41 protein-coding genes and 2 pseudogenes (1 of these 43 running past the window's edge) are annotated in these 53,976 nt (G+C 34.7%); 28 read left to right on the forward strand and 15 right to left on the reverse strand.

Annotation, left to right across the window (positions count from 1 at the left end; genetic code table 11):
• The 3 genes in view from LEP1GSC059_RS01305 to LEP1GSC059_RS01315 are tightly spaced (at most 38 nt apart) and all read right to left on the reverse strand, a layout consistent with a single transcriptional unit that may run on beyond the window.
• On the reverse strand, positions 1-446 hold the 5' portion of the coding sequence (locus tag LEP1GSC059_RS01305) for a toxin-antitoxin system YwqK family antitoxin (protein WP_017215174.1). Its footprint begins 298 nt before the window's first position; 446 of the gene's 744 nt are visible here — the first part of the coding sequence; the start codon lies at positions 444-446; its stop codon lies beyond the left edge, outside the window.
• 38 nt (positions 447-484) lie between these two features.
• Positions 485-1,261 (reverse strand): hypothetical protein, encoded by a 777-nt coding sequence (locus tag LEP1GSC059_RS01310; RefSeq protein ID WP_002179133.1) that lies wholly within the window; start codon positions 1,259-1,261, stop codon positions 485-487.
• Complete coding sequence (locus tag LEP1GSC059_RS01315; RefSeq protein WP_004446640.1) at positions 1,254-2,030, reverse strand: ParA family protein; 777 nt, start codon at positions 2,028-2,030, stop codon at positions 1,254-1,256. Before LEP1GSC059_RS01315 ends, LEP1GSC059_RS01310 begins: the two co-directional genes overlap by 8 nt.
• Positions 2,031-2,143: 113 nt before the next feature.
• Between LEP1GSC059_RS01315 and gatB the strand changes: the two genes are divergently transcribed.
• Together gatB and dnaE are read left to right on the forward strand one after the other, a co-directional pair.
• Entirely contained in the window at positions 2,144-3,604 is a 1,461-nt protein-coding gene (gene gatB / locus LEP1GSC059_RS01320; protein WP_002179277.1) for an Asp-tRNA(Asn)/Glu-tRNA(Gln) amidotransferase subunit GatB, read from the forward strand.
• A gap of 1,150 nt (positions 3,605-4,754) precedes the next feature.
• Positions 4,755-8,264 carry a DNA polymerase III subunit alpha gene (dnaE, locus tag LEP1GSC059_RS01325; protein ID WP_081099780.1) on the forward strand — a complete coding sequence of 1,170 codons (3,510 nt, stop codon included), beginning with the start codon at positions 4,755-4,757 and terminating at the stop codon, positions 8,262-8,264.
• Positions 8,265-8,470: 206 nt separating this feature from the next.
• On the opposite strand, the pseudogene LEP1GSC059_RS24570 reads toward dnaE, so the two are convergent.
• Positions 8,471-8,599: pseudogene (locus LEP1GSC059_RS24570) on the reverse strand (RHS repeat-associated core domain-containing protein); the annotation flags it as partial.
• A gap of 883 nt (positions 8,600-9,482) precedes the next feature.
• Positions 9,483-10,382 (reverse strand): M23 family metallopeptidase, encoded by a 900-nt coding sequence (locus LEP1GSC059_RS01330; protein WP_036056779.1) that lies wholly within the window; start codon positions 10,380-10,382, stop codon positions 9,483-9,485.
• A 37-nt stretch (positions 10,383-10,419) separates the two neighbouring features.
• On the opposite strand from LEP1GSC059_RS01330, the gene LEP1GSC059_RS01335 reads away from it, so the two are divergent.
• The 4 genes from LEP1GSC059_RS01335 (at position 10,420) to LEP1GSC059_RS01350 (ending at position 14,739) form a co-directional block, all read left to right on the forward strand.
• Positions 10,420-11,325 carry an RNA polymerase sigma factor gene (locus tag LEP1GSC059_RS01335; protein WP_002179188.1) on the forward strand — a complete coding sequence of 302 codons (906 nt, stop codon included), beginning with the start codon at positions 10,420-10,422 and terminating at the stop codon, positions 11,323-11,325.
• Between the two features lie 35 nt (positions 11,326-11,360).
• A complete protein-coding gene (locus LEP1GSC059_RS01340; RefSeq protein ID WP_017215177.1) occupies positions 11,361-12,089 on the forward strand; it encodes a hypothetical protein in 729 nt (242 codons plus the stop codon).
• A 141-nt stretch (positions 12,090-12,230) separates the two neighbouring features.
• Positions 12,231-14,048, forward strand: a complete 1,818-nt coding sequence (locus LEP1GSC059_RS01345; protein ID WP_017215179.1) for a CHAT domain-containing protein — start codon at positions 12,231-12,233, stop codon at positions 14,046-14,048.
• A 4-nt stretch (positions 14,049-14,052) separates the two neighbouring features.
• Positions 14,053-14,739: a hypothetical protein gene (locus LEP1GSC059_RS01350; RefSeq protein ID WP_017215180.1), complete on the forward strand. Its 687-nt coding sequence runs from the start codon at positions 14,053-14,055 to the stop codon at positions 14,737-14,739.
• Between the two features lie 585 nt (positions 14,740-15,324).
• Here LEP1GSC059_RS01350 and LEP1GSC059_RS01355 read toward each other — a convergent pair.
• On the reverse strand, positions 15,325-15,642 hold the full coding sequence (locus LEP1GSC059_RS01355; RefSeq protein ID WP_002148146.1) for a phasin-related domain-containing protein: 318 nt from the start codon (positions 15,640-15,642) through the stop codon (positions 15,325-15,327).
• A gap of 728 nt (positions 15,643-16,370) precedes the next feature.
• Here LEP1GSC059_RS01355 and LEP1GSC059_RS01360 point away from each other — a divergent pair.
• Complete coding sequence (locus LEP1GSC059_RS01360; protein WP_017215181.1) at positions 16,371-17,294, forward strand: hypothetical protein; 924 nt, start codon at positions 16,371-16,373, stop codon at positions 17,292-17,294.
• A gap of 593 nt (positions 17,295-17,887) precedes the next feature.
• Here the strand turns inward: LEP1GSC059_RS01360 and LEP1GSC059_RS01365 are convergent.
• Together LEP1GSC059_RS01365 and LEP1GSC059_RS01370 are read right to left on the reverse strand one after the other, a co-directional pair.
• Positions 17,888-18,892, reverse strand: coding sequence for an LIC_10230 family protein (locus LEP1GSC059_RS01365; RefSeq protein WP_017215182.1), 1,005 nt, complete (start codon positions 18,890-18,892; stop codon positions 17,888-17,890).
• A gap of 12 nt (positions 18,893-18,904) precedes the next feature.
• Positions 18,905-19,918 carry a hypothetical protein gene (locus LEP1GSC059_RS01370; RefSeq protein ID WP_017215183.1) on the reverse strand — a complete coding sequence of 338 codons (1,014 nt, stop codon included), beginning with the start codon at positions 19,916-19,918 and terminating at the stop codon, positions 18,905-18,907.
• A gap of 124 nt (positions 19,919-20,042) precedes the next feature.
• Between LEP1GSC059_RS01370 and LEP1GSC059_RS01375 the strand changes: the two genes are divergently transcribed.
• Positions 20,043-21,416, forward strand: coding sequence for an ABC transporter permease (locus tag LEP1GSC059_RS01375; protein ID WP_002179387.1), 1,374 nt, complete (start codon positions 20,043-20,045; stop codon positions 21,414-21,416).
• 1 nt (position 21,417) lies between these two features.
• On the forward strand, positions 21,418-22,095 hold the full coding sequence (locus LEP1GSC059_RS01380; protein WP_002179138.1) for an ABC transporter ATP-binding protein: 678 nt from the start codon (positions 21,418-21,420) through the stop codon (positions 22,093-22,095).
• A 332-nt stretch (positions 22,096-22,427) separates the two neighbouring features.
• Here LEP1GSC059_RS01380 and LEP1GSC059_RS01385 read toward each other — a convergent pair whose 3' ends face one another.
• A complete protein-coding gene (locus LEP1GSC059_RS01385) occupies positions 22,428-23,090 on the reverse strand; it encodes a hypothetical protein (RefSeq protein WP_017215184.1) in 663 nt (220 codons plus the stop codon).
• Between the two features lie 534 nt (positions 23,091-23,624).
• Here LEP1GSC059_RS01385 and LEP1GSC059_RS01390 point away from each other — a divergent pair.
• The 9 genes from LEP1GSC059_RS01390 to LEP1GSC059_RS01435 all read left to right on the forward strand — a co-directional run bounded on the left by LEP1GSC059_RS01390 (position 23,625) and on the right by LEP1GSC059_RS01435 (position 32,919).
• A complete protein-coding gene (locus LEP1GSC059_RS01390) occupies positions 23,625-23,909 on the forward strand; it encodes an LIC10235 family protein (protein ID WP_000802848.1) in 285 nt (94 codons plus the stop codon).
• A gap of 227 nt (positions 23,910-24,136) precedes the next feature.
• On the forward strand, positions 24,137-24,787 hold the full coding sequence (locus tag LEP1GSC059_RS01395; RefSeq protein ID WP_020980101.1) for a tetratricopeptide repeat protein: 651 nt from the start codon (positions 24,137-24,139) through the stop codon (positions 24,785-24,787).
• 85 nt (positions 24,788-24,872) lie between these two features.
• On the forward strand, positions 24,873-26,090 hold the full coding sequence (locus LEP1GSC059_RS01400) for a cyclic nucleotide-binding domain-containing protein (protein ID WP_000103068.1): 1,218 nt from the start codon (positions 24,873-24,875) through the stop codon (positions 26,088-26,090).
• Positions 26,091-26,112: 22 nt separating this feature from the next.
• Positions 26,113-26,799 (forward strand): DNA-3-methyladenine glycosylase family protein, encoded by a 687-nt coding sequence (locus tag LEP1GSC059_RS01405; RefSeq protein WP_020980068.1) that lies wholly within the window; start codon positions 26,113-26,115, stop codon positions 26,797-26,799.
• A gap of 746 nt (positions 26,800-27,545) precedes the next feature.
• Positions 27,546-28,321, forward strand: a protein-coding gene (locus tag LEP1GSC059_RS22670) for an IS5 family transposase (protein ID WP_155243374.1) whose coding sequence is annotated in 2 segments (ribosomal slippage) — positions 27,546-27,870 and positions 27,870-28,321 — 777 coding nt in all. Because the reading frame shifts where the segments join, the coding sequence is not laid out codon by codon here.
• Positions 28,322-28,739: 418 nt separating this feature from the next.
• A complete protein-coding gene (locus LEP1GSC059_RS01420) occupies positions 28,740-30,167 on the forward strand; it encodes an SBBP repeat beta-propeller lipoprotein, LipL53 family (RefSeq protein WP_020980118.1) in 1,428 nt (475 codons plus the stop codon).
• Positions 30,168-30,240: 73 nt separating this feature from the next.
• Positions 30,241-30,936: a hypothetical protein gene (locus tag LEP1GSC059_RS01425; protein ID WP_002154410.1), complete on the forward strand. Its 696-nt coding sequence runs from the start codon at positions 30,241-30,243 to the stop codon at positions 30,934-30,936.
• A gap of 156 nt (positions 30,937-31,092) precedes the next feature.
• Entirely contained in the window at positions 31,093-31,734 is a 642-nt protein-coding gene (locus LEP1GSC059_RS01430; protein WP_235592150.1) for a YqjF family protein, read from the forward strand.
• Positions 31,735-32,160: 426 nt separating this feature from the next.
• Positions 32,161-32,919 carry an LIC10244 family PerRA/PerRB upregulated protein gene (locus LEP1GSC059_RS01435; RefSeq protein WP_002179252.1) on the forward strand — a complete coding sequence of 253 codons (759 nt, stop codon included), beginning with the start codon at positions 32,161-32,163 and terminating at the stop codon, positions 32,917-32,919.
• Positions 32,920-33,412: 493 nt separating this feature from the next.
• On the opposite strand, the gene LEP1GSC059_RS01440 is transcribed toward LEP1GSC059_RS01435, so the two are convergent.
• Entirely contained in the window at positions 33,413-35,551 is a 2,139-nt protein-coding gene (locus LEP1GSC059_RS01440; protein ID WP_017215187.1) for an adenylate/guanylate cyclase domain-containing protein, read from the reverse strand.
• Positions 35,552-35,792: 241 nt separating this feature from the next.
• On the opposite strand from LEP1GSC059_RS01440, the pseudogene LEP1GSC059_RS24575 reads away from it, so the two are divergent.
• Positions 35,793-36,210: pseudogene (locus LEP1GSC059_RS24575) on the forward strand (ankyrin repeat domain-containing protein); the annotation flags it as partial.
• A gap of 72 nt (positions 36,211-36,282) precedes the next feature.
• Positions 36,283-37,464, forward strand: coding sequence for a 23S rRNA (uracil(1939)-C(5))-methyltransferase RlmD (gene rlmD, locus LEP1GSC059_RS01455; protein WP_002179453.1), 1,182 nt, complete (start codon positions 36,283-36,285; stop codon positions 37,462-37,464).
• Positions 37,465-38,400: 936 nt separating this feature from the next.
• On the opposite strand, the gene LEP1GSC059_RS01460 is transcribed toward rlmD, so the two are convergent.
• Both LEP1GSC059_RS01460 and LEP1GSC059_RS01465 read right to left on the reverse strand, forming a co-directional pair.
• Positions 38,401-40,716: an ATP-binding protein gene (locus tag LEP1GSC059_RS01460; protein ID WP_020980143.1), complete on the reverse strand. Its 2,316-nt coding sequence runs from the start codon at positions 40,714-40,716 to the stop codon at positions 38,401-38,403.
• Position 40,717: 1 nt separating this feature from the next.
• Complete coding sequence (locus LEP1GSC059_RS01465; protein WP_020980141.1) at positions 40,718-41,803, reverse strand: metallophosphoesterase family protein; 1,086 nt, start codon at positions 41,801-41,803, stop codon at positions 40,718-40,720.
• Between the two features lie 453 nt (positions 41,804-42,256).
• Between LEP1GSC059_RS01465 and ccrA the strand changes: the two genes are divergently transcribed.
• On the forward strand, positions 42,257-43,504 hold the full coding sequence (gene ccrA / locus LEP1GSC059_RS01470; RefSeq protein ID WP_002179557.1) for a crotonyl-CoA carboxylase/reductase: 1,248 nt from the start codon (positions 42,257-42,259) through the stop codon (positions 43,502-43,504).
• Between the two features lie 413 nt (positions 43,505-43,917).
• On the opposite strand, the gene LEP1GSC059_RS01475 is transcribed toward ccrA, so the two are convergent.
• Complete coding sequence (locus LEP1GSC059_RS01475) at positions 43,918-44,850, reverse strand: J domain-containing protein (RefSeq protein ID WP_004430278.1); 933 nt, start codon at positions 44,848-44,850, stop codon at positions 43,918-43,920.
• An 87-nt stretch (positions 44,851-44,937) separates the two neighbouring features.
• On the opposite strand from LEP1GSC059_RS01475, the gene LEP1GSC059_RS01480 reads away from it, so the two are divergent.
• The 4 genes from LEP1GSC059_RS01480 to LEP1GSC059_RS01495 all read left to right on the forward strand — a co-directional run bounded on the left by LEP1GSC059_RS01480 (position 44,938) and on the right by LEP1GSC059_RS01495 (position 50,627).
• Complete coding sequence (locus LEP1GSC059_RS01480) at positions 44,938-46,929, forward strand: carbon starvation CstA family protein (protein ID WP_017215192.1); 1,992 nt, start codon at positions 44,938-44,940, stop codon at positions 46,927-46,929.
• The gene (locus tag LEP1GSC059_RS01485; RefSeq protein ID WP_016559219.1) at positions 46,926-47,474 is read left to right on the forward strand and encodes an NUDIX hydrolase; all 549 of its coding nucleotides are present in this window, start codon (positions 46,926-46,928) and stop codon (positions 47,472-47,474) included. Before LEP1GSC059_RS01480 ends, LEP1GSC059_RS01485 begins: the two co-directional genes overlap by 4 nt.
• Positions 47,475-48,120: 646 nt before the next feature.
• Positions 48,121-49,890 (forward strand): fibronectin-binding adhesin Lsa66, encoded by a 1,770-nt coding sequence (lsa66, locus tag LEP1GSC059_RS01490; RefSeq protein WP_020980089.1) that lies wholly within the window; start codon positions 48,121-48,123, stop codon positions 49,888-49,890.
• A 5-nt stretch (positions 49,891-49,895) separates the two neighbouring features.
• Entirely contained in the window at positions 49,896-50,627 is a 732-nt protein-coding gene (locus LEP1GSC059_RS01495; protein ID WP_017215193.1) for an NRDE family protein, read from the forward strand.
• Between the two features lie 54 nt (positions 50,628-50,681).
• Here LEP1GSC059_RS01495 and LEP1GSC059_RS01500 read toward each other — a convergent pair whose 3' ends face one another.
• Together LEP1GSC059_RS01500 and LEP1GSC059_RS01505 are read right to left on the reverse strand one after the other, a co-directional pair.
• Positions 50,682-51,035 carry an LIC10260 family lipoprotein gene (locus tag LEP1GSC059_RS01500; protein WP_002179238.1) on the reverse strand — a complete coding sequence of 118 codons (354 nt, stop codon included), beginning with the start codon at positions 51,033-51,035 and terminating at the stop codon, positions 50,682-50,684.
• A complete protein-coding gene (locus LEP1GSC059_RS01505; protein WP_002179363.1) occupies positions 51,032-51,364 on the reverse strand; it encodes a hypothetical protein in 333 nt (110 codons plus the stop codon). Before LEP1GSC059_RS01505 ends, LEP1GSC059_RS01500 begins: the two co-directional genes overlap by 4 nt.
• Positions 51,365-51,710: 346 nt before the next feature.
• Between LEP1GSC059_RS01505 and LEP1GSC059_RS01510 the strand changes: the two genes are divergently transcribed.
• The 3 genes from LEP1GSC059_RS01510 (at position 51,711) to LEP1GSC059_RS23900 (ending at position 53,846) form a co-directional block, all read left to right on the forward strand.
• Positions 51,711-52,520 (forward strand): adhesin OmpL37 family surface protein, encoded by an 810-nt coding sequence (locus tag LEP1GSC059_RS01510; RefSeq protein ID WP_020980126.1) that lies wholly within the window; start codon positions 51,711-51,713, stop codon positions 52,518-52,520.
• Between the two features lie 418 nt (positions 52,521-52,938).
• Entirely contained in the window at positions 52,939-53,304 is a 366-nt protein-coding gene (locus tag LEP1GSC059_RS23895) for a helix-turn-helix domain-containing protein (RefSeq protein ID WP_020980105.1), read from the forward strand.
• Complete coding sequence (locus LEP1GSC059_RS23900) at positions 53,301-53,846, forward strand: transposase family protein (RefSeq protein ID WP_017215778.1); 546 nt, start codon at positions 53,301-53,303, stop codon at positions 53,844-53,846. Before LEP1GSC059_RS23895 ends, LEP1GSC059_RS23900 begins: the two co-directional genes overlap by 4 nt.
• Positions 53,847-53,976: the final 130 nt, after the last annotated feature.

Below are 53,976 nucleotides of genomic sequence, written 5' to 3' on the forward strand. Positions count from 1 at the left end.
AATCTTTCGAATAGCCCTTCTTCGTTTCCTTCGTCTCCGTTCATCATCACTTCGGGTTTTCGAGAACTTTTGCCAAAATTCTGGCGGATATAAAGATTTCCGTTATCAAAATTCCAGATCCATTCTCCTATACGAACTCCGTTTTCATAATTACCTTTTGCTAATATACGATCCTCATGTTTGGAATAAATTTTACAAAGACCGTTTTCTAAACCAAGCTCGTTTATGGAGCAATCTTGATAAATTTTTCCATTATCGTAATAAACTCTTCTTCTTCCTGATTCAGTAAGAACATAAGCGTTGAATTCTTTTTGAAATTTTGCACCGGCAGGAATGTTTCCCGAAATCGATTCTTTTATGCAGTATAAAAAAGAAACAATTGCCAAGAATGAAATTATACTTTTAAATAAAATTTTTTGAGCGAAAAAGGTAAGTTTGAAATTCATTCGATTTTTATTATATATACTAATTCACCTTTTTAAATTTAATCGATGGTGAATTTTTTACTTACCAATAGTTCTCCGTCTTCGTCACGGATTTCCACTTCGTAAGATCCTTGTTGGTCGAAAAATGTATCGTCATAATAGGTTTGGAATTTTTCAAAATTTTTGCGAAAATCCTTTTCTTGAATTGAAAATTCTTCCTTTCCTCCGTCGGTTCGATAAATGGTAAGGTGAACTTTTTTGGGAGTGGACCAACCTTTTTTATAATAGATAAAGAAGTCTTGTCCATGAGAGAAATGATATTCTTTTTGTGAACTCATACCCGAAACTTTCTCAGGAGTCATCTTATCTATATCCATATAGATTTCGTGTTTTGTCGGCCAGAAAAACCAAATGGCCATAACCAAAAGAATCACTCCAACAATCTTCAAAAAACGTGAAGAGCCTTCTCTTTCAGGGGATTCCGGTTTTGTATAATCTTCCAATCTCATGACACTGCTTATCCTGCGGAGGTGGTTCTTTTTGGGCAAATATTTTTCCTCTCTCGCGGAGGATGAATTCTGAATTGAAGGAGATTCTTTTGTTTCTTGGTTATGGGTTTTGAAAGGAGAATCGATTTCATTTTTTGTAATTGTTTGATTTTCCGATTTTTCTTTTAACGTTTTTTTTTGGAGGGAAGTTTCTACAGGAGAGTCTTCTTTCCAAGTTTCCGATGTAGGAACTTCTTTTTGATTGGTTTGTTCTTCTTTGGCTTCTCCGCCTAACGTCTTTCGGACGTGCGCTCCCGCTGCTTGTTTTAAAAGATCCTTTTTAGCCAATCTCCAAAACCTCTTCCACAAAACTTTGATAAGACTGTGCCGCTTTACTTTTCGGTTGATATTCAAATAGGGTTTGTTTCATCATATGAGCTTCTTCTACGTTGACTGAAGGCGGAATTCTGGATGAAAATAATTTTAAGTAGGGTTCAATCATCGGTTCGAGGGTTTGAGAAAGTGTTGTTCTAGGATTGAACATAGTTAGCACGGCTCCTAAAACTTTTAGAGAAGGATTGAATCGTTTTACGGTATTCTTATGTGCTTCTAAAATGGCTTCGATTCCGTCGAGGGAAAATTTAGAAACTTGTAATGGAACAAGTAAACCCGTAGAAGCTACAAAAGCATTAAGAGTAATCATAGAAAGACTTGGTGGACAATCTATAATTACATAGTCGAAATCGTCCTTGATCGATTCTAAGGAATCTCTAAGTTGAAAAAAACCATTTATCTTTCCAGAAAGCATTACGTCGACTTCTGCAAGAGAAGGATGAGAAGGAGCAATTCTTAAACCTTGGATTCGGGTTGGAATTAAAACTTCTCGTAGGTCTCCACCGTCCCTAAAAATTTTATAAAGACTTTTTTCTCTTCCTTCTTCTGTGTGGAGGGAATAAGAATTTTCTTTGATAAAAACAGAGGTTGCGTTTCCCTGTGCATCTAAATCTAAAAGAATCACTCTTTCCTTTTTAAGCGCCAGTCCAAAAGAGAGATGTACCGCAGTGGTTGTTTTACCTACCCCACCTTTCTGGTTTGCTATACAGAGGATCTGTTTCATAAAAAATCCGTTGCCCGTAAATTCCGCTTTCCTCAGACTACATTTAGAGATCGTTGGATTAGGGATAGATTCCTCGATCTGTTTGGGATGACAATCCGGAAAAGGAGATACAGTTGGCAGAATTTGAAACGATCATAGGACTAGAGGTCCACGCTCAGCTCAATACGGAATCGAAAATATTCTCTACAAGTGTGACTAAGTTTGGCTCTCCTCCAAACTCTCAGACCAATCCGGTTTGTTTGGGATTGCCTGGTGCGCTTCCGGTCCTCAATGAACTTGCTTTAGAAAAAGCAATTATGGCTGGGTTGGCATTTGGTTGTGAAATTACTCTGTTTACTAAATTCGATCGTAAAAATTATTTTTATCCAGATCTTCCGAAAGGTTATCAAATTTCTCAGTTTGATAAACCGATTTGCACCGGTGGAGGAGTTACCTTTACAATCAAAGGAGAAGATTCTACTCGTTATGTGAGACTGACTCGAATTCACCTGGAAGAAGACGCAGGCAAACTCATTCATTCTGCAGATCCAAATATTCCTCAGTCTTATGTAGATTTGAACAGAGCGGGAACCCCTTTAATCGAAATCGTTTCTGAACCGGACATGCGTTCTTCGGATGAAGCGTATTATTATCTTAATTCTTTAAAATCAGTTTTGAAATACATTCGAGTTTCGGATTGTAATATGGAAGAAGGTTCTCTTCGTTGCGACGCAAATGTTTCGATTCGTCCCAAAGGTTCGGACAAGTTTGGAACCAGAGTTGAAATTAAAAATCTAAATTCTTTCAAAGCTGTCAAAGCTGCGATTGACTACGAAGTAGAATGGCAAAAAGAAATGGCTTTGGAAGGAAAGACATTTCAGCAACAAACTAAACTTTGGGATTCCGTTGCTAACAAAACCGTAACGATGAGAACCAAAGAAATGAGTCATGACTACCGTTACTTTCCAGATCCAGATTTACCTATGATCGTTCTTCAAAAAGAAACGGTGGAATCTGTTCGTTCAAAACTTCCGGAACTTCCGAATGAAAGAAAAAATCGTTTTGTAGAGAAATTGAATCTTCCGAAATACGACGCGGAGGTCTTGACCGCGGAAAGGGAAATTGCGGATTATTTTGAAGATGCTTTGAAAGTTTCTGGAGACGCTAAAAAAACATCCAACTGGGTTAAGGATGAGGTTTTAGGTATTGTTAATAAAGAGAATATTGCAATATCAGAATTTTCTGTTTCTGCTAAGAGAATCGGCGAACTCGTAAAATTAATTGCCGATGGAAAAATTTCTGGTAAGATTGCTAAAACCGTATTTGAAGAACTTCTTACTTCTGATAAGGACGCGGAAACCATTGTCACCGAAAAAAATCTAATCGTGGTTCGAGACGATAAAGAAATTGAAAGGATCGTAGACGAAGCTATTGCGAATAACCAAGATGCGGTTACAAAATACAAAAGCGGAAAAGATCGTGCGTTAGGTGCTATTGTAGGTTATGTGATGAAAGTTTCCAAAGGAAAGGCTGATCCGGAATTAGTGAATCAGATGCTTTTGGAGAAGTTGGGTCCATTGCCTCCAAAAAGTTAATCGTTTTAAAACTTCAACGAACAGCAATTTATTGAGGCCAGATTGAAAGTCTGGTTTATTTTCAAGTTTTTTATTAAAATTCTAAATAGAGTTTTCGAAAAAATCTAAATCAACAAACGATTTGTTCAAATGAAAGAAGCGAAAGAAAATTAATTTTTTAACAATTCTAATCAAGGAAATATTTATAAAATCCTAAAAAGTGCTGTCCAATCAAATTTTCCCATAAAATCGCTGTTCTGCGATTATTCACAAAGATAAAAAAACTATTGTATAATAATTTCTTAAAGTTATTTCTAAATCTTTTTATTTTTACTGATCACTACAGAATTGAGTGCCGTAAATTTTTATCACAGAGTTCTGTTTTAGTATAGAATATTTATTAGAGTTGTTGAAAAATGAATCTCCATCTGTTTTATGGAAACGATCGGCTAAAGCAGTTTTGTTTAACTGAACTATGAGATTTTCAACAACTCTATTATATAGTTTAGATTTTTGCTTAATGGTGCCCAATGTAGGAACTATTACGACTTTGAATGATGGGAAAGACTATCTAAAAATTTATCAAATTGTCAACACAACAGATCTATAGTAGTTTATATAAGTTGCTTTGAAAATGAAGTATCTTCTTCAATGTTTCGATTTTTACCAACAGACAAATGTTAGTTGGCGGGTTTTGGTTTTATAAGTCGAATTGACTGCTCTTTAAAACTGAATTTCCACGGTTGGTGTGGGGACTGGCACTGAAGTTCTGGTGATAAAATACACTTTTGGAAATCGTTTCTGTGGGAACTCACGCGTTTGTAAGCAAGGGGGACTACACGTTGATCTTCAAACGTTCGTACTTCAAAGGAGCGACAACATGAACTTAGAAAAAATTTTTACTGCTATTATTAGTCCTCCCGCTCATTCAAAGTTTACCGTAAATCCGGATTTGTGGTAGTTCCCATAAATTTTGTGAAACTAAAGCGTATCGCTTCCTGGATGCCGATCATCGGAGCGATACGCTGAGTTTAGGAGGTGTTTGCTGGGGGTTTCTACAGAATTTAGTTGGCTATCTTATAAAAAGTTACGGAATTTAGTCTAAGTATTTGTTTTTAACCGATTAGACTCTTGACTTCGAGTCCGTAAAAATTCTATTATGTCCCTTACAATGCAGGATTTCGCTCATTTACATCTGCACACAAATTATTCTATGCTTGACGGAGCAATTCGCATCAAAGAGCTGATGCAACATGTCAAGGAATGTGGCATGTCTTCGGTTGCAATGACTGACCACGGAAACATGTTCGGTGCCGTTGAGTTCTATAACGAAGCGACCAAACAAGGTATTAAGCCGATTATTGGAAGCGAATTTTACGTTTCTCCGAACCGGAAACAAGAATCGGAGATGGTAAAAATCGCGGACGGAAATGCGTATCATCTTATCCTTCTTGCAAAAAACCAAGAAGGTTACAGAAATCTAATACGTCTTTCCAGTAAATCTTACACAGAAGGTTTTTATAAAAAAGCGAGAATTGATTATGATCTTCTGGATAGACACAGTGAAGGCCTTGTTTGTTTGACCGCCTGTCTTGCGGGTGAAGTCAATCGAAAGATTTTAGAAGGTAAGATAGATGAGTCTTTGCAACTTGCCGGTAAGTTAAACGAGATTTTCCATAAAGAGGATTTCTATATGGAAATCCAAAATCACGGAATTCCGGAACAGATGACCGTTGCTAAACAAATTTATGAATTTGGAAAAAAGACAGGGATTCCACTCGTTGTTACAAATGATTCTCATTTTTTAAAGAAAAATGATCAGGAAGCACAGGACATTCTTCTTAGAATCGGAATGCAAAAGCGTATTACCGATCCAATGGAATTTGGTTTTAACGGAGAGTTTTATGTTAAAAGCCCGGAAGAAATGGCGAGAGTGTTTCCCGAAATTCCCGAGGCGTTCCATAACACATTAGAAATCAGTAATAAAGTAAATTTGAAACTTCAATTTGGAAATTATCTTCTTCCAGAATTTGAAGTTCCCGAAGGTTATGATGCGGATTCTTATCTTGAGAAATTGATTTGGGAAGGGATCGAAAGAAAATATCCAAAACTTTCTCCGGAAATCAAGGAAAGGGTGATCTTCGAACTTAATACGATTAAAAATATGAAGTTTGCGGGTTACTTCTTGATCGTTCAAGATTATATCAACTACGCAAAAAGAAACGGAATTCCCGTTGGACCTGGAAGAGGTTCTGCGGCAGGTTCCATTGTTGCTTACGCTCTCGGAATCACGAATGTAGAACCCCTTCAACACAATCTACTTTTTGAAAGATTTCTGAATCCGGATCGTAAAGATATGCCGGATATTGATACCGACTTTTGTGTGGAACGCAGAGAAGAAGTGATCAATTATATACGTAGAAGATACGGAGAAGAACGTGTAGGTCAGATTATCACGTTCAACTCTCTTGCGGCAAAGGCGGCTCTCAAAGATGTGGCCCGAGTTTTGAATCTTCCTTTCGGAGAAGCGAATGAGATGACAAAGGCATTTCCGAATAAACTAGGAATGTCTATTTCAGAAGCGCTAACAACTTCTTCTGAGTTAAAAAACTTTTCAGAAAAGGACGACATCAATCATAAAATTTTTGCGATTGCTCAAAGGCTCGAAGGAAATTATCGTCAGCCTGGAAGACACGCTGCTGGAGTTGTAATTTCTCCTTATCCTTTAGAAGAGGTAGTTCCACTTTCCACTGTTGCAGAAAAAGAAAAACCGGGAGTTCGTGCGATCGTAACTCAATACGATAAAAACAACTTAGAAAGTATCGGTCTTATCAAGATGGATATCTTAGGTCTGAAAAACTTAACTACCTTAGATTACGCGATCAAACTCATTGAACAAAGAAGAGGGATTCGAATTAATCTGGATGAAATTTCTTACGATGATGCGAATACATACGCGCTTCTCAGAAAAGCAAACACTCTAGGTATATTCCAGTTAGAATCTACGGGAATCACAGATCTGGTTGCAAAAAGCCAAGTAAGTAATTTTGACGAAATCGTGGCCTTGATCGCTTTGTATCGCCCTGGTCCTATGGGAGAAGGGATGTTAGACGAATACTTGGATCGTAAATCTGGACGAAAGCAAGTCACCTATCCACATCCATCCTGTGAACTGATTTTAAAAGAAACATTTGGAGTTCCGGTTTATCAGGAACAAGTAATGAGTATCTCCCGTGTTGTCGGAGGATTTTCGGTCGGAGATTCGGATGTATTGCGTAAGGCAATGGCTAAGAAAAAAGCCGATTTGATGGATAAATTGAAAGTTCAGTTTATCGAAGGTGCGGTCAAACAAGGAATTCAAGAAAAGGTGGCAAAGGATCTTTTTGAGCAGCTGGAAAGATTCGGTGGTTATGGATTCAATAAATCGCATTCGGTTGCTTATGCGATCATTACTTATCAAACAGCTTATTTGAAAGCGAATTATACAATTGAATATCTCACTGCGCTTCTTGCCTCCGATCATGGTAAAACGACAGACATCGTAAAATATATCAATAATGCAAGAGAAATGGGAATTCAAATTCTCAATCCGGACGTTTCCGAGTCTCATGTTTCTTTTAATGTGATCGACGATACCACGATTCGTTTCGGACTTTCCGCAATGAAGGGAGTGGGAGAAACCGCCGCAAACAGCATCATTCAAGCAAGGGCCAAGATAGGAAATTTTAAAACCCTACAGGACTTCGTATTAAATATAGACACGAGACTGATCAACAAAAAAGTTTTCGAAGCTTTGATTCAAGCGGGCGCTTTGGATTCTTTTGGTTATACTCGAAAATGTCTTTTTGAATCCGTGGATTCGATTTTGACCTTTGCACAAAAAGAACAAGAAAGAGCCAATGAGGGGCAATTTTCTCTTTTTGGAAGTGAAGAAAGTTCTTTCTCTCTCAATCTTCCCAAAGATGCACTTGAATGGGACATTGACGAAAAATTAAAAAGAGAAAAATCAATAGCCGGTCTTTATCTTTCCGGTCATCCCTTGGACAAGTACGAAAAACAACTTAAAAGTTTGAAAACGATTCCGATCGAAAAATTCGACGATCTAAAATCTGGAACCAAAGTGGAAGTTGCGGGTGTAATCTCTTCTAAGAACATCAAACTCAGTAAACGAAACGAAGAATTTGCAAACTTCAAATTAGAAGATAGAACCGGTGAAATAGAATGTGTAGCTTTTGCAAAAACGTATCAGAAATATAAGGAATTTATAAAGGAAGATCAAGCTATCTTTATCAAAGGTGACTTAGATAAAATTGAAGTGGGGGATACAGAACTTCGGGGTCAGGTTAAAGTCAATAGTATCGAAATTTTAGATGACGCGACGATAGAAGATAAACTTGAAAAGTCTCTTCATCTTAGACTGGAAGAAAGACATACAGAAGATCCCGAGCTAGTTCCAAAACTTTACGCATTGCTTGCTTGTTACAAAGGAGAATCTTCGGTTTATTTTCACATCGTGGAAAATGAGGAAGAAAAAAGAGTAATTCGCGCTCATGATACTTACTCAATCCAACCAATCAATGAACTTTTCTTACGGCTGGCAGATCTTTTAGGAGATCGTTCTGTATTTTATTCCGTAGGAGAACAACTCAAAGTGATCAATAAAAGTCAAGTTGCAGGTTAATTTGTTTTTTAAATAATTATAATATAATAAATTTCTATTTCTAGAAAATGTCGTATTGTAATTGTTTTTCGTAACGAAAACTTCGCGTTTCACCGTTTGCGTCTTCTATCTAAAGCGAGTAAAATGAAGTTCGTCCATTTCAACTCGTCGATGTGTTTTATTGAATTACTATGAGGTGTTGGATAGATCACTCTATATCTCTGAACGGGCGGCTTTCGGAGAAAGATCGCTTTGTATTTTAGAGTTTCATTGTATTCAACATTACTACTTCTCTCTTGTTTCTCCGAAACCGGGCTCTCGGCTCCAGTCAATAAATTGAAAGATAAATGTCTCATAAGAGATTTTCTTTTGATCAATTTATTGACTCCGCCTTGATCCCTGCCGCGAATCGTAAATTCAGAGTTAGTCGATAGATTTGCGAAAAGCTTATCTTGAAAAGAAAATCGTAGTAAAGATTTGTCAAGTCAATCGATCTCGAATTTTCACTAAAAACTTGTCCCAAAACCCAAAGAATTTTATGCGATCATTCTTTAGAAATTTTTAATAAACTGCAGTAGTTCCTACAAATTAGTCACATTTGGCAATTTGTAAACTTTCGAGCAGTTCTAAAATCATTGAATTTTTGTAATAGTTCCCACATTTTATGAAACTCAGACCTGTCTATGGATCGGTGGAAGCTCAGCGTTTAGCTTCTATTGTCGCTCGAAGTAACTCAGCAAACACCTATCGGTGTTTAGGTTTTGGAACAAGCTTTAAAATAACGTGAGCAACTCATGATTCTGAAAAAATTAGAATCTAAACTTTGCAGATCGGTTCTTTGAATACCACAATTTATAAAATAGAAGTTTATAACAATTGAATCTATCGTATTCAAGTGTGGGAACTATTACAAAACTTAGGTTTGTCTGTAAAATGATGTGGGAACTACTGCAAATCACGATTTTACAAATGATTGTAGGAACTCATACTTTTAGAAAATTTTTTCTCAATCAAACTTACGTTAAAATAGGATTTAAATTTTGATGATGGCCGCAAAACGGTGGTTTTGTGTAAAAATCGGATGGAAGATGATTCTTTTTGTATTTCCTAGTAGTTCCCACAATTTCAAAGTTTAACTGTAAATTTATGATTTGTAAGTTCCCACATCTATTTTTGTTTCATAGAAACTGATGAAGAATTAGTTTTTAACGACTCTGCTATAAGTTTCTTGTATAAACATCAAATGCGACTAACGTAAAATGTGAAACTCCTTTCGTTTACGTTACCTTTGAAATCCCAAGCCACCACTTTGATCGTATTTTCTCCGGATTTTAAATTTAGATTTCCAATCAAATATTGATCTTTATAGTAAAGATTTGTAAAAGAGAATCCGTCTGGATTTTTCCATTCAGAGTTAGAATATTGTAAGGCGCTAAAATCGGCGGATCGCAGGACTTCCCCGTTTAAAAAATATTGAACTCTAGTAATCCCCCTTCTTTGAGATTTTTTTTCTCCTGCGTCTACGATGGAGATTGTAAAAGGAAATTCTTTGGAAAGGTTGATATTGTCTCCGTCGTTGATATTTGTGAACTTTCCATTTACGTGAATTAGAAGGCTGGAAATTTCCGGAGCAGAGTTGTCCGGAATTGGTGAAAGAAATTTCATAGGATCTAAAATTTCAAGTCCGTATTTACGAAGTACAACAAAGTGGAGGTGAGCTCCGCTCGAATGGCCCGAATTACCTGTAACACCGATTTTATCTCCTGCTTTGATTCCATCAGGTTTTAGTAATTTAGAAATTCTACTATCTTTTAAGTGATAATAAGCGGTGAAATTTCCAGATCCATGATCTAACCAGACCGAATTTCCGGTTCCTAACTCGTCCTCAAAAGGATGATCCTCCGCATAACGGCTGTACAAAACTTTTCCATCTGCCATTGCAAGAACGGGTTCGTTTGCGGAAGAAATATCCAACCCATTGTGAAAATGATCTCCTCTGGATTCTCCAAAAGTTGAGGTAATTTTGTTTTCCAGTTGATCAGTTTTGACAGGGACTATATAAATTAGTACTTTATTATTTTCCGCTTCCATGCTCAGATGGAACGCGGTCCAGACTATGATAAGTAGAAATCTTTTCATTCAGGACACAAACCTAAGTGCAAGTAACTCATACAAAATGAATTTGTCAAAAGATAAAACCTTAGATCTCGTTTCTCGATGTGGAGATGGAGAAGAAGATGCGCTCAGACAATTCTTCGAAATCTATTCGGAAGATATCTACAATTTCCCAATGAAGATCTTTCACTTGAGTGAGGACGACGCTGGGGATTTTTTTATCTATGCATTTGAAAGATTAAAAACTGGTTCCCGTTTTGGAAGTTTTAAGGGAAAGTCCAGTTTTAGAACTTGGTTCTATTCAGTTCTTAGAAATATGTTGATCGATTGGCAAAGAACCAAACGAGAACTTAAGGTTACCAATTTAGGAAAAATCAGCAAAGAAGGAAAGGAATACGCAACCATAGAAGATGAACCGGATACACGTCCTGAAATGCAGGAAGAAGCCAGCGAATTTTCCGACCGGTTCAACCAGGCTTTGGAAGAAATTGGAGTTGATAAACGGGTCATTTTTAAACTTTCCTATATTTATTATCTAAATTTAAACGAGGATGAAGTTCAATATCTTCTGGAAAAAACGGGATTATCTCCGGAAGCATTAAAAGAGAAAATTCTTCATCTCCGATCGGAACTTTCCAATCGAGAAGAAGAGAATATTCGAATGGAAGACAAAATTACTTCTCTTTATCTAAATATATTAGAACTGAAAGAAAAACAGCAGAATACTGCTAAAGTTGCACCTATTCTGCCTATGGAAGTGGATAAAACTTCTCACGCTTTGAAAAAAAAATACGAGCAACGTAAAAGACTTTTGGAAAAGAAAAAGAAAGGGCATTTTTTGGCGAGAACTCCTTATAAAGAGGTTGCAGAATTAATTGGGATTTCTGAAGGGAATGTAAGCGTTACTTTGCTTCGTTTAATTGAAAAAATTCAGAAAAAGCTGGACTTCAGTGATTTGGATTTTTAGAAATTTCCGTCTTTTTATGCTATTGGAGAACTAAAATGGATTCGGGATCTGAAATAAATCAAGAAAACGAGCTTTTGCTCTCTCTTTTGAGCGGAGAGGGAACAGGTTCAGATACAGATATAAAACTGCAAAATCAACTCATACAAATGGAAGAATCGATTCAGGCAGGGATTAACGCCTCAACGTTATCATATTTATATGAAGCTTCTAAAAAAGGAAAATTTTCAGAACTTCAAGAATCGATCGATCTCCAAAAGGCGGATTTAACCGGTTATTTAACAAAGGAAATTCCTGAATATTTAAAACGTTACGTCTCATTGGAACTTGCAAGGAAATCTGTTCCTAAGGAGTCGATCGTTGTAAAGTTGGGAAAGTCAGGAGCCCGAATCTTTGAAAGTCTTGTAGAATCTCTTCAAATCAATACAAGAGTAGACTACGCACCTTCCATGCGTTCGGCTTTAACAAAAGATCCTTCTGAGTTTGTAGTTTTTGAAGAAAAGGTTTTAGATAATTCTAAATTTACTTATCAATTGGTTCAGGAAACCCCTGAAACAGCGTTTTTAAGTGTTAAGATTGAATCTCCAGACGCGAATTCGTTTCAACGAGTGAATCTCTATAAAGACACGAGGTTCATTCTTTCCAATCAGTTCAATAACGAAGGGATTGCTAACTTTTCAGGGTTGAGAGAGGGAAAATATACCGTAGAATTTCAAGGGAAAGAAAATTCCAAATCCTTAGATCTTTTTATTCTTTTAGAAGTATAAAATTGTCTTTTGGAAAAAAATTTCCAACGTCATAAAATCGAAGTAAATTCTTAAAAAAGCATTTCTTTTTATTTTTTCCGGACAAAAAGAATTCTGGAAAAAACGTTCCAGTGTTATAATCTGATCCTGGAATTTTAAACTATGCTAAACCTAATTATAGATAGAGTCGGAAGCGTAAACGTTTTCAACATTTTAGATACGTCTGGAAGCGGATCAGAATCCCATATACAATCCACGATCGATGAAGATCTAATTTTAGAGTATATTAAGGAAATTGAAAATTTAGTTCGAGTTTCTAACGCGGTCAATTCCAAAGGAATGAACCACAAAACTTTAGAAACTGAAATTCTTCATGAATTGAAAATTCTAGGAGAAACTTTTTACGATCAATTTTTTCCAGCTCCAATTCAAGAGAAACTAAGGCTTACTACTGAAAAGTATCTTCATCTAAACATGGATCCAAAACTTGGCGTGATTCCATGGGAATTATTACACGACGGAACCTGTTTTTTGTCGGATAAATTTTTTATAGGAAAAACAGTTCGAGGAGAATCCAGTCAAAACGTATTTAAAGAAAAAGAAAAGTTAAGAATGCTAATCGTTGCGGACCCAGCTGAAGATTTAGAGTGGGCTCAAAAAGAAGGAGAGCAACTTTTTAGGGTTTTGAGTGAAAAGGTCTCTTCTTCTCGATTAGAAATCGAATTCATTGGAGGAAGACAAGTTACAAAACTTAAACTTCTTTCTTTGATCAAAGGTAAAAACATCATTCATTATTCAGGGCATCTTTATTTTTCGGATGATCCTTTAGAAAACGGCTGGCAAATTTCCGAAGGCAAAATTCTAAAAGCGAGAGAAATTAAAAATTCTGGATTTAATACAGATCTAGTATTTTCAAATTCTTGCCAATCTAATTCAAATGCATCTAGAACCCTCAATTCCGATTTGATGAACAATTTTGCCGGAGCTTTTTTGATGTCCGGGATTAAAAGTTTTATCGGAACCAACTGGGAAATCATAGACAATCAAAATACGATTCAGTTTTACACGTATCTTTTCAACGATAAAAGTATCGGAGAATCTCTTTTCTTAGCCAAGGAATACGCAAGAAGAATTTTTGATACAAATGATTTGACTTGGACAAATTATTCTCTTCACGGGATTCCAAATCAACAAGTGATTCTAGATCCGACTAAAGGGAAAACGATTCAAAAAATTATCAACCCTACTTTAATTTCAAAATTTTATCCCTCGAACATCGCGGTTTCTTATTACAATTTCATTCAAAAACAAAAGGAAGAAACAGAATCTTCTTTTGAATTGATTCGGTCTTTGATCGATTCTTTTGAGGAATTTTCTAAAATTGTAGGTGGAATTATATTTAGTGATCATCAACATCACTCTTTGGGAAAATACATTCCGAACAATCCTGATGACGCAGTTGAAGTTAAAAAATGGTGGGAATTGATCTATCAATGTCTTTTGGATTTTAGAAAACTGGAAATCAGTCCTCTAATCAGTAATGTTCAAGAAGTTCTACAAGTGAATAAAGATACAATTCAAAAGATGATTCAGTGGATTGAACTTTATAGACGAGGACAGATTTTAAGGGATTCTGCGGACGGTTATTTGATTTCTTTTCAATACTATTACGAAAATCTTTTGATGGAATTGGAAGAATTAGAGAAGACGAGTATTTTTCTGGTTTCTACAAATTCCAACAATCACCTTTTCTTTCGCGGACTAAAACCTGAAACTTCTCTTGTGGTCGCACCCGTAGTCAAACAGGATTATATAGGTGAACAGATCGAGAAGTTCCGAGGTAAGGTGATCGTATTTAACGAAAATAAAATGACTATTGTTCCGATGCTCTGTAGTGTGATAGAAAATCCAGAAACCAAAGACTTGGAACTCAGTTTTCCTGGTTTTAAATCGGAAAAAAAATCAATTCAAAATACCTAATATATTGAGCCTTTGTCAACCCAGTAAGGGTAGTTTTTCATGTGGTTCCTGTTGTGGAATTTTTAACCTGGACTTAAATCCCCAAGAAATTCAAAAGTTAATCTTAGAAAGAACGGAAGAATTTAAAAATTCTGTGGACTTTCAAAAACCTTGGACGATGGCAGAATACCGAAAGGTTCAGGAAAAAAAAGAAGAATCCATTGGTAGAAAGGACGAACATACTTACAATTGTCCATTTTTAGGGGCTTTCGAAAAAAAAATAGGGTGTATGATTCATCCGACTTTTAGCGGTGATCCTCTGAGTCAAAATTATTCGTTTTATGGTTCTTCGATTTGTCAAGGTTACGAGTGCAGAAATATGGAGCGTAAAAGTTCTTTATTTTGGGAAAATCTTTTAGGTGAAATGGAATTGGATTCTTTTACTTATTCTGCAATTGCTTCTGATTATAAAACTTTGGATCTGATTGAGGAAACGTTTTTTCAAAAAGGAATCTCTATCGAAAGACTATTCCAATCTAAAAGAGATCTTTTGAAACGATTGATTTTAAGAAAAATCGATCAAAATGTAGCAATGATGAATACTTCTTTTGAAATTCCTATGGAAAAAGAAAAAGGTTCTGCGATCCAAAGATTGATTCAAAGACTTGATCTTGTTTCTATACCAAATTTGTTAAACGAAATCAATTTCTAACTTTAGATTGTTTTTTAAAATTACTCAAGAAATATATATTAACGTGAAATTCAATGTAAAAAAATTTGGGCGAATCCGGGGCTTGCTATAAGCAGCCGGACCGGGCTCTCTGCTCTGGTCAATAAATTGTGAAATTCCAGAAACGCGACCTGTCGAACGATCCATGGGGAGCGAGACGCTGAGTTCAGGAAAGCGTTTTGCTGAGTTCAATTTTGATTCTAAAATCTTATTCAACTTGTGGGTAAGGTTATGATAGGAAGCGTTCTGCTGAAGTTCCCTCGCATCAATCCCTTTCGCGTCATACTGAATTCACGTTATATTAGATACTTTTTATATAGCTTTAGTGAAATGGTTAGTCTTTTAAAAGCCGTTTAAGATTATATTAGAATACATCAATATTCTTAAATTCAAAAATGCTTTCCAATAAAAATCTAACCTTTGCAATTTTATAGAAATTAATAAGGCAATATCTTTATAAAGTTAAAATATAGATTTTTCTTAAATTTATTTTTGAATATGGTTGTGAAATTTATGAAGAGAGATATAAAATCCTTCCTGTATGTAAAAACACAGGAAGGAAAACAATCAGTGTTTACCGGCGGTTTCTGCTTTCCCTTTTGATCCGTTTAAAGGAATCTTTGTGGATGAAACACCTTGATTTACTTTCGATTTTACTTCTTCTACCTTAGAGTTAACTTGACCTGCAACTCCTTCGACCGAGTGAAGAGCGTCTTCAATGTATTTTCTGAGGTTTTTGGCAACCTCGGATTGATCTTGCGCTCCTTTAGATGCAAGTTCTTTAAATTCTTTTTCAACTTTCAGAAGAATGCTGTCCGCTTGCTCTCGAAGTGATTTTGCCGCTCCAATTGCAAAGTTAAGCGCTTCTTTGATTTCTTTTTCCATAAGTTTTTTCCTCTGTTTTCTGCACTGAGAATAGACCAATTTTATGCGGCGCACAATAATGTGTCAAGTAAGAATTAAAGCAAATAAATACGAATTATGGAACTATAATTTGAAATCTTTTAATATATATAAATAAAATTAACAATAATGGGCTTTAATTGACTTAAAAAAGAAAATAGGATTTCAATTTTATCGTTATTGTAGCCTGTAAAATAAATTTTGCTTTGATGAAATTGTCTTCATTTTCATCAAAAAATAAAACTTTAATTTGCATCTGGTTTGAAGATAAAGTTTTTCACAACAGAATCTTTTACCCTAAAAGGATTATTAGAGTTGCTGAAAAATTCCATAATTCAGATTAACAAAACTCATTAATCGACCGTTTCTATAAAACAGAAATAGATGGAGATTTCATTTTTCAAAAACTCTATTATTCACTCATTCTAATTATTGAGTCCAACGATCCGAGAAAATTCAGTCAATTTGTTTTTTTAAATTGAACTTAAGATCTGTTGCGACATCTGTACTTACTACTTCTTAATTCGGAAATGTTTTATGAATGCGAAGTTGATTTTTTCAGATTGAATTGGAATCATTGATGCTCATTTATGTTGCGTTATATTTTTTTATTATTCTCGATTTGTGAAGTTATTAAGAAACATTTCGTGATCCAAAATTAGAAAAAAAATTTTCTTTGATAGATAGAATTAAAAAGCTCCGTTTTTAAAATGAATCAAAAACAACTAATACAAGAAACTTTAAAGTATTTCGGAAAGGATAGAAAACTTTTAAGAAAAACAATTCTAGGTTTTAATTTTAACGGCAAAGAAACCAAAGAATGGAAAAAAAGAATCAATGTTTGTACAACACATCCATTTGCGATTCAAAATGGAATTTTTGATTATGTAGTAAGCAATATTTTAGATAAGAATTATAGCCAAATACATATGGACTATTTAGGGGATTTATCTTGGAACATTAAAATTTTATTGAATTCAAATATTCAAAGTGGATATGATTGGGATAAAAAATTGGCGATTAAATGTGACCAAGCTAAGATTTTGGAAATTTATATAAATTATATTATTCCAGCATATACCTTAAATCCATTTTACATAAGTTATAATCAAAAGGAAAATTATTATGAATTCGGAAAAATTCCTAAAATGGGGAAACATGAACAAATAATCTTAAATAATATTATAAAACTATTTGATTCTTTAGGATATTTTTATGTTTCAGAAAAACTTGCATCTAAAAAATATAAAGGTTTATTTTCAGATTGTAACCAAGAAGGTAACGCGTCTTTATTTGATTGTTTATTCAGCGATATTCATCGATATCAAATTGGAATAGAAAAATTTTTCGATTCTTTTTCAGATAAAGGACTAAGCGTGGATTTTACTGGAGCTAGAATTTCTTGGCATGAATATTACGACTTGAATAGGAATTTTTTATATCGAGAAGAATATCGATTTTTAAAATCAGGGGACGTATTATTATTAACGATGGATCAAGCGGGTCATATATCGAAGATAAACGTTTGGAGAGACATTCGTAAACTTACGAAGAGAGAGTTTGAACTTAATATACTCAAAGTTTTTAAAAGACGTAATTCAAATTTGTCCCAGAACCTCAAAAAAAAATCATAGTTTGTTAAGTCGTTCAAAATAAAATGCAGTAGCGTCTTATGGATAATGATTTTCAAATCAATTTTTTGTATAGAATTTGTCGTTTTAACAGTTTTCTATATAACAGGGTTATGAATTCTGAGATAAACCATCGTTTAGACGAAAACTTTATGTAGTGCTGAGTAATAGATTAAGAATCCATTTTATAAAAATTCCACTATACTCATTTTTATTTATGCTAGATTTCTAATATACAAAACTGTTATACTTAGAGCTTGTCCTAAAACCTAAACCCTGACAAGTGTTTGCTTTAGTTTCATAAAATGTGGGAACTACTACGAAAATTGAACGAGATCAATACCGCTTGAAAGTTCCCAAAAATACCAAATGAGACAAAATCTGTGGGAACTACTACAGTTTATTAAAAATCTCTAAAGAATTATTGCGTAAAATTCTTTGGGTTTTTGGACAAATTCTTATTTTAAAACTAGATTCGTGATTTTAATTAGAGTTGTTGAAAAATTCCATAGTTGACGATCAACAAAAATTCTTCCATTGTCTATTTTATAAAATTACATTTTCCTAAAAAACATCTCAAAAGTTTTCTGAAGTAATTATAGGCCTCTTCTGGAAGCTATATCTAGTATCCAAGTATTCATCGATAAGATCGTAAAAAGTAGAACCACAAAAAGTGTAACTCCTAATACCGCAAACACAATAAAAACTGTATTTCGAATTATTCTAAATTGAAGATAACTTACAGATAAAGTAATGTTTCCAATCGAAGTTAGTTCTTCGTTTTTTCCCATTCTAAAATAATTTCGAATATAAAAAGCCATCATCAATAAAAGAAGAACGATCAATAGAATTCCAAACTCGAACGAATAATGTTTTTGCAAGAGAAAGATAGGGATGTAAATTAAATTTCCCAATAAAATTCCTGTAATCATAATTCCGCTGAAATGAAACAACATAGGTATCCATGAAACCTTTGAAGAAGAAGCGGATTGAAACTCTCCTTCTTCTCCATTTTGTGCCGTCTGAAAAACGGCAAAACGGTCGGCTTTGTTTTCGTAAACTTTTGAAATCGTAAAAACCAAATAAATCAATAAGATCGTTAATACGAATAAAAATAAGGAAGATATGGCCCCAATAATTGGAGTTTGGGGAATACTTTTTAATGGATATTGAAGAGACATTAAAACGGGAAGAACGGAGATCAAATACAAACTTCTATTTAAATACGTATAAAACCAAGCTTTATAATGAAGTGCTAAAAAAGAAGTTATTGATAAGAATATTAGAAAACCATAAATAAATAACATGATTTTCTGTCCGAGCAAAATTCGACTCATTCTATCTACGGTAGCTTCTAATTGTGCATCGGATGGAATTGTTTTTTCGTTTAATTCCTCCATAACCTTAGAGGTAAGTTGAATTTTTGAAATCAATCCTCTTTCGATTCCCCATTGTGGTGAATGCTCTCTTCCGGAACCTTCTAAAAGTGCTTCCATAGAATCTGCATCCTTAGGATCATAAAAGATTGGTTCAAAAGAAATATTAATCAGACAAAAAGATAAAATGATAAAAGGAATGATCTTAGCGAGTTTAGTTTTCATAATTTGGTTTCGTTAAAAAAGAAATGAAAAAATTGCAGTCATTGAAATTCCTAACACTCCTAAAGCGATCAAAATTGTAATCATCAATCCTGAGTCTTCTGAGGTCTCGGACATTTTTGTTTTACTTTTGGAGCCGGAAGATTTTTCTCCGATTAAGATTGGTTTTTCTCCGGAGTAAGGACGAACCTTGATCGAGTTCTCTTCCTCATAAATTTTTCCAAATACATCTGAACCAATTTGAATCACCGTTTCATTTTCCACTCCGTTGTTTTTAGAAGCGACTACGGTTCCAGGTAAAGGTCTGATTTGTCCTTCTGGAGTTTCTAGTTTCATCGCTTCTATGATACTTTGAGAAGAAGAATCCGATTTTAATAATTGAATCATAATTCTATCCCCCGGTTTGAGAGTGTTGACCTGAATTCCTGAAACGGGAGAAAGAACGTATTTCATTGGAATGACCCTAACGCCTGAAGGTATAAATTGCTCCAAGGTTTCTACGGGTTTTTTAGTTTCAAATGAAGCGGGCTGCGAAGAAGTATCTTCGTTTTTTTCTTCAAAAGAGGAATCTTCAAAAGTATCTTTTTGACTTTCTTCATTCAATTTGGATCGTTCTAGGATTGTATAAAAAAATTGAATATCCGGTTTTGAATTTCCTGCGGCCTGACTGATTACTTGATTGAGAATGTATTTGATCTTATCGTTATCCTTTCCATTAAAATAATGAATCAACTGTTCCATAAAATCATCTGACTTACCGTTTGTTTGAAACAATTCTATCAATCTATTTGTAAGATTTTTAAGCTGTTTACCTTCGTATTTTAATTTTTGGCAAACTTTTACGATATCTTTGTGAGTTGAAACGGAAAGTTGAACAGAGTCGATGTTCTCAGATTTTCCAACAGCCACTACTTCTAGCTTTTCTATCTTTGCTTGTTGAATATCAATAACGCTTGTAAATAAGATGTGAACGGATAAGGACGTATCTTTAGAGATAAATTGAAACGTATAAACCTGATCGGAACTCATGTATTTTTGATTTGAGAAGGTTATGTTTGAAAAACTTTCTTCTTTATTTTTGACATTCTGGTTCGGATTCAGAGAATTGTCAAACTAAGGAAGGATTTCCCCTTCTAATTTTAAGAGTTTTTTGATGAAGGTAAATTTGTTCCGAGGCTCTTTGATATTTCTGGTAACTTCTCGTTATATTCGAGGCTCACGAGTTGCTGGTCTTCTCTCATTAAAATCTAGACTGTCATTTATCGTTATGGCCGTTGGGGTTTCTCTTCTCATCGTAGTCTTATCCATATTCAACGGATTTCAAAGACAAGTAAAAGAATCACTTTGGCAAGGTGGACCTCATATCACTATAGAAAACAAATTTGATTCCGGTGATATTAAAAATTATGAAAAGATAATCGCTTGGCTAAGTAGGAATCCTTATCTAAAAGATAGGATCGTTTCCATCGGTGGAAGTATTACGAGCCACGGTTTGATTCAAAACACGAACTCGTTTATTCCTATTATGGTGCGCGCGCTTCCTGTTGAAAACATTCATGATCTCGTAGGAAATAAACTTACTAACTTTCCTCGAATTGTTCATCATAACCGTGAAGAAATTGCAAGATACAATGTTGAAAATCAGGTTTTGATTGGAAAGGAAATGGCGGGTATTTACGACTTTGATTTAGGAGCGAATTTGACTATGGCCGTTCCAGGAGGAAGGTTTTCTCTTGGAAAGGGTGTGGATGTTTCTATCAAAACGTTTCATACGGTAGGTTTTTTTAAAACCGGTTATTATAACTACGATACACATTACGTTTTTCTTTCGCTTCCTGTCGCACAAAAATTTTTTAATTTGAAGGATTCAGTAAATCAGATCGCGATCAAAGTAAAGTCGTTAGACGATTTACAAAATTGTAAAAAGGAAATTCTAAAAGAATTTAGAAATCCCGATTTTGAAAATGAGATCGGTTATTCCGCTTCTTTTAGTGTAAGAACGATTGCAGAAGAACAGGAGAATTTTTTCACTGCTTTGAAATTAGAAAAGACGATCATCTCTATTATCGTTTTCTTATTTATTATTCTCGCTGCATTGGGAATGGTTGCAAGTGTTTATAGTTTAGTGAGAGCGAAAAGAAAATCGATTGGAGTTTTAAAAGCTCTTGGTCTACCTTCTTCTGGTGTTTTATTAATTTTTACTTTGAACGCGATGGTTGTAGGAGTTCTTGCTTCTCTTGTAGGAGGAGTTTCAGGAATTTTTATTGCGAGTAATTTGGAAACGATCGTAAACGGACTTTCTGAACTTATCAATATGGTAGGATATTATTTTTATCATTCCGAATGGACAAACGTGGAGTTGGTCCCTAAAGACGTTTATTACTTCGATCACATTCCAGTGGATATTGATATTTCATTTATTTTTATGGTTACTACCGCCGCTACGATTTTATCCGGAATTGCGGGTTACTTTCCTGCGAGATGGGCCGCTGGCCTTAATCCTGTGGATACGATAAGGAACGACTAACGTGAGTCTGATCAAAGTAAGAAATTTAGTAAAAAATTATCATATTCTAGAAAAAGAATTTAAAATTTTGGATCATTTAGATCTGGACGTTGAAGAAGGTGAGATCGTTTCCGTGGAAGGAAAGTCTGGAATCGGAAAGTCAACACTTTTAAATATTTTAGGTTCTATGGATTCTTCTGATGCGGGTGAAGTAAACGTCTGCGGGGTTTTGTTAGATCAAATTTCCGAAATTGGAAAGGAAAAGTTTAGAGCCGAAAAAGTTTCCTTTATCTTTCAACATCACCTTCTTCTTCCGGATTTTACCGCTTTAGAGAATGTAAGTATTCCTCTTTTGATCAACGGGATTCAACCAGGCAAAGCTAGACAAATGTCGATTGAAATGTTGGATCGAGTTGGTCTTAGAGAACGTCATGATAATTTTCCTTCTCAACTTTCCGGTGGAGAAAGCGCAAGAGTAGGAGTTGCAAGAGCGCTTGTAGCTGGAAAAAAACTTGTTCTTGCGGATGAACCAACAGGTAATTTAGATCGAGAAAATTCTCGTAATTTAATGGCTTTGATTTTAGAACTACAAAAAGAATTCCGTTTTTCTATGGTTATTGTTACACACGATATGGAGTTAGCTTCTTTGGTTCATAAAAGAAATCAACTTTCCGGCGGTAAACTTCAACCGATTTCATAATTAGAGTTTTTGAAAAATGAATTCTCCATCTGTTTTTGTTTTATTGAAACGGTCGATTGAAGCAGTTTTGTTGATCGTCACTATGGAATTTTCAACAACTTTATTAACTTATTTTAGGTAGTTTAAGTTTAACATCTAATTGTTTTCACGTGGGTACCACACCAATTTATCTATAAAATTTTGATTTGTAAGAATTTCTGTAAATTAGCGTACTACAGGTTTTTAAAATATTCATTTTTTATAATGCTAAATTTGCGTTAATACGGTTTGGTTCTTTTATGAATGTTTAATATATTTGAGAATATCAAAATCATTTCTATAAGTTTGAAATTCTAGTTCAATTCCACACGATTTAGTTCATCCAACTCTACTTTCCAGGTTCGAACGATTTGAACCATTACATCTAAAACTTCTGGTTCCGGAGAATCGTAAGAATCTGCCGCAAATGAATCCACGGTTTCAAATCCTTGGATACGGATCAGGGAATTCTTTTCCATTTTTGCTCGAAAGACTTCGAACTCTTCTATAGAGTCCGTTTCGGAATTTTTTACGTAATATGGTTTTACGATGCTTACTCTAAGACTTTCTACGGGTAGACCTCTGAGAGTTTGTAAAATTCTAAAAGACAACAACGCGGCTTCTAACTTCATTCTTTCCTTATATTCTTTTTCTCCTAAAAATGTAAGAGCTGTATTGCCTCCCACAGAAAGGTTTATAACTAATGAACCGGTCGTACTTCCATCCGAAGAAAAGTTCGGAGATATTTCGATTTCTTTTAAGCGGTCGCCTAACAGTAAGAAAGACGTTTGACGTATCTTTTCTTCGACCGGGATCTGGCGATCTGATAATATTTTTTGAATCTTATTTTTTGTGCTTTGTTGACAGGTAGTATTTGTAAATAAGATCGAAAGAATAAAAACGAAATAAAACAATCTTAGGATTTTTTTAAGAATTTGTTTTTGAATGGGATTGAAGAATAATCTTCGTTTTTTCATAGAATCTTCCTATTAATTCCATTTAATTTTATGAACTCAATTGTTTTTTGCAAGTTTTTCGTTCTTGATCGTCAGATTTCTTAAGAATCTTTCGAATAGACCGTCCCTTGAAAACGTTTTTGGTTGTAAGCTTTTTCCCGGTTAGGTGAAAGTTTTTAAAACAAAAGATAGGGAAGTTGAACCTTGGGTCGATTTTTATATTCGAAAAGCGATTAGAAATTTATACTAAATTTTGTTTTCTTTTATCAAGAATTTATTTTTACTTGGTTCTATAAGACGGGTTGATCAAAAAATTGCTTAAAAATGGACTTCAAATCCAAAAATAGATGACCTTTGGATCAACGGTTTTACTGGAATTTGATCTTTCCTGTTTTGGAATAGATTCTTATTTTAGAAAGAGACTATTTTAGATCCTTGTATTCTAAATTCACCGAGTTTAAGCAATGTTTTAGTTTTTAGATCCTTTATAAAAAAAATTTACTCGTTTACTTTTTTCTGTAATTTTAATTAGGTGATTTCGTCATAAATATTTGTATGAAACCAAAAAAAATCTCAAACGACGATCTTGAGTCCCTAATAACGGGCGTTAAATCTCAATCCATTGAAGTGGTTGGAAATTACTTATATAAAGGATTCAGAATACAGGTTAGTAAATACAACCTGTCTGGCGCTGAAAGAGTTCAACTCCTTTATCAAAAAAGAAGAAATAACGGTCTTTGTATTGTATGCGGAAATAAGGTTACCAAAAAAAACCCTTCTTCCGGAAAACTCTACAGACTTTGCGAACACCATCGCAAGACAATCGATAAGAAAAAGTAATCAACCTTTTCGAAAAACCTGCAGATAATTCTAATAGTAGGAGTTTCCTTCGGAGTTTTATCTTGCAGGTCATAAAATCTTTTGCTTCTTTTACAAAGTATCGTAGATTTCAACCTTCCTTTATCGTTTGTCTCAACCCCTGGGTTTTTTATCCCTGAATTTACAAAACTCAACTTTCTGAGTGTATCTTTTCCAAAACCTAAATGAAAAATTATGGAGATGAGCTTATGATAAAAAAATCTGAATCGGAAATAAATTTTAAACTCAATTTTCTTTTGGAATATCCGGCTTTTCAACGAATCAAACTCAACAGTCGTCGATTTGAAACTTTTTTTGCATTTCCGAAAATCGCACGAAAAGGTCGAAATATAAAGTTTCTTAGGACTCAGATGTTTATCGTTTCTTTTCTGATTTGGTTTTGTTTTGCGGGTTCTTTGAGCGCAAATTCTCTTTTTGAAACTCAGGCTGAAAATCTACTTAGGATTGCGGAAGAAGCTTACAAAGACCGTAAATTTCATAAATCCATTGAGGAAATTAAAAATTTCCTGATTCTTTATCCATCTAGTAAATTTAAAAATAAAGCCTATCAGGTTTTAAAAGATAATTATTCCAGACTTGGCCGTCCTGAAAAAGTACTCGAAATCAATTTATATCAGTATGCCCAAGAACCTACTTCTTCTTTGGGGTTAAATGCTCTTTTCGAAGCCGGTAAACTCTATCTTGAAATCGGTGAGGAGAATAAGGCAAAAGAGGTTTTTAAATCGATTTGCAATCAGTATTTTTCCAGAGAACTAGCGGAAAAAGCTTCTTTGGAACTCTCCGAAAGGGAAATTTTAAAAGATTCAAACACGGAAATACAGGAATGTGCAGAAAAGTAATTCTTTTTTTAGAGATTGGATTCTTTAAAACCGATAATGAAAACAGTTGAACTCTGATTTTCAAAAAAAATATTAACATTACAGCATGTCCACAGGGATCTTCCAAATCGTTAATTTCCAAAAGGGCTCCTACATTATCGTAGAAGGTAAAAAGGATTCCCCTAGTTTCTTTATCATTCGAGAAGGAAAGGTAAAAATAGGCAGAGAAAATCCGGTTGTTGGCGAAGATCCAAATTCGGTTCAAGGTCCAGGGGACTTTTTCGGAGTTGTCGCTGCTATGAGCCAACACGCTCAAATTGAATCTGCAGTGGCGTTGACCGATGTTTCTGTAATCGAGGTAAGTTACGATCAATTCGGAACCCTCATTCAAAGAAACACTCCGGTCGCAATGAAAATCATTCGCTATTTTTCTATGAAGCTGCGTCAGTTTGATCAGACGATTACTCGTCTGACATTTCGTTCTGCAGTAGAAGAAGATCCGAACGAACTCTATAACATTGGGGAAAATTATTTTAATCAGAAGAATAACCATCACGCTGCCTACGCTTTCCAAAAATACCTCCAATATCTTCCAAATGGGCCGTTCGCTACTCAGGCTAAACTAAAATTACAAACGATGAATCAACCGATGCAATCTCCTGTCATCGATCTTACTAAGTTCAATCGTATGTATGCGGATAACGAGATGATCTTTTGCGAACATGAACCCGGTAGAGAATTGTATATCATTCAAAACGGAAAAGTGAAGATCACTAAAATCGTAGATAAAAATGAAGTCTTACTTGCGGTTCTTCAGAACGGAGACATTTTCGGCGAGATGGCTCTTTTAGATAATAAACCAAGATCCGCTTCGGCGATTGCATGGGGCCACGTTCAACTTCTTGCGATTAACAAAGCTAACTTTGAAGGTATGGTTAAGGCGCAACCTCAACTTGCAACCCGTTTGATCACACTTCTTTCCGAAAGAATTTGGACCGCTTATAAACAACTTGCAAATTTGATGATTAATGATCCGCAGGGTAGAATTGCAGATACTCTGTTGACTCTTGTTGAAAAAAATAGGATTAAAATTACGCCAAAAGTTTTATATAACTTTGAAATTGGCACGAAGGACTTGATTAAAATGGTGGGTCTTTCTTATCCAAAAGACGAAAACTTGGTTTTGGATCTTTTAACTAAAAACAAATGGATCAAACTGGATCAGGGTAAACTCAGTTGCACCGATTTAGTAGAATTAGAAAAGTTAGTTCACGTTTATAGAAAAAAATCTCAGATGGAAAACAAACTCAAAAAAAGAGTATAACAACATACTTTCTTGAGTTTAAATGTCTTCTCCAAATTCTTCCCAATCGACTCATCTGAAAAAACTTTCTTCTAACGTTTTAGAAAATAGGGAAGCTCGTCTTAAAAATGCATCTAATTGGCTTCGTAAAAAAGATCCGATTACAAAAAAATTGATCGATTCTATTGGTCTTTGTAAATTAAAAACTATCGGAACCCCTTATCAGGTTTTGATTAAATCTGTTTTAGGACAACAACTCTCCGTTAAAGTTGCACTGACTTTTGAACGTAGGTTGATTTCTTTGGCTGGAAGTAAAAGGATTCCTTCTCCCGAACAAATTTTAAAAATACCGAATAATAAGATGAGAAAAATCGGAATTTCTCAAGCCAAGACTGAAACGATTAAACGTATTGCTGAAGCCTACTTAAAACGAAGTATCACCGATTCTAAACTCCGTAAATTAGAAGATTTTGATATTCTAAATCTTCTTTGTTCTATTAAAGGTGTGGGGCCTTGGACCGCTGAAATGGTGTTGATTTTCGCTTTGGATCGTTGGGATCATTTTTCCATCAATGATCTTATCCTTAGGAAATCAGTCGAAAAACACTATGGAATTTCTAAGGATAACAAAAAAGAAATTCAACTTTTCTTAAATACATATTCTCCTTATAGAACGATTCTTTCTTGGTATCTTTGGGCGGATGTTGACGGTGGAGAGGGCTGGGGTTGATTTTATCTATTTTGAAATTTATGTTTTTTTTAAATTAGAGTTTTTGAAAAAATATATCTACGATTATTGAAACGGTTTTATCGGTTTGTTTCTATTAAGAGTTTATCCCAAAATCTCAAAGAATTTTACGCAATCATTCCTTAGGAATTTTTAATAAAATAGAGTTTCCTACATTTTTGTGAAATTCAATGCATCGCTTCTATGGTCGCTCTGGAAACTCAGCGTCTCGCTTCTATGGTCGCTCGACAGGTCGCATTTGGCAATTTGCGAACTTTCGAGAAGTTCTAATGTTGTTAAATTTTCATAGTAGTTCCCACATTTTTGTGAAACTCAAATTTCAGGGTCATTCGAAAAACTTAGCATCCCCCTCGACAGGTTTTGGGACAATCCCCAAGATTTAAATATTAAAAAAATTTAATAATTAAGAATGTTTGCAAATATACAACGGTGCGTCTTATAGACTTATTATAAATTTATAAAATACTGTGGGTTCGAAGTAAGAAAATGAAAAAGAATTTTTTGATAGTATGAGTTCCTACATTTAAGATTTGTTCGTAAAAACGTGGTTTGTGTGAGTTCCCGCACTTAGGAATCGATCTGTAAAGTTCAAATCCTAACTTTTTTCAGAAAAATGAATCCTAGATTTCTTACACCGAACTCACGTTCAACTAAGAGCCGGTCTCAAAACTGTTTGTAGAGAGAAAGGGTAATAATATCAATGTGAAATGGACAAATATTATTCATAGATACCGGATGCACTTTGGAAACAAATAGCCCCATTAATCCCGAAAGAAAAGGTAAATCCGAAAGGAGGTCGCAATCGAGTACCAACACGAGTAGTAATGTCAGGTATCATCTATCGAATGAAAACAGGCTGTCAGTGGCGTGCCATTCCGAATGAGTTTGGATCAGGCCAAACTTGTCACAGAAGATTTCAAGAATGGGAACGAGCAGGAGTATTCAAAAAGATTTATAAATCTATTTTAAAATATTATGATGTAAAGAATCAAATAGCATGGGACTGGGCTTCGATGGATTCGGCAATGGTTAAAGCTCCCAAAGGGGGAGCTTAACTGGGAAAAACCCTACAGACCGTGCCAAATTAGGGGTTAAACGACATATTCTTACAGATGGAAATGGAATTCCTTTGGCAATTACGTTGACTGGAGCTAACGTTCATGACAAACACGGTGTAAAAGATACGTTGAATTCAATCCTAATATTTTCCGGAAAAAGAAGAAAGAAGCCAAAACATATTTGTTTAGATAAAGGTTATGATTTCAAAGATATAGAAGTTTTAATCAAAAGAAGAAACATTCAATCTCATATTCGGAAAAAAGGTGAAAAGCCTCTCATCGGTAAATATAAAGGAAAACCTAGACGTTGGGTCGTTGAAAGAACTAACAGTTGGCACAATCGATTCAGGGCTATCCTAATTCGTTGGGAAAGAAAATCTGAAAATTATCTTGCATCTCTTTATCTCGCAAGCTCTATCATTGCTTTTAACTTTTTTGATAGGTAGTTTTGAGACCGGCTCTTAGTGTAGTCTGTAGACAATCTTAGGTTTTGAAGAAGTGTTTCGATAAGTATTTAATGAAAATAGAATATTCTTACGGTTGTAAATCTTGTTGAAAGTTGTATAAAATTTGGCTTCTGAGTGGCGACTCGTCAATGAATTCAATTTATTTATTACGTAGACGACATCAATAGTTAATCGAATCTGAAAAAAAATTATTTATATTTCTTAAGAAATATCTCTTAAGTCCATGATCAGTGAAACCAATCGGATAATATTTTAAAAATTATCTTCTTTATTTCATATTTGCCTTTATTATTTCCAATAGGATGATTCTCCCTATGTTTATTGAAATATATGTGCAAAATGTTTCCATAATATTATACTATAATTAATAAGATGTCTTTTTTGGAAAAATAAAACGATGCATAATTTAGTTATAATTTTTATATTCCTTCAGGCTTGTTCTGCACAACATTTGTACAATTTTTCAAACCCGGAAACAAGGGAATATTGGTTTCAATTTTTAATTCACAAGGGAGGTATAATTTCAGAAATCAATATGGAAACTGAAATTAGAGAGGAAGCGATAGAGATTTCTCATCAAGATTTAGATTCTTTAAATTTAGAATGGACTTTGTTGCAAGGTGCTCCTCGTGCAAGAACTTATGGGGTTAATATCGGTATAGATCATAACGATTTTATTTATGTAGCAGGAGATACAAATCAAGCGATTTTCCGAGAACAATTGATTGGGATAACAGATGTGATTCTTGGTAAATATGATTCTCATAAGAATATAATTTGGAGAAGGCAAATTGGGGCTCCACAAGCATTCTTGCAAGTTAGTGATTTTGGAGTGGATCCAAATGGAAATTCATACGTTCTTGGTTTTACACAGAATGGTTTTGCGGGCTCTGCATCCGGCAAATTTGATCTGTTTTTAGTTAAATTTGACTCTGAAGGAACTGAAACTTGGGCCAAACGAGTTAGCAATAGAGGACTCTACAATATGTATCCTCATAAGATTGTTGTAGATGAATTAGGAAATTCTTATATACTTGGAAGTTCTAACGGATCTTTTGAAGAAAATATAACAGGGAATTGCGCTTTTATTCTTAAATTTGACACCAATGGTAATCAAATTTGGTTAAAACAAATTATGATTCCGGGTGTTATTATTGCTTCAAACGGAATCACAATTGATAAAATAACGGGTAGTATTTATATAATTGGTTCTGGAAATGCAAACTTTGAAACTCTTTCACGTCTGAATACTGATTCTAATTTCTTTTTTATTTTTAAATACGATAGTAATGGGAATAGGCAATTTTTTGCTCAATTGGGTTTTACTTCTCGTTCAACTGAAGGGGTTTCAATCAGTGTGGATCCGTTTTCAAATGTTATTGTAGGTGGGTATACTAACGTTAATTTAGAATCAGGAGAACAAACAAATTATCGTGGATTTTTAATTAAATATGATTTTTCCGGTGCTTTACAATGGATTCGGCATCTTGGTCCAATCACAATCAATTTGGATAAACAGACATCGGTGAGCGCAATTTTAACGGATGAAGTAGGAAACGTTTTTTTAACAGGTCATAGTAATGTAAATCTTTTGGATGAAGTAGAAAGTTCGATAGGAGATAAAGACCTATTTTTAACTAAATACAGTTCTTCGGGAGAGATGAAATGGCTTCAACAAGTTGGGACTACCAATACATCTATAGAGAGCACCGGACTTGCAAGAGATTCGGAAGGAAATCTTTATTGTTCGGGATATTCGGATGGCCCTGTTAATGGAGTCTCTGAAATTGGTCTGCAAGATTTATTCATTTTAAAATACAGATAACTCTTATTCAAATTTAGTTTCTTTTCTGTTCAAAAAAGATTCGTTTGAGAGAAAGGACTCAAACGGCAAAATCATGAACCGAAATCGAAATATCATTCACGTTGGACTCAGTGATCTATTTCTACCGATCACAGTTCGATCCAAATCCGAAATTTTTCAATTTCAATCTAATTTAGAAGAATTGGGAATTGAAATCACCGGTACCAACTACGCACCAAATCAAAACGTTCTTACGAGACAACTTTCACAATCGGTTTTAACCATTCAAGTACTCAATGCTGGGCCGAATATCACACAATTACTTATCGTATCCGAAAATCCGGAAGTCTCCTTAGAATCTATCGAAGAGGATTTTGAAAGAGTGTTAGAAGCGTTTGATAAGGTTTGGTCGATTCAAGGAAAAAATGTCGTAAAAAGTGATCTCACCGTTCGACTTTTAACGGATTCTTCCACAGAACACGCGTTTGGTGAAATTTGGGAAAAAAGGCTGCGTCAGAACAGGGATGGTTTACAACAACTTGGAAGACCCATTTTAGGCGGAGGACTTAGATTTGTTTTACCTCCACTTAATAATCAAGATCCGGAAGATCATGGAATTGAAATCAAAATCGAATCTTTTTTTCCAGATCCTCGAAAAGTTTTTATGGAAACAATTTTTCTTTGGAATGCACCTCGTATAATTTCAGAAAGGTGGAGTACCTCTGATCGAATTCAAAAAGTAATTCAGTATGTTGAACAACACTTAATTCCTTTTTTAGATCAAACTTAAATTGACTGCGAACTATAACGATTTCATAATAAATCGATGAAATTGAATTCACTGACTGATATACTCAGTCAAACTTCGCATCGACCTTGGCCTTTACCAAAATCGAAGCCGTTTATGATTCAGTATTGGGAAGAATTACTTTTTCTTCATTGGGAGATTTCCAAACAATTCTTAGATGAAATTTTACCTCGGGGATTGGAGGCAGATACATTTCAAGGTAAGGCATACGTAGGTTTAGTTCCATTTCGTATGAAAGGAGTTAGGCCGATCTTCCTACCGCCTTTGCCTTGGGTTTCCTATTTTTCCGAATTGAACGTTAGGACTTACGTCAAAACACAAGGTAAGCCGGGAGTTTATTTTTTCAGCTTGGACGCTGGAAATCGTATTGTGGTCGAAGTTGCGAGAAAATTTTTTTATCTATCTTATTTAAATGCGAAAATGCGATTTAGAAGAAAGGGAATTAAAAAAGACTTCCATTGTATTCGAATCGATTCCCGTGCAAATCCGGGAGAATTCCACGCGACCTATTTTCCTTCTTCGAAAATTTATCAATCAAAACAAAACACCTTAGAAAATTGGCTCACGGAAAGATATTGCCTTTATAGCATGGATTCCGAGAAAAGAATTTATCGAGGAGAAGTCCATCATTTGCCTTGGTCGCTTCAGAAGGCTGAATTCGATATTTCGCATAACACAATTTTAAAAAACCATAATATTCCTATTTTAGAACGAGAACCACTGGCTCATTATTCTGAATCTTTAAAAGTCATCCTTTTTCCCTTAGTTCCCTTATTTTGAAATACAAGCAACGCGGATTCTATTCCGGACTTTAATAAAAGCCAAACTTGAAGTATATACTAAAGTGATTCAACGTAAGTATTTGTTTTAAAAGAATTTTTAAATTTTCACGTTATTTGGATTACTCGAGAGATGAGCTTTTTATTTGTTTATAATTTTAAAAAACTTTTAGTGTAAAAATGTTTAGATTATTTCGCTTTAAATTGTAAAATTAAAACGAAAGAATTAGTTGTAAGAACATCAAAAACGGTTTTTTGATTTTTAATATAGAAATTTTAAGAAAAGAGTTTTAAATAAAAGTAAATCCACGTCTATTAACGCATCTTAAATAAAGATAAAACTTATCGCTTACAAGCGGATCGTAAAACGTTAAAGAGACGATCAATTGGAATAAATCAATACGATAAAATTTGGAGATATTAAAACATGCTGGCACATATACGCCCCAATCAACTTTTTTGCACGGATAAGGATCGAGAACAAAGTTTACGAACTTTAGGAATGATGTTGGAACTGAGTGAAAAGTGTTACGTATTTGGAAAATACTTTTTTATAGATGCCTTTGATTCCGATGAGTATCCTTTTCTTTTGAGAAAAGGATTTGATTTGATGGGAATTGGAATGGATTCCGAAAATGTAAGTAATATCTTAAAAGGTTATATAATATCCGGAGGTTACGAAGGAAAGGAACTTTTAGATAGAATCGTTATCTTCGAAGGGATAGAAACGATTCAGAAAGAATTACCTATTTCCGTTTTTTTAGAAAAGGTAGCTTCTTATTTTGGAGAATCCTATCAGAAAAATTTTTGGGATTTCGTAAACCAAAAAAGAAAAGAGGTAGATACAGTTCTTCTCAATGATTTTTACGCTGAGTTTTATAATTCTAAACCTCAAATCGATTCAGATATACTTTTAAGCAGAGCATTCCATTCTTTATCTTATAACGAATTGAAGGATTTATTGAAACAAGTCAGTCTTCTCGATTTGGCGGAAGCGCTAAAAAGTGTACGTGAAAAACTCGTGATTCAAGTATTAGGTTTTCTAGATAGAGAGTCTTCTCGTTGGTTGATGAAAGAGTTGATGAGATCGGATGATTCGCACGATAGTTCTGAAAAGATAAAAGAAGCACAATTAAAGATTTTGGGAATTTTTGCTTCTAAAAAGGAACTAAATCGAGACTTCTGAACAATTTCGCAAAATGTAATGAACTCATTGTATCTTTTGCTAAAATCTGTTCAAACCTCGTTTTAATTCATCTGTAATTTGAATAAAACGAGGGAGTTTCCACAGGTTACGTTTTTTACTCAGAACTATTACATATAAAATGTGAATTTGATGTGACCAATGTGAAAGCGATTGTTTATGTTGCACTTCATAGGAAGCAACATTGAGTTTCTTATTCACCAAGATTTTCTTACGTCGAACTCACTTTAATAAAAGACCTAATCTTTATCAGAGTTATTGAAAAATTCCATAGCGAAGTTTAGCAAAAACTGTTTCAATTGTCCATTTCAATGCAATAGAAACAGATGAGGAAATTATTTTTTCAACAACTCTAATGTATGTTTAAGTAAAGAATATTAGAATTACTGCATAAAACTGCAAACTATCTCAAGAATACTTTGTCTTTATTTGAAATACCAAATCTGATGATTCTAAGATATTTTTGAGACGGCTTTTAGTCTTCTAAAAGAGTAATTCCTTGCCAATTTTCAGGAACTCCAAATCTGCAATTGTGGACTGATTTTTCTAGATAGATTCTCGCAGCTTGATCGACTCGATTTTTTTCCAAGATACGATTGAAAATAAGACATGCTTCCTCGAAGTGTTTTTCTCGAAATAAAAGAATTCCGTGTTCAAACTCTTCTCTTGTTTTCATGTAAGAATCGATTAAATTTTCAGGAAGTCCGTTGAGAACTTCTAAAATCGTATAAATACTTCTTTGATCTCGAATTTGAATACGATCCACAACTCTGTAAAAATATTCGGAGGAATTTGTTAAACGAAATAGAGTCGAATCGGTGATTAACAGTGAGGATTCATATGTTCTAGAAAGTTGTACAATTTTAGAAGCTACGTTCACCGAAGAAGAAATCACTGTGCTTTCCATTCTTTCTGTTTCTCCGATCGTTCCGAGTAAGATTGGTCCTGTATGGATCCCGCTTCCGGAACGAATGGGATCTTTTCCGTTTGCAATTCTTTCTCGATTAAATTCTCTTAAAATTCGTTGTATTTCAATAGCGCTTTCCAAAGCCTTTTCTGGTTCTGGGGGAAATAACGCCAAAAATGCTTCTCCAAAATATTTATCGATAAACCCGTCTCTTTTCCGAATTACGGGACCAACCTTACCTAAAAAAGAATTGATAAATTCGAAGTTTTCTTTTCCGGTTATCTTTTCCGAAAAATCGGAAAAGGTTCTAATTTCGTTGTAGAGAAGACTCATTTCTTCTTCCGCTATATCTCCGAGTTTAATATCAAGAATATCATGTTTATTTAATATTTTTAATAATTCTTTAGGAACAAAAAGTTTATAAGAAGAATTAATTTTTTTTAAACTTTCGGACATATCTTCTACTGCGTTAAAAGCCAGAGAATACCTTTTAGCTAAAAGATACGCTTCGGAAAAAATAAGAGCAATCAATCCAAATGGAGCGAGTATAAACGTAGGTATGATTCTTTTTGTATAAAAAATATCCTGACTGTAAGAGAGAAAGACCGCTAACATTCCGACTAATATGGCTATTGCTCCGGGCTTTTTTCGGATTAACGCGAGTATTAATACGTAAAACCCCACCGCAAAACAAAAAAATGTAAATAAGTAATATAGCTCTATCGTTGCGGTAAATAGAACGGGATCTTGGGAAACAACTATCAAAGAAAAAATAGAGGAGATAAAAACGATTCCATAATAAACTTCTTTTTTTAATTCTTCCGGAAATAAGGCACGTAAAAATGCAGCGGTAATTGGTGTAAGAAGATAAAAACTTAGATATACAATTCTCATATGAACGTTATATGAAATTCCGGGAAAAACTACTTGAATTAGGTTTTGTCCGGTGCTAATTTCTCTAAAACAAAACACAAAACAAATAGTTCCAAAATACAAAAGAGCCGCGTCTTTTTTTCTCAAAAAATAAAGAGTGAAATGATACAACGCCATCGCGACTAAAAATCCGAGGAGAAATACATCCATGGTCATCCTTCTTTCTCGTAGTCGGATGATTTGATCTTCATCACCTAAAATCAAACGTGCTGTCAATCCACCTCTCGCGTGATAAAAATTGGAAAGAGGAATTCTAATTTGAAATTCTTTCTTATCGATTTGAAACGGTAAAATTTTTACGTTCCATTCGGGAGTTGAAGTATCCGCTGTTTTTCCAGGAATACCTTGAGTTCCAATTTTGTTATCATCTATCCAAACCTCGTATGCTGTTTCTGAAGTTTCGGCTAAGATTGCAAGATTGTTTGAATTTAGATTTTCTGGAAGAATTACTTTCAAAAAGTATGTTGCAATTCCGGTTCCTGGATAATTTTTTCCGTCCGGTTCTTGAATTCTAGTCCAAGCTTTAGGAACTGGTATAGTCCGATTTTTTTCCGAGTCGATTTTAGGATTTTCAATAAATTCTTTCCAACGAAAGATCCAATCTCCTTGTAAAGCTACTGGGCCGTGTTTTTCAAAATCCCAAGAAGTAAGATCGATAACCCCTGAAGTTGCAAATACATGAGGTGGTTCCGAGTCTTGTGTGCAATGATTGAAAACAAAAAAGATTCCTAAAATGAATAGAATTTGTCCTTGAAAAAAATTGAATCGAACCATGATGCTTCTCTATAATTTCTGCATCGATCTTAGACTTGGTCAAGTTGAATATTCGATTTTAATGTTACCTAACATAGTATTTCTTTTGTTCGTGTTTTAATTTTAACTCTACAATTTTTTCGAAAACTTAAATCGGTTTTAACAATTGCCATTTATAAAAAGTTTTTTATAATTATTTGCTAATGAAAGACGATAAAAACTAAATGAAAGAAAAAATTTCACAAAGGATTGTCCTGGTTCTTTGTGGAATCGGTTTCTTTTTTTAGTTCGATTCGAAACGGAAACTTGAAACGGATTCGTATTCTTTTGCAAAATGGTTTTAGTCCGAATCTCAATTTTTATCGGGTATAACATCTCTTTTAGTCGCGGTGAAATACCATCAATTGGAAATTGTTCAAGTTTTAATTGAATATTGCGCTGACCCGAATCTTGCAGATCAGATTACCGGTTTTACTCCTCTCATTCATTCTATCTTAGAAGACGATTTTTCTTTGGATATGATATTCGTTTTGATTCAAAGTTGAGCGGAACCTGATCAAAAAGATAAAGGAGGAATGAATCCTTTACATCATTGTATAAACGAAGGAAAGTTGGAATCTTTACAATTTCTTTTAGAGAAAGGCGCTGATCCTACAATTCAAGATAAGTACGGAAAAACTTATTTGATGTGATCGGTTTTAAAAAACGAATTCAATTGACAGGTCGTAAAGAAACAAAAGCCTGAGCGGAGAATGAAACCTCCAGCGAATCAGTCTTGTCAACATTATCCGGAATGTGCCGGTTGTGATCGATTGCATATCGGTTACGAAAAACAACTTCAACATAAACAAGAAGAAATCGAAAAACGATTCGGAGGTTTTAAAGGGCTGGAAATTCGACAGATCATAAAAAGTCCAAAGGATCAAATGTATCGTCATAAGGTTCAACTTCCTTTTGGACATCGTAAGATAGGAAAAAAATCCGTACTGACTCTTGGTCTTCATAATAAAGAAAATACGTTTATCATCGATCAGAAAGAATGTAAAATTCAAGATGAAGATTTGACTATCGTGGCTGCTGCGATTCGTCATTGGGCACGAAACGAAAATTTAGAACCGTATCATGAAAAAAAAGGAAGTGGACTTTTAAGACATATCGTTCTTAGAAAAGCGAACGCTTCTCAAGAAATTCTTGTAGGAATTGTCACCAATGAAAGCGAAATTCCCGGAAGAAAAAAACTCACAGACAGATTATATTCGTATATTCAACAATTTTTATATAAAGAAAATTCAAAAGCAGAAGTAGTAGGGATATTACAAAATATAAATCGTAAAAACACTAAGGTGGTTTTGGGAGAAAAAGAAGTCACTTGGTATGGAAGGCATTTTGTAAAAGAAAAAATCGGTAAACTTGATTTTCAGATTGGGCTTTCCACATTTTTTCAAATAAATCCGTTTCAGATAGAAAATTTATACAATCTTATTTTAGAAGATCTTCCGGAGAATAAGAACGTAGTAGACGCTTATTGTGGAATTGGTACAATTTCATTATATATCTCGTCTAAATCTAAAAAGGTAATCGGGCTCGAAGAAAATTCGAATTCGATCCGTTCTGCAATTGGCGCTGCAAAAGCGAACGAAGTTGAAAACGTCCATTTTATTAAAGGAAAGGTTTTAGATACTCTACAAACGGCTTTAAATGACAATTCGGATGTGGTGGTTTTGGATCCGCCGAGAGAGGGGCTTGACGCAGATACTAAAAAAATATTATTAAATTCTAAAGTAAGTCGAATCCTTTACGTTTCTTGTAATCCTGAAACTCTTCTGAGAGATGCGATTGAACTTACAAAAAGTTTTAAATACGAAAAGATGACTCCTGTAGATTTATTTCCTCATACAAGTCATTTGGAAAGTGTTTCCGTTTTTACAAAATGATTTTGTAAAATGTATTTTAAAAGTTTTAGTTTATTTAATTTTTGTATGAATTTCTACATTCTAAAGTTTTAATCATCCCTATTAATTGAGTAATTTGTGAGTATTGATAAAGTGTTGGTTAACGTATTTTCGGTATAATCCAATGCGAAAGCGATTGAGGCGTGATCAACAAATTGAATTCATGAAAAGCTTTTGTTTTTAAGCGAACCATCAATTTGTTGATCGGAGCTGAAAGCGCGGTCCGGCAACGCCGGATTCGCCCAGATTTTTACATTGAAGGCATATTATTGAATTGATGTTTATTGTGAGCTTTTTCTAAAATCTAAAAGAATTTTATACGATCATTTTTTAGAAATATTTAATAGAGTTGTTAAAAAATTCCATAGTTCAGATTAACAAAACTGCTTCAGCTGACCGTTTTCGTAAAACAGAAACATATAGAGATTCATTTTTCAACAACTCTAAATGCAGTAGTTCCCACATTTTATGGAAATCAGCGTCTCGCTTCTATTGACGCTCGAAGTAACTCAGCAAAACACTCCCTATGGGTCGCGTTGAAACTCAGCAAAACACTCCCTATGGGTCGCGTTGAAACTCAGCAAAACACTCCCTATGGGTCGCGTTGAAACTCAGCAAAACACTCCCTATGGGTCGCGTTGAAACTCAGCAAAACACTCCCTATGGGTCGCGTTGAAACTCAGCAAAACACTCCCTATGGGTCGCGTTTTAGGTTTTTGGACAAATCTATGTAGATAAGGACCGTATCATTTATTTTCTATAGTTTGAATTTTGGATTTTAAAATTATAATTTAATATAAATTGAATATAATAAAATAATTTTCAATTGATTTTTGCCCCTGGAAATATAATGGACTTTTAAATAAATTTAACATCTGTATGGAACTTTAAATACTCATTGTATGATTTTGAACAGCATTACAAAGAGATCTTTTTTGAATTTTTAAAAAAACGCAAAACCGTATCTGCAACTTCTTCTTGTTTGGTAAAAAAACAGATTTGGTATTCCGTTTCTTCTTGGAATTTCTTGAGGTAAAAAAATGCAGATTCAATTCTTCCACGATCTAGATGAATGAATGGTTCATCTAATAATAGAATTCCTTTTTTAGGAACGGTTTTACGAGCCAAAAACAATTTAAAAATCAAATAGAAAGTAGCAAGGGTACCGCCGGAAAGATGATCAATAGAACGAAACGCACCCGCTTCATCCTGCATTTTAATCGAATCTTTTTTATCGATCGCTTCTAGAGTGATGGATCTTTTAGGAAGTAAAAGATCGATTTCTTTACCGATTTCGGAGGCGACCAAAGTAAACTGTGTAGATTGATCTTTGGAAATTTCTTCAAAAAGTTCCTGAGCAATTTTAGCAGATTTACGCCTAGATTCTATTTTAGAAAATTCTAATTCTTTTTCAAAAAGAGATTGAATGGTGTCTTTAAGATTTTTTTCTTTTTCTGGAAGTAGATCTTGAATTCTGGCGTCTTCTACTTGGATAGAAGTATTCAATTTTTTTAATTCGTTATCAAGAGATTGAAGTTCTTTTTCAAGCTCTCTTTTTTTAGAATCCCTAAATTCTCTTTCTGGATCGTTTGGAAATTGGCTCGGGATATCTTCCATCGTTGCAATCAAAGTTTTTTGTTTGATCTCCAAATTTTCTAAACTATGGGAAGAATGTTCGGAGAGAATTTTTTTTAAACCTTCGGAAAAAATTTTAGATTGAGCCTGAAATTCTGCGATTTGTTTATGATAATCTTGGATTGTAGTTGATCTTCTATCGTTCAACCAGGAATTCCTTTTGGATTCTAGATTTGAAATTTTTTCAGATTCTAGTTTTAAACTGAAACGGATCGGATCCAGTTCTTCGGTCAAAAATCGGATTTCCTTTTCAATCGATTCTATCTGAGCTGTTTTAAGATCAAAGTTTTGATTTTGTTTAGAAAAAAATTGTCTAAGATTTTCAATCTTTTCCATAAGAGGAATAGAATATTCTGGAAATGTTAAATTCCATTGTCCGGAGATTTTAAGAACGAAATTTTTTTCCTTTTCGGAACTATATCTAAAATTGACAGATTCTTTTTTACGAGAAAATAACAAAAGACCCAAAATGATTAGGCTTCCGGAAAGGAGCATTCCACTTAAAAATGTAGTAAGAGATAGTTTAGAAAAAAGAAACAAGGCGAAAGAGCCTATTACGCCGCAAAAACCAAGTCCGGATAAAATAATCCCTAAAAGTTTATGCAAAGGATTAGAATGAATTGTTTTGAATTCTTCGGAAAAGCCATCTTCTTTAAGGATCGTATCTATTTTATCAAACCATTCTTCTGCTTTTTGTTTCAATTTTTGGAGGATGGAAAGTTGGGTTTTATGATCGTTCAATTCTTTTTTTTTAGAATTGATTGTGTTTTCCTTATCCTTAAGTAGTAGTTCAAAAGAAGAGGTATTGTTTTTTGATTTTTCAATTTCTTTTTGAAAAGTTTCGAATGCTGAAGATTCGTCTTTAGAATAGATAAGATTTTTTCTGATAAATTCTTCGATGGATTTTAGTCTTTGGATTTCAGAAATACATTCTAATATTTGAATTTTCTTTTGGATCTTTAAATCCAAAGCAGAATTTTTTTCGATCTGTGTGAGTTTGTTTTTAATTTCTATTTCTTTGTTCTGATCTTTGAGATGTTTTTCCTCTTTTTCGGAGTTATTTTTATTTCTGGAATGTAGATTTTCGATTTCAAAAATTAATTCGGATCTTTTGGTTTGGAGATTCACAATTTCTTTTTTGAGGCTGTCAAAATAATCTGCATCTTTGCTGCTTGTTTTTGGAGAGTGAATTTTTTTAAACGAATTTGAAATTCCTTCTAGGTTGATACCGTTGTTTAAAAGTTTACTCCGAAGAAAATCTGGCTTGATCAATTTATCGTTGTTAAATGCAAATTCCAATTCCCCTTCTCTGAGAGAAACGCAGTGTACAAATTGAGGAGCAGAATCTTTAGAAAGATCCGGAACCTCTCCCAAAATATTATAACCTTCTAAACAAGTTTCACCATAACGAGAAAGAATACTTTTTTTAGGTTCTTGATTGGCGGTAAGGAACCTACTTCCGATTGCGAGTCTAAGCGCGTCAAAAATTGTGGTTTTGCCAGATTCGTTTTTGCCTAAAAAAACGGTGGCAGAATTAGAAAGTTCAAATTCTTTCCCTTTAAATTTTCCGAAATTAAGAAGTTGAATTGTAGAAATCATATCATTTTTTTCCAGAAAATTCTTCGATTTGTTCTAAGCCTAAGACTAAAACTTCGTTCCAATCTGGAGAATTTGTGCCGTTCCAATTTGATTTTTTTTCCATTAGTTTATCATAAAATACTTTTGCAATAGGATTATCGATTAGCGCAGAAGAGGTTTTGAGGTCATTCGTTTTAATTTCTAATTTTCTACAAACAATGGATTTGCTGAAATGGTTCAGGGTTTCTGAAACAATATGTTCGTCCTCTACGATTCCAGAAATTTTAATACGAACAAAATCTAATTTGGAAATTAAAGAAGATATTTTAGAAAGATCTGGAATTTGGCCCGCGAGATTTGCACAAAGAGAAAATTCTTTAAATTCACCCGCAGAAGAAATGATTTTTTTTTGAAGGATTGGGGTTTCGTTTTTACTCAGAGTAACGATGTTGACGGAACGAGGACCGAATTCGCCGGAAGAAACGACTCTAGGAGAACCAGGATACGCAATCAAAAGAGAACCAATTCTTTCGGAGCGTTCTGAATGGATATGACCGAGGGCAAGGTAATCAAACTTAGCGTCTAAAAAGGGTTTCGAATCTAAAATTGAATCTGCATCTTCGGGGGAAGGGCCTAGGTATTCTACCAATTTTGTATCTGTGCCGTGTAAGAGTGCGATACGATAAAGAGTTTTCTTTTCGCTAAATTGAATATTCGAATAATCTAAATTTCTACGAAACGGAAAACCAAAAAATTCGACGTCTACACCGTCTATTTCTTCGAACCAAAGTTTAAAACGATCGTTTTTTTGGGGATAAGACATGGGAGAAAGGTCCGCGGAAATAGGATAAAAACCTTCTTGGATTCCTAATTCTTCGTGATTGCCTGGAATAAAAAGAATTTTACCAGGAAAAGAAGTTAGGATTTCTTTGACGTCTTCTTTGAGAGAAGCGATATCAGAGTTACGATCGAAAAGGTCGCCGCAAAAAAGAATATGAGTGCATTCTTCAGTTTTTGCGGTGGAAATAATTTCTTTTAGAACGGAAAGAGAATAAACTTTCTCTTTTAGGCTTAGATGTAGGTCTGCTGTATGTAAGAATCGGATCATGATTTAGTTTCTGCCCTCGGAGTATATCCGTTCCCCCGGACATAATTTAGAGACTATAAATATCTTTGAAGATTTTTTTTTCAGGGGCTTGCCGTCCGAAAACGGACGGCCGCGCTGTTACGGGCTCGCGAATTTTCGCTCGGTCTTCGTCTACGACGAAGACTTACACCCTGCACATCGCTAAGCCGGGAGACAATTTGTTCAGGATATTAAATTTGTGGGAACTCTTACAAATCTAGATTTTACAGTGAAACTTTGAAAATTTAGAAATTATAATTTTTAACGGTTCAAATTCAATTTAGGAACTACCCAAATATCAAAATGAAATTTTTAAAGATTCAAAATTGAACGCGTAAAAAAGGAAATCAAACTTTATCAAAAACCGATCTCAATTCATCGCGAATTTCTTGAAATTGGTGTAGATCAAAAACCAAAGTTCAGAAATCTGTGCACATGAGCCAAATTGAATCCGTTCCAATCGGAACCCTCCCACCCTTGGGACAGGTTCCTAAAAAAATGTATGCACAGGTCGTTCGTCCCGAGCGCTTCGGAGATCCGATCACAGCAATTCAGGAAGAACTCATCGATGTTCCAGAAATAGCTCCGGACGAAGTTCTCGTTGCGGTAATGGCAGCCGGTGTAAATTATAACAACGTTTGGGCCGCACTCGGATTTCCAGTAGATGTAATCGGCGCCAGAAATAAAAAAGGTGAACCCGAAAAGTTTCATATCGGCGGTTCTGACGCATCTGGGATCGTATATAAAGTAGGTTCCGACGTAAAAAACGTAAAAGTAGGGGATGAAGTAGTTCTTCACTGTGGAATCTGGGATAAGAACGATCCTTGGGTCAAAGCGGGAAAAGATCCGATGTTTGCGCCTTCTCAGCTGATCTGGGCTTATGAAACCAACTGGGGATCCTTTGCACAATTCTGCAAGGTTCAAGATCATCAGTGTCTTCCAAAACCGAAACATCTTACTTGGGAAGAATCCGCTGCTTACATGTTAGTGGGCGCTACCGCTTATAGAATGCTTCACCACTGGAAACCGAATGACGTGCAAAAAGGCGACGTGGTTTTAATCTGGGGAGGAGCCGGAGGACTCGGTGCAATGGCGATTCAGATCGTAAAAGCTGCTGGTGGAGTTCCGATCGCGGTTGTATCCGAAGATGATAAAATTGATTTCTGTATGAAACTCGGCGCGGCAGGCGTTATCAATCGTAAGAAGTTCAACCACTGGGGAGCTTTGACTTCCGAGATCAATAAGACCGAAAAATTCGTAGAATGGACAAAGGCTGCTCGTGAATTCGGAAAGGCGATCTGGGACATCGCAGGAAAAGGAAATAATCCTAAGATCGTGTTCGAACATCCGGGTGAAACCACAATTCCTACTTCTATGTTCGTTTGTGAAACGGGAGGTATGGTAGTGATCTGCGCGGGAACCACGGGATACAACGCAACCGTAGACTTACGTTATCTTTGGATGAGACAAAAACGTCTGCAAGGTTCTCATTTTGCGAACGACGAAAACTCAAAAGGTCTAAACGACTTAGTGATCGATAAAAAAGTAGATCCTTGTCTTTCCAAAACCTTCGCTTGGAACGAGACGGCGCACTCTCACCAGTTGATGAAAGAAAACAAACACCCGGCGGGAAACATGTCTATTCTTGTCGGAGCCGATAAACTCGGGTTAGGAAAAAAATAAAATCCTTTCTTTTGCGTTTTAGAATTATAAAACCCCGAAGGTCAATTTGCTTTCGGGGTCCCTTATTTTTGAGGGATTCATTATTTCGAAGGAATTTGTACAAAAAACCTATAAGAACTATAATTTGTCGGAACTCGTATGAATTGAATTACAAAAAATGAATATTTAGGAATTTATAATGCGACTTAATCTGTGGGAAATCTCACGAATCTATATTTTACGGTAAAATTTTGAAATGTGGGAACTCCCACTATTTTTTAGCTTTTAAAGATTAGAATCAATATTTCCATAAATGATGTAGGAACTACTATAAATTTAGATTTTATGGCTGGATTTAAAAAATAGGAACTACTTTCTATAATCGGATTGAACATTAGGTTTCTGAAATTCCCTTTGTAATCCAGAAAAACAAACTAACTCATCCTCAGAATCAAGTAGTTATACGAAGCAATAATTTTCTGAGTCATTTCGAGCCCGTCTTTGTTTATGTCCGGATGATATTTTTTAATCAATTCTTTAAATCGTTTTTTCAATTCTTCTAATGTACAAGGAGCGTCAAATCCAAGTACGTCCAGATGCCTTTGTGTTTCCGGATCCATTTCCTGAAAAACGGAAACAGATTTTTTCTTTTTTGGTTTTTTGCGGAATGTACCAAACAAATCGTAATAAGCTCTGTCTCTGTATTCTTTAGTAATTTCTCTGAGATGAAAAATCTTTGTGTTGAGAATAGAAAAAATATGATTTTTTAAAAAAACGTCCGCACCATAGTCATTTTGAATCGATTTTAATTCTATAAAATCGGAAATTCCATTTTCTACGATTCTTTCAAAATTGAACTTATCGTCAAAGTAAGAATCAAAAGCGTCGTCAAAATCTAGAGTTGCGGAAGATAAAAGTAAAAGAAGTTCTCGATCGAGTTCGTGTTTTGCTAATCTGGTTTGAATATTTTCTTTCAGACTCACTTGAAGTTCTGCTAAATAGTTATCGTCAAAGTATATTCCATTTTTTGCAAATTCTTCTGAAATTCCTTCTATCTTTAGAATTTTAGAAAGAAGTTGAATCAGAGAATCCGCATGTGTTTCATTAAAACCCGCAGCAGCTCTAGAAGAAAAATGTACATCGTTTCTTAGGTTATAAAAAATTCTATAATAATCTTCTTTACGAATATTTAAAGCGGAGATGATTTTTTCTACCGAAATATACCATTCACAATTGGTACATCCCGATTGAATTTCGAAAATAATATCTTCCAAAGTGGAACGGATTTGATCAAAACTTTGAGTCTGCATACTCTCTACTTCCAGATTTTCCACCCTTGTCAATTCGCTCATCAATTCTTTTTCCATTTAGACTTATAAATCGGAAACGTAAATCTTCCTAAAGATAGAAAAAAGATTTGCTTGTAACGTTTCCTAAACTCATCCATTCCTATTATGCTTCCTTTAATTGCGGTCCTTGTATGTTTTCTAGTTTATTTTCTCGGATATAAGTTTTACTCGGGTTATATTTCTAAATCAATTTTTGATTTGAAAAATATTCTCAATGATACTCCTGCTCATAAACTAAATGACGGAGTAGATTATCTTCCCACAAAACCAATTGTATTATTCGGCCATCATTATGCGTCCATTGCCGGACTCGCTCCTGTACTTGGGCCGGCAGTAGCGGTAATTTGGGGTTGGCTTCCTGCAATGCTCTGGGTGGTATTTGGAAGTATATTTGTAGGTTGTGTGCACGATTTTGGAGCGCTTGTAGTTTCGGTTCGGAATCAAGGAAAAAGTATCGGTCAAGTGGCGGAAGATCTTTTAGGTCATCGAGCCAGAAGTTTGTTTCACGCGATCATCTTCTTTTTAGTTTCGTTGGCAATGGGAGTTTTTGTTCTTGTACTTGCCGAAATGTTTTCAGCAGATCCTTCTTCAAACTCAGCGTCTCATACCACTACAAAAGAAAAAAAATCCGGTTCCGTGACAACTTCAAACGAATCCGTTTCGGACCATAAACAAATTTCGGATAACGTAGATTCTAATTCTATCGGTTTAAAAAAGAAACCTACCTTAACAAACTCTAACCAAACACAAAATTCTACGGTTACAAATTCCGAAACCGCAAATAAAAAAGTTCACGATCATCCGGGAGAAATCAGAACGGAAGAAAAACCATCCATTCGATTAAGAAGTCATTTTCCGGAAGCGGTAATTCCTTCTGCGGTAATTATGATTCTTGCGGTGATTATGGGATACTTACATTACAAAAAAGGAATGAACTTAACACCTCTTACCGTGTTCAGCGTATTTGGAACGTTATTTTCCATGGTATTGGGAATGCAAGATTCAGTTCTTTCTTGGACTGGGCTCAGTCACGTGGAGACTTCTCCTTCTACCGGAACTTGGAAATATATACTTTTATTTTATGCGTTTTTGGCTTCGGTAACTCCGGTATGGTTGTTATTACAAAGTAGGGACTATATCAATTCTTTCTTATTGTATTTAGGAATTGTATTGATCTATCTAGGATTTTTTGTGGGGGGAATTTTACAAAATTTTTCTTCTTTTAACGCGGAAGTGATACGAACTGAAACAATCGGACTCGATCTGATTCCATTCGTCTTTATCACGATTGCTTGTGGAGCTGTTTCCGGATTTCATGCGTTAGTCAGTTCGGGAACCACTGCTAAACAATTGGATAAAGAAACAGACGCAAGGTCGATCGGTTATGGAGGGATGATTGGAGAATCATTGCTTGGTTTGTCTGCTGTAATTGCGTGTACGATAGGATTTAGTTCTTCGGAAGAATGGTCTGGTTTTTATCGATCTTGGTCGGGCATACAAGGTTTGGCTCCACAAGTAGGGGCTTACATTTATGGAACTGGAAGATTTTTATCTCAAATCGGAATTCCAGAAACCTTCGGACAAGGATTTATTGCGCTAATCGTAATCAGCTTTGCATTGACTTCTTTGGATTCTGCAACAAGACTTCTGAGATACAATATCGAAGAGATTGCAGAATCAACTCGTATTTCTTGGATTCAAACTTTTGTAGGAAACAGATATGTTTCCAGTTTAATCGCTTGTGTGGCGATAGGTTTTTTCGCGTTTTTAGAAATTGAACAAGATGGAAAAAAGAAACCTGCAGGGCTTGCGCTCTGGAAACTTTTTGGAACAACGAACCAATTATTAGCGGGGCTTGCACTTTTGGTGGTAACCATTTTCCTTTTAAAATTGAAGAAAAAAATCAAAGTTTCTTTTATACCGATGTTATTTGTATTGTCAGTGACTCTTTGGGCCATGATCAGAAACTTTTTAGATTTTTTAATTGGACCATCTCCCAATTTACTTCTTGCCGCGGTGGGAGGTACTTTGATCTTTTTGACTCTTTGGTTGTTGCTGGAAGCGTTATTAACTTGGAATCGCATTAGAAAAGTATGAAATACTGTAGTTCTTGTGGATCATCTGTCACATATAAAATACCGGAAGGAGACAATCGATCCAGGCACATATGTGATCAATGTGGAACGATACACTATCAAAACCCGAAGATAATAGTCGGGAGTATACCGATCTGGGAAAATCGAATTTTACTTTGTAAACGCGCCATTGAACCCAGAAAAGGATTTTGGACTTTGCCCGCTGGATTTTTGGAAAACAGAGAAACTGTAGAAGAAGGTGCGATTCGGGAAACTAAAGAAGAAGCAAACGCAGAAATTAATATTCTCGGACTACAGAGTGTTTATAGTATTCCACACATCAGCCAGATATATATGTTTTTTTTAGCGGATTTAGTCGATGGAAAATTTTCCGTAAGTTCTGAATCAGAAGAGATAAAACTTTTTTCTGTAGAGGAAATTCCTTGGGAAGAGTTGGCGTTTACTTCGGTATCTTTTGCACTTAGGAAATACGTGGATTCTTTCGTTAAAAATTCGCTTCACTTAGGGAGCACTAGAGATCGTAAAAATATTCCAAAAGAAACTTAGAGAATTCGAAAAACATTTCTAAAATAAACTGAGTTCTGCATAAGAAAAATCCGGGCGAATCCGGCGTTGCCGGATCGGGCTCTCAGCTCTGGTCAAGTTATTAGTATTTTAGAAAAATATGATCTAGTTTTGTAATTTTCAATAACTTGACCTGTCGAGCGACCATAGAAGCGAGACGCTGAGTTACTTCGAGCGACCATAGAAGCGAGACGCTGAGTTACTTCGAGCGACCATAGAAGCGAGACGCTGAGTTACTTCGAACGACCCATGGAGAGTGAGACGCTGAGTTACTTCGAACGACCCATGGAGAGTGAGACGCTGAGTTACTTCGAACGACCCATGGAGAGTGAGACGCTGAGTTACTTCGAACGACCCATGGAGAGTGAGACGCTGAGTTACTTCGAGCGACCTGCAGAGCGACTCATAGGGAGCGATGCATTGAGTTTCCAGAAGCGAGACGCTGAGTTCAGGAAAGTGTTGTGCTTTAGTTCATTCATCGATCCCTTTCGCATTGGGTAATACCAAACTCGCGTAAAAAAATGTTGAAACTCCATATTAAGAAGATTATGTACGGATTTTAAAGGATTCCAGTTATTCCATTTTAAAAAGAAATAGGAAAAAAAACGTACTCAATTAGAGTGTACTCATGTGGAACGGAATTCGATTGATTGCTACGTCGTTTTTGCTTTTTAATTTTCCACTTCACCCAAATACTTTTTTAAAAACAAATACCGAAGTATTCTCGCCCAATTGGGATGGAAAAAATGACGTACTTGAGTTTAGGATTTCTAAGTCGGCGCTTCCTCGTCTTTCTGATTGGGAACTCGTAATTAAAAATTCTGGAGATGATATAGTAAAAATTTTCAAAGCGGATCATAGAAGGAAAAGAGGATTTTCTTTTTTTGGATTGTTGCAGGATGACACACAACTGTCCCCCCTTGAAATTACAATTCCAGAATCGATTCTATGGTTTGGAGAAGATTCTAAAGGATTTTTACTTCCAGATGGTGAATACAAATATAGACTTAGATTGGTTACCGAAAATAAGGAAAATCTATTATCCGAAGAAAAAACAATTCTTTTAGATTCTCATTCGCCTAGTTCTGAAATTAATACCAAGACAAGAGTACTTTTCTTAAACGGAGATCGAAATTCTTCTCGTATTAATATTTTTCAAAAGGTTTCCGGAGAATTTTCTGACTATTTTACGGGAGAATTTTTAGATTCGGAAGGGAAAGTCGTAAAGTCTTATACGTGGAAGTTCAAGGATGTACCTTCCGTTTTGATTTGGGATGGAACAGATTTTTCTAATAAACAATTATCTAATGGAATTTATACATATCGATTAATCGGAAGTGATAAAGTAAAAAACGAATCTATTTCCGTAATTCCTGATCTTACGATCCGTAACGAAATGATCGGTGTAGATATGTTTTCCGATTCTAAAATTTATTCTTATCAATCGGGGAGTTTAAAAAATTCAGCGAAGTTTACCTTTTACGTTTCTCCTAAACTTAAATCTGATTCTTACGAAATCGAAATCTTTCAAAGGAAGGGTAACGAAGAAAAAAACGTCTATCGTTTGCGCGAAATCGGAGAACCAGGAGCGGAATGGAAATGGGATTTAAAAAACCAAACCGGCGATTTTGTTTCGGCTGGAACTTATTTTTGTCGATTAACGGTTCATAGTCGATACGAACGTTATCAATCTATTCCTTCTGCATTCGAAGTTTCTAAAGAATCCTTCGATCTAAATTTATCTCTTTCGACAAAAGAATTTTCTCCGGACAACGATGGAAAAAATGACCTTTTAAAAATTTATCTTTCACATCAGGGAATTCCTTTACAATCTTGGGAAATAACATTATACGAAATACCTCCTTATACTTCTCTCAAACGTAAGATCAAAACTTGGAGCGGCGAGGGACAACCTGGTTCCGAAATTTTTTGGGAAGGTTTGGACGAGTCTGGAGTTCGAATCGGTTCTTTGAGCGAATTTTATTTTGAATGGAAATATACGGATATATTAGGAAGGGAATCGAATGGAAAGGGAGCAGAGTTTAAAACAACAATTCTAGTTTTGGAAGCAGATCATTCTTTACGAATTTCGATTCCGGAATCTCAAGTAGAAGCGAGATGGTGGAGTTTGCCCGGAAAAATTCGTTCGTTGTTAAACGAATTCCCAGGATATAAGATCGAATTACAATCTCATTCTTCACATCAAGGAGATGAAGAAGTCAATCAAGTAGGTACTGAAGAAAGAGCCAGAGAAAAACTTGAATATTTTTTTTCCAAGACGGTACCCTTTGGAAGGATCCGTTTCCGAGGTTATGGAGAAACTCTACCTTTAATTCCAGGTTCCGGAAAATATGAAGCAGATAAAAATCAGAGAATCGATTTTTATCTTTCACCTTAAACGTTATGTGCACCACCCTCATCTATAGAAATCCAGATTTGAAAATTTTTGGTATAGGATTTAATAGAGACGAGTCTGTAAAAAGAAAACCATCTTTGGCTCCAAAGAAGTTAGAAAACGGTTCTATCTTTGCGATTGCTCCTTTAGACGGAGATTACGGAGGTACTTGGATTGGGGTTAATTCTTCGAAAGAAATTTTTTGTCTTTTAAATTTTTATGAAGCAACTCTTAAACTTTTAAGAAATCCTACAAGTAGGGGTTTACTGGTAAGATCTTGTTTGTTAGGAGAAGTTAAACTGGAACATTTAAAATCTGAAGATTTAGATCATTTTTATCCATTTAAACTTTTAAGAATCACTTTGGAGAGAACAGAAACTTTTGTATGGGATGGAAAAGAACTAGTAACGAATTTTTATACGGAAAATTTTCAAATATTAGGAAGTTCTTTTACACAAGGACCTAAAGCTCAGATTTCCAGAGAAGAAGTTTTTCGTGAATATTATCTACCTAAGACACTTCCTGATATGGATGAATTTTTGAAATTATCTAAAGATTTTCTTACTTCCCATTTGCCTGAAAAAGGAGCGTTATCATCTTGTATGCACAGAAGAGATGCTCATACGGTTTCTAAAACAGAAATCGTATTGCGGGAAAATAAATGTACAATTACATACCAAGAGGGGCAACCATGCGAAACTCCGGGTCCAAAAATTTTTAAGATTGATTTTGCAAAGTAAGATTGTTGTTTTTAAATTTTATAGAATATTCTAAGTTTCTAAAATTCCATTCGATTAAGGAGCTGATTGGGCCGAATCGTTTTCCGCAACAACAGAATATCTAGTAAAACAAACTACCGGCATTAAGGGAAGTAAACAAAATCCAGGTCTCATAACGACATCGACGTTTCTGAGTACTGTGTTTCCGCTTTGTATTTCGGCTTCTTTTAAATACGGATGTACACCTATCGGTGGAATGTAAACTATTCCGAATCGAAATTTCCCAAACTCTACAGATTTACTTTCTCCAGAAAGAATTCCGTCCTTGGGTTTATCGATGGAAACATAAGAGATTCGTTTTACATTTTGAGAACAACTGATAAATGCGATTAAAATTAGGATCAAAGTAGTAATTCGAAATATTTTCATTTTTTATCTTCCTTTTGAATTTCGGAACTATCAAACGCAAATCCTTTGACCGCAATACAGTTGAAAGGTGCTAACATACTGGCTGAATGAATGACTTCGGCGTCTAAAACCGTATCATATTTCGAGTTTAACAGAGCGTTTTCCAGAGCTTTCGAGAGACTGAATCGAAAACCACAATCCTCTCCTTGTTTGATTTCGCCTTTTATTTTTCCTACTTCAGGAAGTTTTTTCCCCTTCCAATCTCCATAGGATAAAAGATAAACTTTCTGCGAGGCGGAACAATATAACGTTAAAATTGCAACTATTCCTAAAATTGATAATCTTTTCACAAAAGAACACTCTCTATGATTGTTTTCATTTGGGTTCTACCAAATATTATATTTGAATTTAAAAAGAAGGCAGATTTTTGCAAACGATTCCTTCCTAAATGAGAATTTAAAAATCTATATTCTATTTTTTGAATTTGATTTTTAAAAGGATATAAAATCAAAAACGTAAATTTAATTTCATTCTAATTATAATTCCGAGAACTTTCTCGAAACTTCAAACGAACGTCGCACAAAACGATCTATTCAATTTGTAAAATGACTTGCAGACATAATTTTTTAAAAAGTTAATTTCTTATTATTTGCGATCCGATTGAATTCTTTATCTTTGTTTCCCGAAAATAAATATATGAAAGCGGTTTTTGGAATTACGATCTACGTAGTTTTATCGGGTCTATTTTCCGTTTTTGCAGATTATGCGAGTAATGGAGCTACACATCTTGTTCGAGTAGAAAGAGGAATTAAAACGAACGAGTTTTTGATCCAAGCTTTGAATAGTACTATTTCCAATTTAGGTTCGGAAGCGAACAAAGCTCTTTATAAAAGAATTATTCAACATCACGTTGAAACTAATCAATTATACTTTCAATTTGATTTGGAAAAATCCTATTCTGAACTAAAACGAACTCAAGATTTGCTCATAATTCTTTATTCCGATATGATTGAATCGAGTAGAAAAACTATCCGAGGTGAATTGAATTCTCTCGGACAAAAAGCGATCCGAGAGACCGAAACCAAACCAAAAAAACATCTTGAAATGGCGTATCGAGAATTGAGTGCAGCGGAACAAAAAAAAACGATTTCAGATAATACGAGACCGTATCTACAGCCAATCAAATTGGAATTACTTTACGAATCTTTAAAGTTACTTAAACAATCTAGAAAATATGTAATTCTTCTTTCCATGCAATATTTTTCTGATTTCCCTCCTGATCCAGAAACAGAAGATTTTGCTGGAATTCTAAACGAAATCAATCGAGCTATGTTTTCTCGTAAAGATGAATTTGCTAAAATTCATTTTGACAATTATTTTCATTCTTATTCCGGTGAAAATCTATACGATAGTTATTGGCAAGATCCAGCTTTAGAGGAATTGGAAAAACCTTTAGGCGAAATAGATTCTGCTTATTCTAGAGTTAGACGAAACGCAAAACGTTGATTACAAACTATCTTAAAAATATCTTGAAACATCAAAATCGACATTTTAAGCAAAGATAGAGTTGACTTTGGTAGAAATTTTATGAATTTTTATTACATTAATGAAAAAAGGATCAATGCAAGGGGAGCTCAGCATAACGTTCTATATTGAAATTAAAGAAGATTTTTGTATAACATTTCCTGCATACAATTTATTGATCAGAGCTGAGAGTCCGATCTGGCTGTCTATGACAAGCCAGATTCGTCTCAATCTTCTTGCGACAAGCTCACGTTAAAATACTCATTTTTATATCCCATGATAGATAATTAAATTATAAATTTATTTAAAACTATCAGAAATGTTTTCTGGAATATAATAGAGTTGTTGAAAAATTGGTAAAATTCTTGTACCGATACCTGAAGATACAACTCTATGTGTAATGATATCGAAAGAAAAAGTTTTAAAGAATCTTAGAATGTCGCAAGCCTTGCTTGGTGTCTCCCATCAAGAATTCAAAACACTCTGCGTACCCTTTGGCCTTGCGTATTTATCTTTGAAAGAAGAAATAAAACATAATTTTACCAAAGGTAGAAAATCAATCTTACAGGATATAGAAGAGAATTTATTTTTTATTCTTTTTTATCTAAAAACTTATCCGACCTACGACGTCTTGGGAGCGGTATTTAAAATGGATAGGACTACTGCTTGTAAGTTGGTAAAGCTTTTGGCGGAAGTTTTATTTCTTTCACTTGGTTCAATGAATACTCTTCCCGCAAATGAAATTTCCGATCTCAAAAAAAGTTGAAGAAGTTAAAAAAACTGAAGTATGTAATCATAGATGGAACAGAAAGGCCCATCAGAAGGCCAACAGGTAAGGATTTACAAAAAGAATTCTACTCTGGAAAAAAGAAAAGACATACGATTAAAAACTTAATTTTGACAAATAAAGATAAAGCAATCTTATTCTTATCGAACACGATATCTGGTAAAACGCACGATCTTAAAGTTGCGGAGAATACGATGATTACTTCTGCGATTCCTAAAGATGTGGTATGTATCCTTGACTCCGGTTTTGAAGGAATTGAAAAGACATCAAAAAAAGTGAATATTATCAAACCGAAAAAGAAACCTAAGAAAAGAGAACTTACCGCTACACAAAAAGCAAAGAATACAAGAATTAGTAAAAAAAGGATTTTCGTAGAAAATGCTTTTGCCGGTATTAAAAGATTTAGAATTACATCGGATGTCATTAGATGTTTTAGAAAAGACTTTAAACATCTCGTTTTTGTTTTAGCCGCAGGGCTTTGGAACCTTCATTTATTTTTTAATAAACGTTTTAATTACTAATTTTTCAACAACTCTAATATATTGAAAACTGAGTTTCTCTAAATTACGTTAATTCATTTATTGTTCTTGAATTTACTATTCGTTTTAATTAAAATTTTAAATTGTAATTTCAACAGCTCAAAAATATGTA

Origin of the sequence: Leptospira noguchii serovar Panama str. CZ214, assembly GCF_000306255.2 — a bacterium.
In the GTDB taxonomy this organism is placed as follows: domain Bacteria; phylum Spirochaetota; class Leptospiria; order Leptospirales; family Leptospiraceae; genus Leptospira; species Leptospira noguchii.

Bases quoted from the DNA above. Each gene is read 5' to 3' on its own strand.
- LEP1GSC059_RS01495 (WP_017215193.1), top strand. From the start codon at position 49,896: ATGTGCACCACCCTCATCTATAGAAATCCAGATTTGAAAATTTTTGGT.
- LEP1GSC059_RS01360 (WP_017215181.1), top strand. From the start codon at position 16,371: ATGAATCAAAAACAACTAATACAAGAAACTTTAAAGTATTTCGGAAAG.
- LEP1GSC059_RS01395 (WP_020980101.1), top strand. From the start codon at position 24,137: ATGATAAAAAAATCTGAATCGGAAATAAATTTTAAACTCAATTTTCTT.
- LEP1GSC059_RS23895 (WP_020980105.1), top strand. From the start codon at position 52,939: ATGATATCGAAAGAAAAAGTTTTAAAGAATCTTAGAATGTCGCAAGCC.
- LEP1GSC059_RS01510 (WP_020980126.1), top strand. From the start codon at position 51,711: ATGAAAGCGGTTTTTGGAATTACGATCTACGTAGTTTTATCGGGTCTA.
- LEP1GSC059_RS01355 (WP_002148146.1), bottom strand. From the start codon at position 15,642: ATGGAAAAAGAAATCAAAGAAGCGCTTAACTTTGCAATTGGAGCGGCA.
- rlmD (WP_002179453.1), top strand. From the start codon at position 36,283: ATGAAACCTCCAGCGAATCAGTCTTGTCAACATTATCCGGAATGTGCC.
- LEP1GSC059_RS01475 (WP_004430278.1), bottom strand. From the start codon at position 44,850: ATGGAAAAAGAATTGATGAGCGAATTGACAAGGGTGGAAAATCTGGAA.
- LEP1GSC059_RS01425 (WP_002154410.1), top strand. From the start codon at position 30,241: ATGAACCGAAATCGAAATATCATTCACGTTGGACTCAGTGATCTATTT.
- LEP1GSC059_RS01345 (WP_017215179.1), top strand. From the start codon at position 12,231: ATGCTAAACCTAATTATAGATAGAGTCGGAAGCGTAAACGTTTTCAAC.
- LEP1GSC059_RS01480 (WP_017215192.1), top strand. From the start codon at position 44,938: ATGCTTCCTTTAATTGCGGTCCTTGTATGTTTTCTAGTTTATTTTCTC.
- LEP1GSC059_RS01465 (WP_020980141.1), bottom strand. From the start codon at position 41,803: ATGATCCGATTCTTACATACAGCAGACCTACATCTAAGCCTAAAAGAG.
- LEP1GSC059_RS01370 (WP_017215183.1), bottom strand. From the start codon at position 19,918: ATGAGTTCCGATCAGGTTTATACGTTTCAATTTATCTCTAAAGATACG.
- LEP1GSC059_RS01390 (WP_000802848.1), top strand. From the start codon at position 23,625: ATGAAACCAAAAAAAATCTCAAACGACGATCTTGAGTCCCTAATAACG.
- LEP1GSC059_RS01330 (WP_036056779.1), bottom strand. From the start codon at position 10,382: ATGAAAAGATTTCTACTTATCATAGTCTGGACCGCGTTCCATCTGAGC.
- LEP1GSC059_RS01460 (WP_020980143.1), bottom strand. From the start codon at position 40,716: ATGATTTCTACAATTCAACTTCTTAATTTCGGAAAATTTAAAGGGAAA.
- LEP1GSC059_RS01440 (WP_017215187.1), bottom strand. From the start codon at position 35,551: ATGGTTCGATTCAATTTTTTTCAAGGACAAATTCTATTCATTTTAGGA.
- dnaE (WP_081099780.1), top strand. From the start codon at position 4,755: ATGCAGGATTTCGCTCATTTACATCTGCACACAAATTATTCTATGCTT.
- LEP1GSC059_RS01400 (WP_000103068.1), top strand. From the start codon at position 24,873: ATGTCCACAGGGATCTTCCAAATCGTTAATTTCCAAAAGGGCTCCTAC.
- LEP1GSC059_RS01405 (WP_020980068.1), top strand. From the start codon at position 26,113: ATGTCTTCTCCAAATTCTTCCCAATCGACTCATCTGAAAAAACTTTCT.
- LEP1GSC059_RS01500 (WP_002179238.1), bottom strand. From the start codon at position 51,035: ATGAAAATATTTCGAATTACTACTTTGATCCTAATTTTAATCGCATTT.
- LEP1GSC059_RS01435 (WP_002179252.1), top strand. From the start codon at position 32,161: ATGCTGGCACATATACGCCCCAATCAACTTTTTTGCACGGATAAGGAT.
- LEP1GSC059_RS01485 (WP_016559219.1), top strand. From the start codon at position 46,926: ATGAAATACTGTAGTTCTTGTGGATCATCTGTCACATATAAAATACCG.
- LEP1GSC059_RS01375 (WP_002179387.1), top strand. From the start codon at position 20,043: ATGAAGGTAAATTTGTTCCGAGGCTCTTTGATATTTCTGGTAACTTCT.
- LEP1GSC059_RS01420 (WP_020980118.1), top strand. From the start codon at position 28,740: ATGCATAATTTAGTTATAATTTTTATATTCCTTCAGGCTTGTTCTGCA.
- LEP1GSC059_RS01365 (WP_017215182.1), bottom strand. From the start codon at position 18,892: ATGAAAACTAAACTCGCTAAGATCATTCCTTTTATCATTTTATCTTTT.
- lsa66 (WP_020980089.1), top strand. From the start codon at position 48,121: ATGTGGAACGGAATTCGATTGATTGCTACGTCGTTTTTGCTTTTTAAT.
- ccrA (WP_002179557.1), top strand. From the start codon at position 42,257: ATGAGCCAAATTGAATCCGTTCCAATCGGAACCCTCCCACCCTTGGGA.
- LEP1GSC059_RS01340 (WP_017215177.1), top strand. From the start codon at position 11,361: ATGGATTCGGGATCTGAAATAAATCAAGAAAACGAGCTTTTGCTCTCT.
- LEP1GSC059_RS01335 (WP_002179188.1), top strand. From the start codon at position 10,420: ATGAATTTGTCAAAAGATAAAACCTTAGATCTCGTTTCTCGATGTGGA.
- LEP1GSC059_RS01315 (WP_004446640.1), bottom strand. From the start codon at position 2,030: ATGAAACAGATCCTCTGTATAGCAAACCAGAAAGGTGGGGTAGGTAAA.
- LEP1GSC059_RS01385 (WP_017215184.1), bottom strand. From the start codon at position 23,090: ATGAAAAAACGAAGATTATTCTTCAATCCCATTCAAAAACAAATTCTT.